This window comes from Candidatus Baltobacteraceae bacterium (assembly GCA_035502855.1).
In the GTDB taxonomy this organism is placed as follows: Bacteria; Vulcanimicrobiota; Vulcanimicrobiia; order Vulcanimicrobiales; family Vulcanimicrobiaceae; genus Aquilonibacter.
The window spans coordinates 1-55,897 of record DATJTX010000005.1; the positions used below are offsets into that span (position 1 = coordinate 1).

General features: G+C 63.3%; 59 protein-coding genes (1 of these 59 cut by a window edge). 28 read left to right on the forward strand and 31 right to left on the reverse strand.

Annotated elements, in window-relative coordinates; genetic code table 11:
- The first annotated feature begins 301 nt into the window (after positions 1 to 301).
- Together VMF11_01100 and VMF11_01105 are read left to right on the forward strand one after the other, a co-directional pair.
- On the forward strand, positions 302 to 898 hold the full coding sequence (locus tag VMF11_01100) for a hypothetical protein (GenBank protein HTU68890.1): 597 nt from the start codon (positions 302 to 304) through the stop codon (positions 896 to 898).
- A 120-nt stretch (positions 899 to 1,018) separates the two neighbouring features.
- Entirely contained in the window at positions 1,019 to 1,666 is a 648-nt protein-coding gene (locus VMF11_01105) for a hypothetical protein (protein HTU68891.1), read from the forward strand.
- A 168-nt stretch (positions 1,667 to 1,834) separates the two neighbouring features.
- Here VMF11_01105 and VMF11_01110 read toward each other — a convergent pair whose 3' ends face one another.
- Together VMF11_01110 and VMF11_01115 are read right to left on the reverse strand one after the other, a co-directional pair.
- Complete coding sequence (locus tag VMF11_01110; GenBank protein HTU68892.1) at positions 1,835 to 3,742, reverse strand: FUSC family protein; 1,908 nt, start codon at positions 3,740 to 3,742, stop codon at positions 1,835 to 1,837.
- Between the two features lie 84 nt (positions 3,743 to 3,826).
- Complete coding sequence (locus tag VMF11_01115; protein ID HTU68893.1) at positions 3,827 to 4,642, reverse strand: VIT1/CCC1 transporter family protein; 816 nt, start codon at positions 4,640 to 4,642, stop codon at positions 3,827 to 3,829.
- A gap of 40 nt (positions 4,643 to 4,682) precedes the next feature.
- On the opposite strand from VMF11_01115, the gene pxpB reads away from it, so the two are divergent.
- The 4 genes from pxpB to VMF11_01135 are packed head-to-tail and all read left to right on the forward strand — an operon-like array spanning position 4,683 to position 8,005.
- Positions 4,683 to 5,330 (forward strand): 5-oxoprolinase subunit PxpB, encoded by a 648-nt coding sequence (pxpB, locus tag VMF11_01120; GenBank protein ID HTU68894.1) that lies wholly within the window; start codon positions 4,683 to 4,685, stop codon positions 5,328 to 5,330.
- The gene (locus tag VMF11_01125; GenBank protein ID HTU68895.1) at positions 5,327 to 6,172 is read left to right on the forward strand and encodes a biotin-dependent carboxyltransferase family protein; all 846 of its coding nucleotides are present in this window, start codon (positions 5,327 to 5,329) and stop codon (positions 6,170 to 6,172) included. The genes pxpB and VMF11_01125 overlap by 4 nt, the downstream gene beginning before the upstream one ends.
- Complete coding sequence (locus tag VMF11_01130) at positions 6,106 to 6,846, forward strand: 5-oxoprolinase subunit PxpA (protein HTU68896.1); 741 nt, start codon at positions 6,106 to 6,108, stop codon at positions 6,844 to 6,846. Before VMF11_01125 ends, VMF11_01130 begins: the two co-directional genes overlap by 67 nt.
- Positions 6,761 to 8,005: an AI-2E family transporter gene (locus VMF11_01135; protein ID HTU68897.1), complete on the forward strand. Its 1,245-nt coding sequence runs from the start codon at positions 6,761 to 6,763 to the stop codon at positions 8,003 to 8,005. The genes VMF11_01130 and VMF11_01135 overlap by 86 nt, the downstream gene beginning before the upstream one ends.
- Positions 8,006 to 8,010: 5 nt before the next feature.
- Here VMF11_01135 and VMF11_01140 read toward each other — a convergent pair whose 3' ends face one another.
- Complete coding sequence (locus tag VMF11_01140; protein HTU68898.1) at positions 8,011 to 9,540, reverse strand: hypothetical protein; 1,530 nt, start codon at positions 9,538 to 9,540, stop codon at positions 8,011 to 8,013.
- Between the two features lie 53 nt (positions 9,541 to 9,593).
- On the opposite strand from VMF11_01140, the gene VMF11_01145 reads away from it, so the two are divergent.
- The gene (locus tag VMF11_01145; GenBank protein ID HTU68899.1) at positions 9,594 to 10,145 is read left to right on the forward strand and encodes a hypothetical protein; all 552 of its coding nucleotides are present in this window, start codon (positions 9,594 to 9,596) and stop codon (positions 10,143 to 10,145) included.
- On the opposite strand, the gene VMF11_01150 is transcribed toward VMF11_01145, so the two are convergent.
- Positions 10,142 to 10,891 (reverse strand): hypothetical protein, encoded by a 750-nt coding sequence (locus tag VMF11_01150; protein ID HTU68900.1) that lies wholly within the window; start codon positions 10,889 to 10,891, stop codon positions 10,142 to 10,144. The genes VMF11_01145 and VMF11_01150 overlap by 4 nt on opposite strands.
- Before the next feature lie 19 nt (positions 10,892 to 10,910).
- On the opposite strand from VMF11_01150, the gene VMF11_01155 reads away from it, so the two are divergent.
- Positions 10,911 to 11,756 (forward strand): PhzF family phenazine biosynthesis protein, encoded by an 846-nt coding sequence (locus VMF11_01155; GenBank protein ID HTU68901.1) that lies wholly within the window; start codon positions 10,911 to 10,913, stop codon positions 11,754 to 11,756.
- Here VMF11_01155 and VMF11_01160 read toward each other — a convergent pair.
- From VMF11_01160 to VMF11_01175, 4 genes are all read right to left on the reverse strand, one after another.
- Positions 11,753 to 12,190, reverse strand: coding sequence for a hypothetical protein (locus VMF11_01160; GenBank protein HTU68902.1), 438 nt, complete (start codon positions 12,188 to 12,190; stop codon positions 11,753 to 11,755). The two genes, VMF11_01155 and VMF11_01160, sit on opposite strands and share 4 nt — an antisense overlap.
- Before the next feature lie 18 nt (positions 12,191 to 12,208).
- Positions 12,209 to 13,114: a LysR substrate-binding domain-containing protein gene (locus tag VMF11_01165; GenBank protein ID HTU68903.1), complete on the reverse strand. Its 906-nt coding sequence runs from the start codon at positions 13,112 to 13,114 to the stop codon at positions 12,209 to 12,211.
- A gap of 148 nt (positions 13,115 to 13,262) precedes the next feature.
- A complete protein-coding gene (locus VMF11_01170; GenBank protein ID HTU68904.1) occupies positions 13,263 to 13,397 on the reverse strand; it encodes a hypothetical protein in 135 nt (44 codons plus the stop codon).
- 37 nt (positions 13,398 to 13,434) lie between these two features.
- Positions 13,435 to 13,884, reverse strand: a complete 450-nt coding sequence (locus VMF11_01175) for a hypothetical protein (GenBank protein ID HTU68905.1) — start codon at positions 13,882 to 13,884, stop codon at positions 13,435 to 13,437.
- Between the two features lie 93 nt (positions 13,885 to 13,977).
- On the opposite strand from VMF11_01175, the gene VMF11_01180 reads away from it, so the two are divergent.
- From VMF11_01180 to VMF11_01190, 3 genes are read left to right on the forward strand one after another with little or no spacing between them, the layout of a single operon-like run.
- Positions 13,978 to 15,324, forward strand: coding sequence for an efflux RND transporter periplasmic adaptor subunit (locus VMF11_01180; GenBank protein ID HTU68906.1), 1,347 nt, complete (start codon positions 13,978 to 13,980; stop codon positions 15,322 to 15,324).
- 11 nt (positions 15,325 to 15,335) lie between these two features.
- Entirely contained in the window at positions 15,336 to 18,794 is a 3,459-nt protein-coding gene (locus tag VMF11_01185; GenBank protein ID HTU68907.1) for an efflux RND transporter permease subunit, read from the forward strand.
- Positions 18,791 to 21,955 (forward strand): efflux RND transporter permease subunit, encoded by a 3,165-nt coding sequence (locus tag VMF11_01190; GenBank protein ID HTU68908.1) that lies wholly within the window; start codon positions 18,791 to 18,793, stop codon positions 21,953 to 21,955. Before VMF11_01185 ends, VMF11_01190 begins: the two co-directional genes overlap by 4 nt.
- Positions 21,956 to 21,959: 4 nt before the next feature.
- On the opposite strand, the gene VMF11_01195 is transcribed toward VMF11_01190, so the two are convergent.
- A complete protein-coding gene (locus VMF11_01195) occupies positions 21,960 to 22,577 on the reverse strand; it encodes an SOS response-associated peptidase (GenBank protein HTU68909.1) in 618 nt (205 codons plus the stop codon).
- 23 nt (positions 22,578 to 22,600) lie between these two features.
- On the opposite strand from VMF11_01195, the gene VMF11_01200 reads away from it, so the two are divergent.
- A complete protein-coding gene (locus tag VMF11_01200; protein ID HTU68910.1) occupies positions 22,601 to 22,981 on the forward strand; it encodes a VOC family protein in 381 nt (126 codons plus the stop codon).
- On the opposite strand, the gene VMF11_01205 is transcribed toward VMF11_01200, so the two are convergent.
- The gene (locus VMF11_01205) at positions 22,922 to 23,209 is read right to left on the reverse strand and encodes a hypothetical protein (protein ID HTU68911.1); all 288 of its coding nucleotides are present in this window, start codon (positions 23,207 to 23,209) and stop codon (positions 22,922 to 22,924) included. The two genes, VMF11_01200 and VMF11_01205, sit on opposite strands and share 60 nt — an antisense overlap.
- 537 nt (positions 23,210 to 23,746) lie before the next feature.
- Between VMF11_01205 and VMF11_01210 the strand changes: the two genes are divergently transcribed.
- From VMF11_01210 to VMF11_01235, 6 genes are all read left to right on the forward strand, one after another.
- On the forward strand, positions 23,747 to 25,294 hold the full coding sequence (locus VMF11_01210; protein ID HTU68912.1) for an aldehyde dehydrogenase family protein: 1,548 nt from the start codon (positions 23,747 to 23,749) through the stop codon (positions 25,292 to 25,294).
- Between the two features lie 8 nt (positions 25,295 to 25,302).
- Positions 25,303 to 25,632 carry a DUF779 domain-containing protein gene (locus tag VMF11_01215; protein HTU68913.1) on the forward strand — a complete coding sequence of 110 codons (330 nt, stop codon included), beginning with the start codon at positions 25,303 to 25,305 and terminating at the stop codon, positions 25,630 to 25,632.
- Positions 25,632 to 26,633, forward strand: a complete 1,002-nt coding sequence (locus tag VMF11_01220; protein ID HTU68914.1) for a zinc-dependent alcohol dehydrogenase family protein — start codon at positions 25,632 to 25,634, stop codon at positions 26,631 to 26,633. Before VMF11_01215 ends, VMF11_01220 begins: the two co-directional genes overlap by 1 nt.
- A gap of 6 nt (positions 26,634 to 26,639) precedes the next feature.
- On the forward strand, positions 26,640 to 27,407 hold the full coding sequence (locus VMF11_01225) for an exodeoxyribonuclease III (GenBank protein ID HTU68915.1): 768 nt from the start codon (positions 26,640 to 26,642) through the stop codon (positions 27,405 to 27,407).
- A 35-nt stretch (positions 27,408 to 27,442) separates the two neighbouring features.
- Positions 27,443 to 28,030 (forward strand): hypothetical protein, encoded by a 588-nt coding sequence (locus VMF11_01230; GenBank protein ID HTU68916.1) that lies wholly within the window; start codon positions 27,443 to 27,445, stop codon positions 28,028 to 28,030.
- Positions 28,031 to 28,147: 117 nt separating this feature from the next.
- On the forward strand, positions 28,148 to 29,479 hold the full coding sequence (locus tag VMF11_01235) for a nicotinate phosphoribosyltransferase (GenBank protein ID HTU68917.1): 1,332 nt from the start codon (positions 28,148 to 28,150) through the stop codon (positions 29,477 to 29,479).
- Positions 29,480 to 29,497: 18 nt separating this feature from the next.
- Here the strand turns inward: VMF11_01235 and VMF11_01240 are convergent, their stop codons facing one another.
- The 4 genes from VMF11_01240 to VMF11_01255 are packed head-to-tail and all read right to left on the reverse strand — an operon-like array spanning position 29,498 to position 32,170.
- Complete coding sequence (locus VMF11_01240; GenBank protein HTU68918.1) at positions 29,498 to 29,932, reverse strand: universal stress protein; 435 nt, start codon at positions 29,930 to 29,932, stop codon at positions 29,498 to 29,500.
- 13 nt (positions 29,933 to 29,945) lie between these two features.
- A complete protein-coding gene (locus VMF11_01245; protein ID HTU68919.1) occupies positions 29,946 to 31,577 on the reverse strand; it encodes a cbb3-type cytochrome c oxidase subunit I in 1,632 nt (543 codons plus the stop codon).
- Positions 31,577 to 32,044 (reverse strand): cytochrome c oxidase subunit II, encoded by a 468-nt coding sequence (locus VMF11_01250; GenBank protein ID HTU68920.1) that lies wholly within the window; start codon positions 32,042 to 32,044, stop codon positions 31,577 to 31,579. Before VMF11_01250 ends, VMF11_01245 begins: the two co-directional genes overlap by 1 nt.
- Positions 32,045 to 32,170 (reverse strand): hypothetical protein, encoded by a 126-nt coding sequence (locus VMF11_01255; GenBank protein ID HTU68921.1) that lies wholly within the window; start codon positions 32,168 to 32,170, stop codon positions 32,045 to 32,047.
- A gap of 75 nt (positions 32,171 to 32,245) precedes the next feature.
- On the opposite strand from VMF11_01255, the gene VMF11_01260 reads away from it, so the two are divergent.
- Positions 32,246 to 32,929, forward strand: a complete 684-nt coding sequence (locus tag VMF11_01260) for a response regulator transcription factor (protein ID HTU68922.1) — start codon at positions 32,246 to 32,248, stop codon at positions 32,927 to 32,929.
- Here VMF11_01260 and VMF11_01265 read toward each other — a convergent pair.
- Positions 32,908 to 33,387 carry a hypothetical protein gene (locus VMF11_01265; GenBank protein HTU68923.1) on the reverse strand — a complete coding sequence of 160 codons (480 nt, stop codon included), beginning with the start codon at positions 33,385 to 33,387 and terminating at the stop codon, positions 32,908 to 32,910. The genes VMF11_01260 and VMF11_01265 overlap by 22 nt on opposite strands.
- A gap of 158 nt (positions 33,388 to 33,545) precedes the next feature.
- Here VMF11_01265 and VMF11_01270 point away from each other — a divergent pair, with 158 nt between their 5' ends.
- Positions 33,546 to 34,835: a divalent metal cation transporter gene (locus VMF11_01270; GenBank protein HTU68924.1), complete on the forward strand. Its 1,290-nt coding sequence runs from the start codon at positions 33,546 to 33,548 to the stop codon at positions 34,833 to 34,835.
- Here VMF11_01270 and VMF11_01275 read toward each other — a convergent pair.
- A complete protein-coding gene (locus VMF11_01275; GenBank protein ID HTU68925.1) occupies positions 34,819 to 34,983 on the reverse strand; it encodes a hypothetical protein in 165 nt (54 codons plus the stop codon). The two genes, VMF11_01270 and VMF11_01275, sit on opposite strands and share 17 nt — an antisense overlap.
- On the opposite strand from VMF11_01275, the gene VMF11_01280 reads away from it, so the two are divergent.
- From VMF11_01280 to VMF11_01295, 4 genes are all read left to right on the forward strand, one after another.
- Positions 34,982 to 36,115 (forward strand): ATP-binding protein, encoded by a 1,134-nt coding sequence (locus VMF11_01280; protein HTU68926.1) that lies wholly within the window; start codon positions 34,982 to 34,984, stop codon positions 36,113 to 36,115. The genes VMF11_01275 and VMF11_01280 overlap by 2 nt on opposite strands.
- Positions 36,116 to 36,123: 8 nt before the next feature.
- A complete protein-coding gene (locus VMF11_01285; GenBank protein HTU68927.1) occupies positions 36,124 to 36,498 on the forward strand; it encodes a response regulator in 375 nt (124 codons plus the stop codon).
- 1 nt (position 36,499) lies between these two features.
- A complete protein-coding gene (locus VMF11_01290; GenBank protein HTU68928.1) occupies positions 36,500 to 36,865 on the forward strand; it encodes a response regulator in 366 nt (121 codons plus the stop codon).
- An 80-nt stretch (positions 36,866 to 36,945) separates the two neighbouring features.
- Positions 36,946 to 37,422, forward strand: coding sequence for a hypothetical protein (locus VMF11_01295; protein HTU68929.1), 477 nt, complete (start codon positions 36,946 to 36,948; stop codon positions 37,420 to 37,422).
- Here VMF11_01295 and VMF11_01300 read toward each other — a convergent pair.
- From VMF11_01300 to VMF11_01330, 7 genes are all read right to left on the reverse strand, one after another.
- Positions 37,394 to 37,834, reverse strand: a complete 441-nt coding sequence (locus tag VMF11_01300; protein ID HTU68930.1) for an OsmC family peroxiredoxin — start codon at positions 37,832 to 37,834, stop codon at positions 37,394 to 37,396. The two genes, VMF11_01295 and VMF11_01300, sit on opposite strands and share 29 nt — an antisense overlap.
- 26 nt (positions 37,835 to 37,860) lie before the next feature.
- Complete coding sequence (locus VMF11_01305) at positions 37,861 to 38,523, reverse strand: YoaK family protein (protein ID HTU68931.1); 663 nt, start codon at positions 38,521 to 38,523, stop codon at positions 37,861 to 37,863.
- On the reverse strand, positions 38,510 to 39,004 hold the full coding sequence (locus VMF11_01310) for an O-acetyl-ADP-ribose deacetylase (protein ID HTU68932.1): 495 nt from the start codon (positions 39,002 to 39,004) through the stop codon (positions 38,510 to 38,512). Before VMF11_01310 ends, VMF11_01305 begins: the two co-directional genes overlap by 14 nt.
- The gene (locus VMF11_01315) at positions 39,005 to 39,901 is read right to left on the reverse strand and encodes an XdhC family protein (protein HTU68933.1); all 897 of its coding nucleotides are present in this window, start codon (positions 39,899 to 39,901) and stop codon (positions 39,005 to 39,007) included.
- Positions 39,902 to 39,944: 43 nt separating this feature from the next.
- Positions 39,945 to 40,751, reverse strand: coding sequence for a KUP/HAK/KT family potassium transporter (locus VMF11_01320; protein ID HTU68934.1), 807 nt, complete (start codon positions 40,749 to 40,751; stop codon positions 39,945 to 39,947).
- Positions 40,752 to 40,753: 2 nt separating this feature from the next.
- Positions 40,754 to 41,806: a KUP/HAK/KT family potassium transporter gene (locus tag VMF11_01325; GenBank protein ID HTU68935.1), complete on the reverse strand. Its 1,053-nt coding sequence runs from the start codon at positions 41,804 to 41,806 to the stop codon at positions 40,754 to 40,756.
- 78 nt (positions 41,807 to 41,884) lie between these two features.
- On the reverse strand, positions 41,885 to 42,412 hold the full coding sequence (locus tag VMF11_01330; GenBank protein HTU68936.1) for a hypothetical protein: 528 nt from the start codon (positions 42,410 to 42,412) through the stop codon (positions 41,885 to 41,887).
- 88 nt (positions 42,413 to 42,500) lie between these two features.
- Between VMF11_01330 and VMF11_01335 the strand changes: the two genes are divergently transcribed.
- Positions 42,501 to 45,581, forward strand: a complete 3,081-nt coding sequence (locus VMF11_01335) for a hypothetical protein (GenBank protein ID HTU68937.1) — start codon at positions 42,501 to 42,503, stop codon at positions 45,579 to 45,581.
- Here VMF11_01335 and VMF11_01340 read toward each other — a convergent pair.
- From VMF11_01340 to VMF11_01360, 5 genes are read right to left on the reverse strand one after another with little or no spacing between them, the layout of a single operon-like run.
- Positions 45,571 to 46,215, reverse strand: a complete 645-nt coding sequence (locus tag VMF11_01340) for a YoaK family protein (GenBank protein HTU68938.1) — start codon at positions 46,213 to 46,215, stop codon at positions 45,571 to 45,573. The two genes, VMF11_01335 and VMF11_01340, sit on opposite strands and share 11 nt — an antisense overlap.
- Positions 46,212 to 46,463, reverse strand: coding sequence for a DUF5985 family protein (locus VMF11_01345; protein HTU68939.1), 252 nt, complete (start codon positions 46,461 to 46,463; stop codon positions 46,212 to 46,214). Before VMF11_01345 ends, VMF11_01340 begins: the two co-directional genes overlap by 4 nt.
- Before the next feature lies 1 nt (position 46,464).
- Positions 46,465 to 46,725 (reverse strand): DUF5985 family protein, encoded by a 261-nt coding sequence (locus VMF11_01350; GenBank protein HTU68940.1) that lies wholly within the window; start codon positions 46,723 to 46,725, stop codon positions 46,465 to 46,467.
- The gene (locus tag VMF11_01355; protein HTU68941.1) at positions 46,715 to 47,125 is read right to left on the reverse strand and encodes a hypothetical protein; all 411 of its coding nucleotides are present in this window, start codon (positions 47,123 to 47,125) and stop codon (positions 46,715 to 46,717) included. Before VMF11_01355 ends, VMF11_01350 begins: the two co-directional genes overlap by 11 nt.
- Positions 47,126 to 47,172: 47 nt before the next feature.
- Positions 47,173 to 48,210, reverse strand: a complete 1,038-nt coding sequence (locus tag VMF11_01360; GenBank protein ID HTU68942.1) for a hypothetical protein — start codon at positions 48,208 to 48,210, stop codon at positions 47,173 to 47,175.
- A 510-nt stretch (positions 48,211 to 48,720) separates the two neighbouring features.
- Between VMF11_01360 and VMF11_01365 the strand changes: the two genes are divergently transcribed.
- Positions 48,721 to 50,331: a hypothetical protein gene (locus VMF11_01365; GenBank protein ID HTU68943.1), complete on the forward strand. Its 1,611-nt coding sequence runs from the start codon at positions 48,721 to 48,723 to the stop codon at positions 50,329 to 50,331.
- 126 nt (positions 50,332 to 50,457) lie between these two features.
- On the forward strand, positions 50,458 to 51,786 hold the full coding sequence (locus tag VMF11_01370; GenBank protein HTU68944.1) for a hypothetical protein: 1,329 nt from the start codon (positions 50,458 to 50,460) through the stop codon (positions 51,784 to 51,786).
- On the opposite strand, the gene VMF11_01375 is transcribed toward VMF11_01370, so the two are convergent.
- Positions 51,783 to 52,238, reverse strand: a complete 456-nt coding sequence (locus VMF11_01375) for a GNAT family N-acetyltransferase (protein ID HTU68945.1) — start codon at positions 52,236 to 52,238, stop codon at positions 51,783 to 51,785. The two genes, VMF11_01370 and VMF11_01375, sit on opposite strands and share 4 nt — an antisense overlap.
- A complete protein-coding gene (locus VMF11_01380; protein HTU68946.1) occupies positions 52,235 to 54,607 on the reverse strand; it encodes an MASE1 domain-containing protein in 2,373 nt (790 codons plus the stop codon). Before VMF11_01380 ends, VMF11_01375 begins: the two co-directional genes overlap by 4 nt.
- 102 nt (positions 54,608 to 54,709) lie before the next feature.
- Between VMF11_01380 and VMF11_01385 the strand changes: the two genes are divergently transcribed.
- On the forward strand, positions 54,710 to 54,988 hold the full coding sequence (locus VMF11_01385; protein ID HTU68947.1) for a DUF6582 domain-containing protein: 279 nt from the start codon (positions 54,710 to 54,712) through the stop codon (positions 54,986 to 54,988).
- Between the two features lies 1 nt (position 54,989).
- Here VMF11_01385 and VMF11_01390 read toward each other — a convergent pair whose 3' ends face one another.
- On the reverse strand, positions 54,990 to 55,897 hold the 3' portion of the coding sequence (locus VMF11_01390) for a hypothetical protein (protein HTU68948.1). It continues 52 nt past the right edge of the window; 908 of the gene's 960 nt are visible here — the last part of the coding sequence; the start codon falls outside the window, past its right edge; the stop codon is at positions 54,990 to 54,992.

Consider the following 55,897-nt stretch of genomic DNA (forward strand, 5'->3'; position numbering starts at 1 on the left):
ATCACCGGTGAGAGCTTCAGATTACGCGAGCGCAAAAAGGCGGGAATCAAACTGCCGGCGGCCAAAACCGCGGCCAAGGTGGGTCAAAATTAAACCGGCGATCTGACGGGTAGGTGGGTCAATTTTCAGCCGGCGTTTACAGCTGGCGATATGCGCGTGGATGGCCGCCAATCTGCCGAGCGCCGTGGGACCGTGCTGGCTCTAATTCACCGGACACAAGGGTTCGCTTCAGGTTACAGCTGCAATACACCGTTGTTTGTACGGGGTGCATAAGATGACGTTGCTAAGGTTGATAGCCGGTATGGCGATGTCGATTTTCATTATTGGCTCGACCGCCCGCGCGGCGGTGCCCGCGAGAATTCCAGTTACGCTTTATGTATTCTTTTGCCCACAACACGCCATTCCAGCGAATTTGGAAGTCAGGACTGGCTTTGGGCAAGACGCGCAGCGGTACGCGGTCACCAAGTCGCCCCAAGCTATAGAACTAAGAGTCCCAGTCGGGGTGAGCGATATTCGCGTTGTAGGCGGCAGCTGCTTCGGCACAATGCGAATTCTGGCCTTGGATCACGCCGGGCAATCGGCTTCGATGGCGCTCGGAAGATCCTTACTGCTTGGCGACAATGAATTTGCGATTGGCGGGACGTTTCCAACCGCAGTCCAATCAATTGCATTTCGCTGTACAGACGAATCGGAAACGTTCGAAGCACAGCTCCAACGACACTATTATTTTCTCTCGACGCTGCCACGTTGCAGTGGTGAGCTCATCGTGCGACTAACCGACGGGGTTCACAAATCCCGTATAGCCGTAGAGCCCGGAGCAGCGAAATATCTGGTCCGGAATATTACGCTTTCGGATTTGGCCAAAGGGTTGCTGCCCGACACCGGTACATCGCAGTAAGTTGCTTTGCGGGCCCGGCTCCTTCCGCGGTCTGCCGGAGGAGCCTGTGCACGAAGTTAACGCAGGTCCCAATGGTGAGTTTAGCACTAGGGTCTTTGAGATCGTGCTGGATACGATGCCATGGTGAGGGTACTGCTGTTCACGCTCATCGCCCTTGGTATTGTATCCACGCCGGCAAAGGTTGGAATCGCTAATGCGGCTGCCGACTACCTGCGCCCGGTGATGAAGTCCGTCGGCGGATCCGCGCGAATAGACTATGCTGGCGTATGCTCGGGACAAAATAAGCTACTTTTCCCCACAGTGGATGCTCAGCCGGCATCGCAGGGCGCCACAGGGATAACGGCGGTTCGACAGATTTTTCGCAACGATCCGCAGGCCACGACCATAGTGCAAGACAAGTCCGGAATGGTTAGGATTACAATAGGAAATGTTTCAACCTCAGGCTTGCGAACAAGGATTCCAGTCCTGACGTTCGATTCCGCCTCACAGTATAACCCCCTATCAGCAGCTGACGCGATCACGATTGCGCTGGGAACTTATGCGGCCCGGCATGGACTGCAATTCGGCATGGCTTCGTTTGTTATCGACCATCTTGTGGGCCCACCTGTTGAAGGGGCGCCGCATCTTCCGCCGCGGATGCAGAATGTCACCGTGGATGACGCGCTGGGCTCCCTAGCGCGAACGTTCAAAGGCATTGTGCTGTACGGCTCATGCAGGCAGCCTGACGGTAAGGAGCTGTTTCGCATCGACTATATCCGTGGCTCTTGACGACGTTGCCCCGTTCAACCCGTCGGCTTCGAGGAGCGAACCGACGGTAGAACCTACGTTCGTTGGGCTCACACGGTTGATAGCCGGTACGGCGATCTCGATTATAATTATTGGCTCGACCGGCCGCGCGGCGGCGTCCTCGAGAATTCCAGTGACGCTTTGTGTGCGCTACGCGGGCGAAGCTCTTTTCCACAATTCGACGATGGTATTCATGCTGTCGACGGCAAGATCGCAACTCGCAAGCAACGCGCGGGCGGCGCTGCTCTGATCGTTTGCGAGCGCATGCGCGACGGCGCTGTACGCATCGCGTAATCCCGGCGCGTTGGCGATCGAAGCCGCGGCGAAGGCATCAGCGAGCGGTGCGAGCGCGGGGAACGCCGGAATGCCGGGGTCTTGGTAAAGACCCGAGAGCGCCGTGTTCGCAAGGCCAAGGCGCTGCGTCGCCGCCATGATGCCGAGCGCGAGATCCGAGGGAATGTCGTGCGTGCTCTCCGGTTCGCTCAGCATCCGTTCGAGCGACTCCTGCGCTGCGGTGCGTGCAGTCCAAATCTTCGTGCGCAGTGCGCCCATCTGCTTGAGGTCGCGTTTGCCCGGATCGGCCAAACCCGCCAGCAGCAGACGCGCGTATGCGATGCCGTACTCGATCAGCGTGCGCAGGTGCGTCTTCGTCTGCGGGGATTCCCACGTCGGCCAGATGAGGTAGGAGATCATCGCGAGCGCACCGCCGATGAGCGTCGCCAGCAACCGGTTTTCGACTGCCGCGGCCTCTGGAGTACCGAGCAGCGAGAGGATGAAGACGACGTAGGCCGTCACCGCCAGGCTGAAGAGGCCGTAGTTCAGCTGAAACGCTGCGTAGCTGATCGCAGCAAAGAACATTGCTAGGCCCAAATACACGTGCGGCGTATCCGGCACGGCGAGGACGAGCGCGGTCGCCGCCGCCGCGCCGAGGATCGTGCCGGCGATTCGCGCGATGCCGCGCGATAGGGTCGAGGTAAAGTCGGGACGCAAGACGAGTGCCGCGGTCAACGTGACCCAGTATCCGCGCGCAAGAGGAAGCGCATCGGCAAGCACGCCGGCGGCAACGAGAACGACCGCCATGCGAACCGCGTGCCGTCCGTAGGTCGAATCCAGCCGCAAGTGGTCGCGAATCGTACCGAGTTCCTGCGCGATACTCGGAAAGCGTTTCGGATACGAGAAACCGTGCGGAATCGAAACACCGGTGAGCGGAACGGTTGCGCTTCCCCAGGCGGCGCGCAGCTGCCCGTACAGTGCGCGTAGGGTGGGATCGCTCGCGTCCTCGTCGATGTTCGCGCGCAGTGCATCATCCGCCGGCGCGCGCGCCGCGTCGAGTGCGTCCGCGATCTCGCGCAGCACGGCGACGATCGTCGAACGCGAGCGAAGGTACTCCTCGCTGCCGCTGGTCGCGAGCAGCGCCATGCTCGCGCGGATGCGATCGGCTTCGTTCAACAGACTTTGGAACGCCGCTACGGCGGCCGGGCGTCCGAACGGCCGCGGATCGGCAAGGATCTTGCGCACCGCCATCAGGGTTGCGAACGATGGAAGGCCGGCGCGCTCGCCGGTCGCTTCGGCGTACTCGGCGAGTTCGCGAAACGCGGCGGCGAGCGCGTGCCGTTCGTAGGGATAGCGCTGGATCGGCCAGAGCACGACGAGCAAGAACGTTTGCCACAGGCCGGCGCCAAACATCACCAGCGCGCAGCCCGCCATCACCGGCGCCGGTTGCGGATAATGTTCGAAGATGATCAGCGCGATGATCGCGTTGACGCCGATCGCGGTCGGAGCGGGACCGAGCGACGCGATCAACCCGTAGCCGAAACCCCACACCGCCAGCGCCAGCACGCCGAGTTCGGCCGAGTGCCCGCACAGCGATCCGACGACAGCGGAAAATGCCATTGCGAGCGCCATGTTGATCGTGTTCGCAGCGCGCGAACGATAGATGCCCTGCAGCGAGGCAAAGCCGGTGCTCAGCGCGCCCATCGCCGCCGACACCGCGTAGATCGGCACGCCGCTCGCGTAGCCGGCGAGGATCGCGATGCTTACGCCGATCGCGCAGCGCACTGCGAAGATTGGATCGACGGCATTGCGGTCGATCCGAAACGCGCTGGCAACGACGCGTTCGACGGCCCTCTTCAGGCGAGGTACCTAACCGCCGAGGGAGACCGGCGCGTGACCGAAGAGCGGCGGAATGAAGTGACCTGCGGCGTACGAGATCACGAAGACGAGAACGCCGAAGGCAACGATCTCGAGGCCCTTGCTCACCGGATTGCGGTCGGTGTTGCGCGCCGCGTAGAAGCCGACGGCGAAGAGCCCGAGCACGGCGAGCACGAGCGCGAGCAGCGTCGAACCAAGCATCGTGAGCGGAACGAAATAGGCGACGATCGGGATCAGCGAGCCCACGGCAAACGAGGCACCCATCGCGAACGGCCCGCGCAGGCTCGTCTCCTCGGCCACGCGCGGATCGATCCCGAACTCGTCCCGCATCATCTCGTACAAGTAAATGTCGGGATGGGTGGTGAGGCGCGCCACGATCATCTGCGCCTCCTCCGCCGAGAAGCCTTTCATCTTATAATAGGCAACCTGTTCGGCGAACTCGCCCTGCGGATCGGCGGCCATCTCGGCCTTTTCCATCGCGATCGTGGCCTGCACCACTTCGCGCTCGGATTTGCCGCCCAAGTATTCGCCTACCGCCATCGAGAGCGCGCCGGCCAGCATCGCCAGGAATCCGCTGATGAAGACCGCGGAGCGCGCGCCTTCCGCCACGCCGACGCCGGTGATGATGCCGAGCGTCGTCAGGATGCCGTCTTGTGCGCCGAAGACGATCTCGCGCACGCTGCGAGAGGCTTCCAACGTGCGCCGCTGCGGCGTATCGGGGATGCGCGGCTTGACCGTCTTCCAGCCCGGAAGATCGACCAATACCTCGGTGATCTTCGGCTCGTACGGCGATCCTTCGGGAACCATGACCCATGCTTCCGAAGGCGGATGGCGAATCGCCTGCTTTATGCGCGACTTCGGAACGCCTAACTTCGAACGCGTGGGTCAGTCGACGATCATTCTCGATTGCACCGAGCGCAATGCTTTGGTTCGGCAGCGTCTGTGGTCGCTTGCACGCGAGATACGTGCATGGCCGCACGTGCTGGAAGCGGTGATCGGCGACGGGAATCTCTCCCTCGTCTTCGACCGTCACGCCGTGGCGTATGACGCGCTGCGCAGCGCCCTCGAAACCGCATGGTCACGCGGCGGCGGTGAGCGGATCGCGGGACGGACGATCGAAATCGCCGTGAGCTACGGCGGCGAATGCGGCCCGGATCTTGCCGCGGTCGCGCAGGCCTGCGGTTTGCGTGAAGACGACGTCATCGCACTGCACGCGCGCGGCGAATACGTCGTCGCGTTCGTCGGCTTCCTTCCCGGGTTCGCCTACCTCGACGGACTCGATCCGCGTTTGCAGCTTCCGCGCCGCGCGCAGCCGCGTACGCGCGTGCCCGCCGGATCGGTCGCGATCGCCGGCGCGCAGAGCGGCATCTATCCGGTCGATTCGCCCGGCGGTTGGCACCTGATCGGTCACACCGCGCACGTTTTGTTCGACCCGATGCGCGAGCCGCCCGCATTGCTCGAGCCGGGCGATCGCGTACGCTTCGTGCCCGCATGAGCGCGCGCGCGATCGTCGTCGAACGCGCCGGCCTGCAGAGCCTGATCGTCGATCGCGGCCGCTTCGGATTGCGCCATTTCGGCGTCGGTTGGTGCGGTGCGATGGACCTGCGCGCGCTCGCCGATGCCAATGCGCTCGCCGGAAATCCGCCGAACGCGGCCGCGATCGAGATCGTGCTCGGCGATTTCGCGCTTTCGTTCGAAGCGGCGGCCCGTTTCGCGCTGGCCGGCGCCGACTGTGACGCGCAGCTCGACGGCGAGGGCATCGCGACCTACCACCTGCATACGGCGCAGGCGGGTTCACGCCTCGTGCTGCACCGGCCGCGCGCGTGGATGCGCACCGTGCTGGCGCTCGACGGCGGCATCCGTGTCGCGCCGGTGCTCGGTTCGCGCACCACCGACCTGCTCGCACACATGGGCGGGATCGGCGGCCGTGCGCTGCGCGCCGGCGATCGCCTGATACTCGGCGAACCTGCGATCGCGCCGACCGGCGTCGTGCGGAAGCAGCCGCCGTGCGACTTCGTTTTTCGCGTGCTGCGGCAGGCGCTCGCCGAGCGTCTCTGGGATCGCGAATGGACCGTCGGCCACGAAAGCAATCGTATGGGCTACCGGCTGCGCGGAGATGCGCAACCGCACGATTTAGGCTCGACGCGCTCGCGCGCCGTTTTCCCCGGCTTCATTCAACTACCGCCCTCCGGCGAACCGATCGTGCTCATGAGCGACGCGCAGACCACCGGCGGATATCCGTTGGCCGGCGTGGTAATCGAAGAGGACCTATGGAAACTCGCGCAGGCTCCGATCGGGGCGCGGATCCGATTCATATCGACCTCAATGCCGACCTAGGCGAAGGTTGCGGTGACGACGAGGCGCTGCTCGCGCTCGTCACTTCCGCCAATATCGCGTGCGGCGCACACGCAGGCGATCGCACCACGATGGACGCGACCGTGAGCGGCGCAATCGCGCACGGCGTCACGATCGGCGCTCATCCGTCCTATCCCGATCGCGCCAACTTCGGGCGAACCGTCATGGCGCGCACGCCCGAGGAGATCAGCCGCGACGTCACCGGCCAAATACGCGAACTGGATGCGATCGTGCGCGCGCACGGTGCACGATTGCGGCACGTCAAAGCGCATGGCGCGCTGTACAACGTCGCGGCGCGCGATCGCGAGGTCGCCGATGCGATCTCACGCGCGGTGCGCGCGCTCGACCCGCAGCTTGCCGTTGTCGGGTTGGCCGGGGGCGCGCAGATCGAGAGCGCGCGCGCACATGGGCTGCGGGCGATTCCCGAAGTCTTTGCCGACCGCGGCTATCAGCCCGACGGGACGTTGATTCCGCGCGGACAGCCCGGCGCGCTGATCGAGGACGTCGGTGCGGCGGTCGCACAAGCGCTGGCGTTGGCACGCAGCGGCGCCGGGGAGACGATTTGCCTGCATGGAGACGGCCCGCACGCCCTCGAGTTTGCGCGCGCGATTCGCGCCGCGCTCGAAGGTGCGGGCATTGCCGTTTGCCGTGCGTAAGCCTCGACCGCCGCGACCGCTCGAACTCTCCGAGCGTAACGAGCGGCTCCTCTTTGCACTCGGACTCTGCGCCCTCGTCATCCTCGGCGGTTTCATCGCCTATAAAATTCTCGCCTTTTTATCGAGCGTCCCGATCTTCACGTTCGTGTCGATCAGCGCGCTCTTTTTCGCATTCCTCATTCACCCGGTGATCGCTTGGCTAAACCGGCGCATGCCGCCCGCCGCTTCGATTCTGGTCGTCTATGCCGCGATCGTTCTGCTTCTGGCGTTCATCGTTTACATTATCTCGCCGGTCATCGCCTCCGACGCGCAATCTGCGGCGGCGAACGCTCCCAAACTCGTTGCCGCCGGTCAGCGCATCCTCACCGATGCGAAGGATCCGTTGACCACGCGGCTGCCCGGCCCTATCCGCGACTACTTGCACGACATCCCGTTGGAAATCGAACAAGGCCTGAGCGGCTATGCTGCCTCTCTCGCGCAGCACACGCTGCCGTTGCTCTTTTCGCTCGTCTCGCTGTTGGCGATGTTCATCATCGTTCCGGCGACGGCCGCGTACATGACCGTCGAGGCTACCGCGATACGACGCGGCTTCCTCGCCGTGCTGCCGGCGTCTGCACGGCTGCGCGCGGCTCGGATCATCGTGGACCTCGACAACGTCGTCGGCGGCTTCATTCGCGGGCAGATTCTCGTCGCCATCACCGTCGGACTGCTGATGACGCTGCTCCTGCTCGGATTGCGCGTCCCTTACGCGGTATTGATCGGGGTCTTTGCCGGGACCGTGGACGTGATTCCGTACGTCGGCGCAATCGCCGGCTGGCTGCCGGCGTTTCTGATCGCGTACCTCACGAACGGCCTGACGAATGCGCTCGCCGTGACGCTCGGGATCGTCATCATCAACCAACTCGAGGGGAACGTCATCGCGCCCAACGTCGTCAGCCGTACCGTCGCGCTAACGCCGCTGGGCGTGCTGCTGGCGCTGCTCCTGGTCGGCGAGATCCTCGGTCCTGTTGGGCTTTTCATCGCGATTCCGGCCGCCGGCGTGCTGCGCGTGCTCATCATCAATTTCACCGGGATGCCCCGTCACGCGGAACGTGCTGCACCGCGCACGCGGTTCGGCCTGCCGCGACTCCTGCAACGGCTGATCGTTCACCACGATTAACGCAACTACGTCGCGACGAAGTTGAGCGGACGCTCGCGGTGCAGCACGAGCCAGCTTGCGTGCTCCGCCAATGCTTCCTTGCCGAGGTCGCCGACGGTCTTGTCGTAGGCGTCCTTCGGTGAGGTCGAGTCCATTCCGGCGATGCGGCGCTGCGCGTAATCGAAAACGAAGAGCATGTGATGATAACGTCGCGCGTTCTCTTGAAAACCGCGTTGCTGAACGTAAAAGCGCAAGAGAAGTGCGGCGAGCGCCGCAACCGCGACCGGGACGCTGGTGAGTGACGGCGTCCACGGGCCGGGATACTTCATCAGGAGTGCGACCGCCGCCGGGATCGAAAAGGCGAGCGCGAGAAACGTGAGCATACGCCCGAGCACGATGTAGCGGCGCGCGAGCTGCTGTTGGCGATGGGTCGCGTTCGCGTAATACGTGCGCTGGTCGTCGATCCAGCCCGAAACCGCGGCGGGGTTCTTTTCCAGATGCGAGTCATGGACGTAGAGCAGGTATATCGTACGCAGCGCCATGCGGATCCATGAGAGTTCGTCTTGCTGCATGCGCAGATACTCCGACTCGACCCGCAAATGGAGGCCGGCGGCGCGCCATGCCTGCTGCACGCGCAGCGCTTCCGCGAGCGCCCGGTAATCTTGGTAGCGGTTCTCGAAATCGAACCGGCGCGCGACCACGAAGCAGGCGAAGGCCAGGGCAAGAACGCCGAGCTTGATCTCGAGTCCTCGCGGGCCTTCGTTGACCAGCTGCGCGGCGCCGGCCAGAAATGCGAGGATGTACAGCCCTTGGACGATGCGCAGGTGCCAGATTTGCAGCCGGTTGGCGGCGCCGTCGATCCGCTTCATCAAGTCGGCGAGCGAGGTGGTGCGCGCATCGCCCGGCGTTGCGCTCAGATCGCGATCGAAATCGTTGTATCGATCGAGCGCGGCGAGAAAATCGTGTTCGCAGGTTTTGTCCCCGTCGAATCGATCGGGACAGCGCGGCTCGAGCGTGAACGCGCCGCGCGGTGCGGGCTGTCCTTCACGCGGTGTGACGATCTGATAGGCGGGCCCGACGTCGGGGACGTAGGTGCCGAGGATCGCGTGCCGCGAGGGGATGCCCGACTTGCGCATCGTGACGACCTCGGCGATCGTTTCGTCCGAACCCTCGACGCCGTCCCAAAACAGGACGACGATGTCGCCGTAGTAAGCCAGGTGGACGGGCAGTTCCGCTCCGACGGTCTCGACCCGTTCGCATTGCGCGAGCACCGCTCGAAACCGCGCGACTTCTTGCTGATTGAACGTGGCCTCGTAGCGTTCGCGCGCCATCGGCAGCGCAGCGATCACCGGAATGCCGCGCGCCAACGCCTCTTCGGCAGCCAGGATTTCGGCGCCGGGCCGCAGCCCGCAGAGCAGGGTCAGGGGCGTCCAGCGATATTGCCGCGCAAGCTGGTCGATGAGTTCGCCGAACCGCTCGCGCAGCGAGGCATCCGCGCCGGCAGCGATATCGCGATGACCGGTTACGGCAACGATCAACGGGATCGCGACTGCCATGTGGCAATCGTTCTTTTTGGGGGATACGCGACCTTCCGCCGAACTACCGTCCGATGATCGCCGCGCTAGCCGGGAGGCGGATCGACGCGCCCAACGCGCCCGAGCCGCATTTTCCGCCTGCCAACATTGCTGCCGTCGAACGCGCGATCCGCGCGCGTCTCGAGCGGGACGGAGTCCGCGTCTTGGTCTGCGCCGCGGCCTGCGGAGCCGATCTCCTCGCGCTCGCCGCCGCCGAGGAGCTGCGCATCGCGCGGCACATCGTGCTGCCGTATGCGATCGAACGCTTTCGCGCGGGCTCGGTGACGGATCGTCGCGGCGCATATCCGTGGGGCGAGCGCTACGATCGCTTCATCGCGCAGGCGCAGTCGCAGCATGCGCTGACGCTCCTCGGCCTCGATCCGAACGATCCCTCCGTCTACGAGAAAACGAATTTCGGAATTCTCGATACAGCCGCGGCAATCGCCGCCGGGATGCACGAGGCGGCCGAAGCGATCGTCGTGTGGGATGAAGAGCTGCGAACCGGGCACGATCTCACCGAACACTTTGCGAACGCTGCCCACGCCCGAAACATGCCGGTCGTTTCGATCTCGATTCTGCGTCCCTAAGGAACGAAATCGGCGTCGGGTTCGACCGCGGGAAAGGTGATATCGTGCAAATCTTCCGCGACGTGCTCGGTATGCGTGGTGAAGAGCGCGTGCGAAACCGCGACGGCGTCGATGTGAACGACGGTCCAGATGTCACGCGGACCGACCGGCGCAAAGTCATACGTCACTCGGGCGGTGACGCCGTTGTAGGGCCACGCGTAGGCCAGGCGCACGACGTCGTAGGTCGTCGTATCGACCCATAGCTCGCGCAGCGGATAGCTCTCCGGATCGCGCAGTGCGCGCAGCTGAAGGTCGTAGCATTCGCGCCCGTTCACGGTGACGATTCCGGCGAGGACGATCGCGTACGCGCGATCGACTGCGGATACGACCGCGATCGTCGCGAACGGATCCGGCGCGAGGTTCGGCGCAGCCGGCGGTGCGCTTGCGCCCGGAACGGGCGTGCGCCGGTAGAAACCCAGAGGCGCGCCGGCGGGACCGGCGATGTATTGGCCGCGTACCAAGACCGTCGATGGGCGGCCGTCGGCCGCGACGGTTTGCGCAAAGCTTCGACCGTCGGCCAGACGGACGATGAATTGCACGGTCGTCCCGGCGGAGCAGCGTTGTGCGAGCAGCGTCGCCGCACACGGTAGTGTGAACGACTCGTACGGCGGCACCGCACGCGCGTTCCACACCGCTTGGGCGCGCGTGAATATCGCTTCCGGGCTGGGTGCGTTCGCCGCGACGGCATGATACAGTGGGAGGGCCATGGAGCTGCCGTTATATCACGTGGACGTTTTCACGTCCGAGCGTTTTTGTGGGAACCCGCTCGCCGTCGTGCTCGATGCCGACGAACTCGACGCCGAGTTGATGCAGCGGATCGCGCGCGAGATGAACCTGTCAGAGACGACCTTCGTGATCCGGCCCGGCGATCAACGCGCAACCCAGCGCGTTCGGATTTTTACGCCCGGCCACGAGTTGCCGTTTGCGGGCCATCCGACGCTGGGCACCGCCTTCGTGCTGCAGCAGGCCGGGCGCGCGGGCAACGACCTGACCTTCGAGATGGAAGCCGGGCTCATTCCCGTGCGGCGCGAGGGCGAGATGTGGTGGATGACGCCGCCTCCCGCCGAAGCGATCAGCGCGGCGTTCGATCGCGCGGCCGTTGCGCAGGCGCTGGGATTGCCGGTTTCCACCGTCATGATGCCGCCGCAAGTGTTCGGCGGGCGCGGCGTCGGGTTCTTGTGCGTGCTGCTCGATACCGAGCAAAACGTCGACTGGGTGATGCTCGATCGGCACGACTTGGTCGCGGCAACCAACGAGGGCGTTGGCGAAGGCGACGTATTGATCTTCAGCTACCAAGGCGGCAAAGCGTATTCGCGCATGTTCGCCGCACTGGCGCACCACGTCGGCGAGGATCCCGCCACGGGCTCCTCGATTGCGCCGCTGTGCGCAGCCCTCGGATGGTGGCGCTTGCTCGATCAAAGCCGAACCTCGCTCGAGGTAGAGCAAGGCCGCGCGATGGGGCGTCCGAGCCGTCTGGCGGCGCGATTCACGGTCGAGGGAACATACGTGCAGCAGGTGAGCGTCGGCGGTTCGTGCGTCGCCGTCTACGAGAGCGCGCTGAAGCTCGACTAATCGTGCTCGCTCAATAAAACGACGTCGAAACTGCCCCACGGACCGAGCATCGTCAGCAGATCGTTCGCGTCACGCCGCGTCTCGCGCGCGACGAACGCGACCGGCCGAATGCCGAAAGTTGCGGCCGCACGCAGGGCGCGCGCATCTTCGGCGCGCCGAAGCTCGCCGCCAAAAACGATCGCGGCCTTCACGCGAACGGCCTGTTCGACCACATCGATCATCTTGCCGTCCGTCGGGCCCAACACGTTCACCTTGTCACGCATCAGCCGCGCGGACGCGGTGGAACAGATCCACTCGCCCTCTTCGGCCGAGCGAACGTGCAGCAGCGTGATTGCGCGTTTGAGGTTCTCGGCGCGCAGACGATCCATCAACGGCACGAAATTCGGAATATTGATCCGTGTCGTGAGAGAGAGATCGCGATTCACGTCGGCCATAGGTCCATCTTACACGCTTTACGCCGGGCTTCCCATCGGCACGCTCTTCCGGATCGTCGCGGCGAGTCGTTCGATGGCCGGGCGGCGCGGCACGAACGCGCGGTGAATGACGCGGATGGAGCGGGCCGAATGCGGTCCTTCCAACGTGCGGAAAGCAATCCGCGAAAAGCGCCCCTCGAAGTGCGCCCGTGCGAGCTCGGGCACAATCGTCATCCCGAGCCCCGCCTCGACCAAATTCAGCACCGTCTCGAGGCTCGTCGCGCTCAGGTCGCTGCGCAGACCACGCCCACGCGTCTGCCCGCACAGCGCCAGCGCCTGGTCCGAAAGACAGTGCCCGTCGGCCAGGAGGATCAACGCGCTCGGGTCGAGTTGCTCGACCCGCACCCGTTCGTGCGTCGCGAGCGGGTCCTCCAGCGGCAGCGCCAGGCTAAAAGGCTCCTCGAACAGCGCGATCTCCGAAAGGTTGCCGTCGCTGTGGTCGGTCGCAACCAGCGCCGCGTCCAGCCGTCCGGCGTCGATCGACTCGATGAGCCGATGGGTCATGTCCTCCACGACCACCAGCGGCGCAAAGGGAAGCTGCGCTTGCAGCGGCGTCAAAATCTCGGGAAGCAGATACGGCGCCAAGGTCGGGATGACGCCCAACCGGATCGGTCCGACCATGGGATCGGCCCGCACCTGCGCCAACTCTTCGATACGTCCGACCGCCTCCAGCACGACCCGGGCCTGGTCCAAGATCAGCTCACCCGCGGGGGTTACGCGAATCGTGCGGCCGTCGCGCTCGAACAGTTCGATTCCGAGCTCACCTTCGAGCTTGCGAATCTGGGCGCTCAGCGTCGGCTGGGCAACGCCGCAATCTTCCGCCGCGCGGCTGAAGCTGCGCCGGCGCTCGAGGGCGAGCGCGTACTGAAGATCCTTGACGTTCATAGAGGTACCAAATAAAAGGAACTGGCTCTATTGGCCCGGGCTTTGAACTTTCCTGGGGGCGTTTCGCAGCGGCGCAGGCGAAAACGGCGACGGCACATCAGCGCCGTCGCTCCTCTTTTCGGTACCCCTCACCCGTCGAGGCCTCTCTTCAGACCAGGCGCCGGTCGCCTTTGCGGCGCTGGCCCAAGCGACGCTCGACGGCGACGACGATCGTTACGATCCGCCGGTCACCGTTGCGACGATCGGACTTACGCCGGTCCTCGGTGGTGGGCACGTTCGACATGCCGCCCTTAATTGGACACCGGCCGCAAGCTTACTTTCTAGGGGCGCCACCGGCCCCAGCCGCCGCCCCATCCCCAGCCGAAACCGAGGCGAAGCGAGTACGGCGGGTAAGCGTAGAGCGGGCCGTAATACGGGTAAGCGTATCCGTAATAACTGCGGAAGGGCGTGTCGATTTCATCGGCGATAAACGTGCGGCCATCCGGACGGCCGGTAATTGTGACCGGGTATCCGGGCTGAAGCCGTATGCCGGTCGGATTGATGATGGTGCCCTGATGGAGCGTCACGTCATCGATATAGCCGTGGACGTCGCGAACGTACATCGTCGTGGCTCCGTTAAAACTCGAAATCGTTCCCTTGATCGTTTCGACTTTTGCGACAGCGTAACTTGGCATCGGTTGCGCGAGTGCGATTGCCGGAATGATTGCAAGACTGATGAATGCGGCCGCTGCGGCGGGGACGCGCAGGGCCCGGTTGACCCAGCTACTCATAACGCCACAACTATACCCGAGGAAGCTGAGAAATTGATTCAGCCGGCGTGGTTTCTCAGGAATCGCTCTGCCCGATGGCGTAGCTTGGCGGCGATGCGTGCATTGAAGAAAGCCCTGTTCGGCGCGTCGCTCACGACGCTGAGCCTCGCCGTCGCCGCGTGCGGCGGCGGCGCGACCCGTCATCATCGCGGCGGTTACGGCCAGGGGAGTCCGCAGGCAATTCCCGTCGCGACGGCCGCGCCAAAAACGGTCCAACCGAAAGTGCAGATTGCGGGGATCGTTGCGCCGTATCAAAATGTCTCGATCTCCAGTTCGCTCAGCGAACCAACCGACCGCGTCAACGTCCTGCAAGGGGATCACGTGTACCGCGGCGAGGTGCTCGCCGTCCTCGATACGACGGACCTGGTGGCGAACTACAACGCCGACTTGCGTAACGCCGAATCGGCCGACGCGCGCGCGGTCGAAACCAAGTATCAAGCGCAACTCAATCTCGGATCGGGAACGAATCAGGTCGAAGCGGCACAGGCGGCGATGCGCAATGCAAAGCTGGTGTACGATCAGGACAGCTCGCTCTACAAAAGCGGTTACGTGTCGCAATCGGAGCTCGAAGCGGCCCGCTCGAGCTACGTGCAGGATCTGAACACCTATAATACGGCGGTGCTCAACGCCAAAGTGAACGGCAACAACTTGCAAGGTCTTCAGGCCGCGACCGTAGCGTCGGCGATCGCCGACGCTCAATCCGCGCATGCGCAGGCCCAGCAAATCGAGGCGCAGATCGAACGGGCGACGATCGTTTCCCCCGTCAACGGAATCGTGGTAAACCGCAATCTGAATCCCGGTGAGTACCCTGGATCGCGTACGATCTTCACCTTGCAGCAGCTCGATCCGGTCTACGCCGAATTGAACGCGTCCTCGTCGAACGTCTTCGAAATCCCGCGCGGTGCGACCGCAGCCATCGCCGTTTCCGGCGTGCCGAATGCGTCGTATACCGGGCGCGTCAACGCGGTGCTCGGGCAGGTGCAGCCGGGCTCGACGAATTTCACCGTCGAAGTCATCGTGCCGAATCCCGGCGACCGGCTGCAGTCCGGTATGGCGGTTACCGGCACGATCGATCTCCCGCGCGTCAGCGGCGTCGGGATTCCGACCGCGGCGTTTCTCGACGACTCGCACACGACCATCATGACCGTCGCAGCCGACGGAACGGCTAAAGAGCAAAGCGTGGAAGAACTCGGCAGCGACGGCACCACCTCGATCGTCACCGGCATCAGCGACGGCACGCAAGTGATTTCCAACGGGCAACTCGGGATCACGAACGGCGAGCAAGTCGCGACCACCGACACGAGCCCATCGCCGGCCGCGAGCGCATCGCCCGGCTCCAGTGCGTCTCCCGGTGCCGGCGCATCTCCCGGGCATCATTGGTCCGGTCATAAGCGGCCGTAGGAATGCCCTAAATGTGGCTTACGCGGCTGTGCGTCCAGCGGCCCACGATCATCTTCGTCTTGCTCGCGCTGATCGCCGTCGTCGGGACGATCGGCGTGATGACGATCACGCAACAACAATTCCCGAACGTCGACTTTCCGGTCGTCGGCGTTCGCCTGAGCTATCCCGGCGGCTCCACGACCGAGATCCGTGACGCGATCGTGCGGCCGATCGAAGACGCCATCGCCGGTGCGCCCGATCTCGACTATATCAACACGACGATTCAGGAGGGACAGGCGTCGATCACGGCGACCTTCGACCTGAGCTCGAATCAAACCACCGATCTCGTGCAGGTCCAGCGCCGCGTCATGATTGCGCAATCGCAGCTTCCGAGCGATATGCCCGCGCCGACGATCGGCACGTTCGATCCGGCACAAGCAACAGTCGTGACGATCGGCGTAAGCTCCAGTGCGCTCACCCCGGGCCAGCTTTCGGCGATCGTGACCAACAACATCGTGCCCACGCTCGAACAAGTCGACGGCGTTTCGAACGTCAACGCAGGTGGAACGGTGACGCCGGCCTACGAGGTTCAAGTCAATCCGAACCTGCTCACGTCAGCGGGATACACGCTCAACGACATCGTCAGTTCGATCCAAGCGAACAACAATCGTGAGCCGGGCGGCATTGCGTATCTTCCCGGACACGAGACGACGATCGACGTGCGCGGGGACCTCACGACGCAGGCGTCGGTCGCGAATCTGCTGATCAGCGCGGCATCGCAGTATACGACGGCATTCGGCAACGCAACATACAGCGAGCCGGCCGTGCCCGGAGCACCGGGCGCACCCTCGACCCTTACGGCCGGCACGAGCCAGGCGGGTGCGACGAGCCCCTCGACCGGTTCGCAGAGCGTGACCACACCGTCGAATCCCGTGCCCGCGACGGCCTCGCCCGCGGCCGTCGGCACGCCGCAGGCGTCGTCGCCTTCCGCAACGGCAAGCCCGGTCAACCCCGCGCCCTCGCCGTATCCTCAATTACAGTTGGCATCTGCCGCGGGCGTGTCGAGTACTGCGGCTCCGGCCGCTCCAAGCGCCGGTGCCGGGGGCGGGTCGTATTCGGGTCCGTCGCTCTCGAATGTGAACCCGTGGACCTACGCGCCACGCCAGATGCGCATATCCGACGTCGCCGACGTCATCGATGGCTACGAGCCGCAACGCCAATACAGCTATGTGGGCACCGTGCCGACGATCTCGCTCGGCGTGCAAAAGGCGACCGGCGCGAGCGAGGTGGTGGCGGCGCGCAACGTAATCGCCGCATTGCCCGCAATCGAGAAGCAGTATCCGCAGATTCACTTCCAGGTGATCAACGATCAGGCCGCTTACACCGAGGATCAGATCTTCGGAGTGATGCGCACGCTTTCCGAAGCGATCGTGATTACCGCGATCGTGATGCTGTTCTTTCTGCGCTCGTGGCGTCACGCGATCGTCGTGATGGTGGCGATCCCCTCGTCGCTCGGTGTAACGCTCGCGCTGATGAAGGCGTTCAATTTCTCGATCGACACCGTCTCACTGCTCGCGATGACGCTCATCATCGGGATTTTGGTCGACGACTCGATCGTCGTGATCGAGAACGTCGAACGTCATCACGCAAATGGTGAGCAACCCAAGGAGGCCGCGATCAAGGGCCGCACGCAGATCGGCCCCGCGGCCATCGTGATCACGCTGGTCGACGTCGTGGTCTTTCTTCCGATCGCGTTTCTGCCCGGTACGGTCGGACGATTTCTTTCAGAGTTCGCCCTCGTGGTCGTCACCGCGACGCTGACCTCGCTCTTCATCTCTTTTACGGTAACCCCCGCGCTGGCGGGCAACTGGTCGTTGCTTTCGAAGTGGAAACCGCCGAAGCTGATCGACGGCTTCACTCGGCTCTTCGAACAGACGCGGCTTTGGTATGCACAGCGCGCGCTGCCCTGGGCATTACGGCGTCCGCGCCTGGTCGTGATCGGATCGTTTGGCGCGGTGATCGCGGCCCTCATGTTGCCCGTACTCGGTATCATCGGCTTCGAGTTCATGCCGCCGGTCGATCGCGGCGAGGTCTTCGTGCAGTTCACCTACCCGACCGGTACGCCGCTGACCAAGGTCAACGCGACGATCGCGGCGATGACCAAGGAGCTTGCGCGCATTCACGACGTGCAATCTGACACCGCGATCGCCGGCGGTACGCAGAGCGGCTTCGGGGGATCGATCAATCTCGGCAGCGTTGGCCAGGTTCACGTGTTTCTTCAAGACAATCACAAACTGAGCACGGCGCAGTGGGCACAGCGCTTCAGTGCGATGGCGCGCAAACTCGCACCCGGCGCGAAGATCCTTTCGGTTGCCGCGACCGGCTTCGGCGGCGGAAGTTCGCAGCAGATCGACTATCTGGTCACCTCGGCCGACGATGAGCCGGAGAAATATGCGCCGCAAGTTCTCGCGGCGCTGGAACAGACCCCCGGCGCAATCGACGTCAACAGCTCGTCGGAGAACCTCGCGCCGCAACTCGACATCGATTTCGATCGGGACAGCGCTCGGGCGCTCAACGTCAACATCGGCCAGGCCGCGGCGGCGATTCGCGCCGCGTTCGGCGGAACGTTGGCGACGCAGATTCAGACCTCGCACGGGATCAAATACGTGCAGGTGCTGTATCCGCGAAGCTTCCAGACCTCGATCGCGACGTTGCTCGCGCTGCCGCTGCGCGCCAATAATGGTTCGATCATTCGTCTGGCCGACATCGTCAAACTGGTCAACGATCCGTCCGAGCCGCTGATGACGCGGACGAATCGTGAGACGGTCGTGCACATCCAGGCGAATCTTTCTCCGAACGTCCCGCTCTCGACCGTGCAGAAGCGCTTCCAGCAGAAATTGGCGGCGCTACACTTGCCGCAGGGCGTGAGCGTCAAGCCGAACGTCGGCGGCAATCAGCAGAATCTCTCCGACACGGTGATCGGTATGGGCTCGGGGCTGATCCTTTCGGGCATTCTCGTCTATCTCTTGATGGTCGCACTCTATAACAGCTATCGTCTGCCCTTCATCATCATGTTCGCCGTTCCGGTGGCGACGGTTGGGGCATTGACCTCGCTGGCGATCACGCGGCAGGCGCTCAACCTCTACTCGCTGATCGGAACGGTGCTGCTGGTCGGCCTTGCCTCGAAGAACGGTATCCTGTTGGTCGACTTTGCGAACCACATGGTAGAGAGCGGCATGGACCGGGTCAACGCGATGATCGAAGCGGCGAAGGAACGCTTCCGGCCGATCGTCATGACGACGTGCGCGATGATCGCCGGTATGACGCCGATCGCACTTGCGCTCGATCCGGGCGGTGCGCAGCGTCAGGCGCTGGGTATCGTGGTCATCGGAGGTTTGATCAGCTCGCTCGTGCTCACGCTCGTGCTCGTTCCGGTCATTTTTATGTGGCTCGGACCCACTCCGGCGCCGAAGGAGGCGCAGGCAGTATGAAGTTCACGCGGCTCTTCGTCGAACGCCCGACGCTCGTCACCGTGTTCTTGTGCCTCGTGCTCATCGCCGGCACGCTCTCGGGCTTTCGTTTGGTCAAACAGCAGTTGCCGAATTACGATATTCCCTCGATCCAGGTGCTGCTGACCTATAACGGCGCCTCGACCACGGAGATGCGCGACGCCATCGTGCGGCCGCTCGAAGATGAGATCGCCGGCGCGCCGGATTTGAGCTACGTCGAAACCTCGATCGAGCCCGGCCAAGCCACGATCGTCGCCGTCTTCTCGCTCACCTCCGACGAAAATACGGACCTCGTGCAGGTGCAGGGGCGCGTGCAAAACTCGCTGCATCAACTGCCCTCCGATCTGCCCACACCGCAAATCTCCATTTACAACCCGTCGGAGGCAGTGGTCGTCTCGCTGGCGGCCTCCTCGTCGACGCTCTCGCTGGGCGCGCTCTCGGCGATCGTGACGAATGACATCGTCCCTACGCTCGAGCAAGTGCAAGGCATCTCGTACGTCCAGGAAAACGGCGACGTCACCGCTTCGATTCAGGTCAACGTCGATCCGCACAAGCTCCGATCGTCAGGGTTCACGCTCACCGACGTGATCAACGCGATCTCGAACAACAACGTGCGCGCACCGGGCGGCATCGTCTACGAACCGAATCGCGAAACAAATCTCGACATCCGCGGCGATATCCAAAACGTGCCGACCGTTGCCAACCTACTGCTCGGAAATACGACGACGGCGGCGACCGGTTCGAGCACGTCCTCGACCTATCCGTGGACGACGACGTCGCGTCTGTATCGCATCTCCGACGTTGCCAACGTGCAGGATGCCTACGAGACTCAGCGCGTCTACGCCTACACCAACGGTACGCCGACGATCGAACTCGACGTTCAGAAGGCTGCCGGCTCCAGCGAAGTGACCGCGTCGAATGCGGTGCTCGCCGAATTGCCCCGGCTCAAGCTGCAATATCCGCAGGTCAATTTCTCGGTGCTCAACGTGCAATCGACGTACACCGAAGAGTTGCTCTCGGGCGTGACGCGCACGCTGATCGAGGGCATCATCATCACCGCGATCGTGATGCTGTTCTTCCTGCGTTCGTGGCGCAAGGCGGTGGTCGTGATGATCGCCGTTCCGGCCTCCTTTCTGGTCACGCTGGCTGCGATGCAGGTGCTCGGCTTCACGCTCGACACCGTCTCCCTGCTGGGCATGACGCTGATGATCGGCATCCTCGTCGACGACTCGATCGTCGTGCTGGAAAACATCTCGCGACATCAAGAAGAAGGCGAGGTGCCGAAAGCGGCCGCAATCAACGGCATCTCGGAAATCGGTATCGCGACGATCGTGATCACGCTGGTCATCGTCGTCGTGTTTCTGCCGCTCTCGTTCTTGCCGGGTTCGGTCGGACTCTTCTTGCGTGAGTTCGGCCTAGTCGTGACGGTCGCCACGCTCACCTCGCTTTTCGTCTCGTTCGCGGTGACGCCGGCGCTCTCGGGCCGCTGGGCGCTCTTCTCGCATTGGCGTCCATGGCCGGTCATCGACCGCTTCACCGAATGGTTCGACGGCGTGCGCGTCTGGTACGCGCAGCGCGCGCTCAGCTGGGGACTCGAGCATCGCAGCCTGGTGGTGTGGGTTTCGTTCGGCAGCCTGGTTCTCGCGCTGCTCTTGATTCCGCTTGGCATCGTCGGATTCGAATATATGCCGCCGGTCGATCGGGGCGAGCTCTTCGTCAACATCAATTATCCGACCGGGACGCCGCTCGCAACCACAACCGCAGCGGTGCGCGAGGCGGAAAAGATCGTGATGAAGGTGCCGGATCTCCAATCCGAGACCTCGATTGCCGGTGCGTACGAAGGTTCGCTCAGCGGCTACATCAACAACGGCGCGATCGGTCAGATCCACGTTTTTCTGAAGAGCGGGCGGCGCCGTTCGACGCAGTATTGGTCGCAGACGCTCGCGAGCGAGATCGCAAACGCGCTCCCCGGTGCGCAAGTGACCGGGGTTCCGTCGACCGACCCATCGGGCGGCATCTCGCAGCCGATCGGCTACGTGGTCGCCAGCGCGACGATCGACCCGAGTGCGTGGTCGGATCGTGTCTTCGCCGCGCTCCAACAGACGCCGGGCGTCATCGACGCGACGACCTCCAACGCGCTCGAATCACCGCAGATCGAGGTCGAATTCAACCGCAACGCCGCGCGCGCGCTCGATGCCAGCATCGGTACGGCTTCGACCGCGGTCCGGGCTGCCTACGGCGGCTACACCGCGACCGAATTTACCGGACCCGACGGCCTCAAAGACGTGCAGGTCATCTACAAGCAAAGCGATCTCACCAACTTGAGCGGTATATCGTCGATTCCAATTCGCGCCAACAACGGTTCGATCATCACCGTGGGCGATATCGTCAACCTGCAGAATCAACCCGCTCCGCCGCTGGTCATCCGGATCGACCGGCGCAACGTCGTCCTCATCGGCGCGAACGTCGCGCCGGGTGCCGCCCTCTCCAACGTCCAGCGCGCCTTCGAAAGCCGTCTGCGAGCGTTGCACGTTCCCGCGACGATCACGGTGACGCCGGTGCAGGGTGGAAACCAGCAGCAGGTGCAGCAGACGGTGACCGAGATGGGCGTCTCGCTCTTGCTCTCGATTCTGCTGGTCTATCTGTTGATGGTCGCGCTCTACAATGGATACGTTACGCCGTTCATCGTGATGTTCACCGTTCCGGTGGCGGTGGTCGGCGCACTCGGGGCGCTCGCGATCACGCATCAAACGCTGAACCTCTTCTCGCTGATCGGCTCGATCATGCTGGTCGGTCTGGTAGCGAAGAACGGCATCCTGCTCGTCGACTTTGCCAACCAGCTGCGCGAGCGCGGCCTCTCGAAAATGGACGCGATCGTCGAGAGCGCGCATCACCGGTTCCGGCCGATCGTGATGACGACGTTCGCGATGATCGCGGGCATGCTGCCGCTGGCGCTCGCGCTCGATCCGGGATCGCAAGCGGAACGGCCGCTGGGCATCGTGGTGATCGGCGGGCTCTCGTCTTCGTTGGTGCTGACGCTGCTGCTGATTCCGATCATGTACCTGCGCTTCGCGCCGAAAGATCAGCCGCAACCCGAAGCACCCGAGCCGAAGACGACGCCGCAGCAGTCGTTACCGGTGTAAAAAGCTAGAACAGCGTCTCCTGCACGGGATCGTCGTCGAGGAGAACGTCGGGCCGATCGTTGCGCGCGTCGTTGAGGCGCATCGACACGTCGCGCGCCGTCATTTCATTTGCGCTATAAGGCTGCATGAAGATTCGTGCGCGTTCGGGGTCGAGATCGCCGGGTGCAAGCCACTCATCGAGCGCCTTGTCGCCGAGAATGACCGGCATGCGGTTGTGCACGGGCGCCACGAGTTCGTTCGGAGGGCATGTCACGATCGCGCACTCGGGCGGTCCGTTGATCGCGGGTTCCCAAATTCCCGCAAAAACGAAGACGCGCTCGTCGCGCATCGTGTAATAGACCGGCTTGCGTCCGCGCCATTCGTAGAATCCGTCGGCGAAGATAATGCAGCGCAATGGCGCAGGCTTGGAGACGACGGTCTCAGCGCGCGCGTTGATACGGCCGCCGATTCCCCACTCGAGCGGCTCGACGCGTTCCGTGCCGTCATTGCGGACGGCCAGCACGCCTTGCGTCGGGGCGATATTGAACCGCGGTAGGCGGTACTCACTAAATTCCTCGAAGCGATAGCGAGGGTAGGCGTCCCCGATGCGTTGCGGCTTCGTCAGGGTAAAACGTCCACACATCGATTCACCGGATTGGAGCGTAGATGAAGATTCACCTGGGAACCGTCGGACACTTCGGGCTCGCGGTCCGTGATGCGAAGAAGAGCGCGGATTGGTGGCGCACGCTCTTCGATTTGAGAACGATGTTCGAGGACGATGATTACGTCGGCCTGACCAACGATGACATCACGATCGTCTTATTCCAGGGAACCCCGCATCCGAAGACGATCGAGCACATGTCGTTTCATCTGCCGGATTTGAAAGCGCTCAATGCGGCGCTCGACTGGCTGAAGCAGCACCAGGTCGACGTTGAGGATCCGGGCGACGAGATCGGCCCCGAGGCGCCCGGATCCCGGAACATGGGTCTATGGTTTCGCGACCCCGACGGCTACCGGTGGGAGCTTTCCGTTCTCTCTCGGCGCTAGCGCAAGGTCGAGAACCATCCGGCCATCGACCTTGCCCGCTTCGAGATTGGCGAAGATCTCGTTGATGTCTTCGAGCGGCGCCACGTGGATTTCGGCGCGCACCTGACCGCGGGTAGCGAAGTCGATCGCTTCGGCAAGATCCTTGCGCGTGCCGACGATCGAGCCGCGGATCGTCAGGCCGCGAAGCACGACGTCGAAGATCGGTGTCGTGAAGCCCCCCGGCGGCAACCCGACGAGCGCGACCGTTCCTTTGCGACGACCTCGACGAGCAGCTCGCCGGGTCCAGGGACGGGGACCGGGCGCTCTTCGATCGCGAGCGGTTCGCCGAATGCGCGAACGACCGCGGCTTTCATCGTCTTTTTCATGTCGTGGTTCTGCCTTCCTAAGGGCGATGTTAGGGAAGCTCTGAAGAAGTCGCTGTACCGATCGCAAGGAGCATTTCCGGTGCGAATCGAGGCGCATCCGAGGGAGCATAGCAACGAGCTCTGTGACCGAGGATGCAACGAAGACCCGCACCGGAAAATGCCCTTGCCCGAAGGGCTATGGCCGCGATGGCGCATCTCCATCGTCGTCGGCTCGGTCACAGAACACCCTGGCTATGCTCCCTCGCCGACTCCTCGGATCTGCGGCCATCGGGGCCAGAACGATCGGTGCATGGACTTCTTCAGAGCTTCCTTAGGTCGGCCATGTGAACATTTGGGGAACGCGATCTTCTCAGAGCTTTACACTCGCTCGGTCTATCCTCGAAATCTAGGAGGATACATCGTGACCACTCAAGTCATTACGCCGAAACCGCTCTTTGATGAAGCACTCGAGTTCGTCAGAAAGCTCGGTGTACAGACGCGATACGACAACTTCATCGGCGGCAAATTCGTGCCGCCAGTCAAGGGCCGCTATTTCACCGACACCAGCCCGATCAACGGTCAGCCGTTGGCGGATTTTGCGCGTTCGAGTCCCGAAGATATCGAACTTGCCCTGGACGCCGCACATCGGGCGAAAAGCGCGTGGGGGAAGGTTTCACCGGCGGAGCGCGCCGCGGTCCTGAACGCGATTGCCGATCGCATCGATAAAAATCTCCAAGTACTCGCCCGCGTCGAGACGATGGACAACGGCAAACCGATTCGCGAGACGCTGGCAGCGGACGTACCGCTCGCAGCCGATCACTTCCGCTATTTCGCCGCCTGCCTACGCGCCGAAGAGGGCGCGCTCACGCAGCTCGACGACCAGACGGTCGCGTATCATTTCCGCGAACCGCTCGGCGTGGTCGGACAGATCATTCCGTGGAACTTCCCGCTGCTGATGGCCGCGTGGAAACTCTGCCCCGCGCTCGCCGCCGGAAACTGCGTCGTGCTCAAGCCCGCATCGGAAACGCCGTTCAGCGTGATGGTGCTGATGAGTTTGATCGCCGACGTGCTTCCGCCGGGCGTCGTCAACGTCGTGAACGGCAAGGGTTCCGAAGTGGGTCAGGCGCTCGCGGCCAACCCGCGCATCGCCAAAGTCGCCTTTACCGGCGAAACCACGACCGGCCGGCTGATCATGCAGTACGCATCGGAAAACATCATTCCGATGACGCTCGAACTCGGCGGCAAATCACCCAACATCTTCCTGGCCGACGTGATGGATGCCGATGACGCATTCCTGGACAAGGCGCTCGAAGGCTTCGCGCTCTTTGCCTTCAACAAGGGCGAAGTCTGCACGTGCCCGTCCCGCGCGCTGATCCAAGAATCGATCTTCGAGAAATTCATGGAGCGCGCCGTCAAGCGGGTCGGGAAGATCAAAGTCGGCAATCCGCTCAATCCCGAAACGATGATGGGCGCGCAAAACTCGAAAGACCAACTCGAGAAGATCCTGCGCTACATCGGCATCGGCAAAGAAGAAGGCGCCAAGTGCGTCACCGGCGGCGGACGCGCCGAAGTTTCCGAAGACATCAAGAACGGGTACTATGTCAAGCCGACCGTCTTCGTCGGCAACAACAAGATGCGCATCTTCCAGGAAGAGATCTTCGGACCGGTACTCTCGGTCACGACCTTCAAGACCGTGGACGAAGCGATCGCAATCGGTAACGACACGCTTTACGGCTTGGGTGCCGGCGTCTGGAGCCGCAACGGCACGAACGCCTATCGCGTCGGACGCGAAATCCAAGCGGGCCGCGTGTGGACCAATTGCTACCATCTCTATCCGGCCGGTGCGGCCTTCGGTGGATACAAGCAATCGGGCTTTGGCCGGGAGACGTATAAATCGGATCTCGAGGCCTATCAGCAAACCAAAAATCTGTTAGTCAGCTACAGCGACAAGGCCCTGGGCTTCTTCTAAACGCCGAAATGGCCGAACGGGTCGTGTTCACGCCTGCAGCCGTCGCTCTCGTACGGCGACTGCAGGCGTGCCATGGCCCGTTGATTTTCCATCAATCGGGCGGCTGCTGCGAAGGCAGCGCGCCGATGTGCTATCGGGCGGGCGAGTTTCGCGTGGGCGCGAATGACGTCTTACTCGGTACGATCGAGGGGACGCCGTTCTACATCGGCGCCGAGCAGCTCAAGCAGTGGGGTGACCACATGCAGTTCATCATTGATGCCGTACCCTCGCACAGCGACAGCTTCTCGCTGGAGACGCGCGACGATATGCGTTTTACCACCGGAGCGCGCTCGTTCTGATGCGGGCGATGGTGCTCGAGAAGCCGGCGGCAATCGAAACCAATCCGCTGACGCTCAAAGATATTCCTCAGCCGGTTCCGGCCGAGGACGAGTTGCTCGTGCGCATTCGCACCTGCGGCGTCTGCCGCACCGACTTACACGTGACCGAGGGTGAATTGCCGCCGAAGCATCCGGCGATCGTTCCCGGACACGAGATCGTCGGCATCGTTGAACGCGCGGGCGCCGCGTGTACGCGCTTCAAACCCGGCGATCGCGTCGGCATCGCTTGGCTACGCGACACCGACGGCACCTGTAAATTCTGCCGGCGCGCACACGAAAATCTCTGCCCCAACGCTCGTTTTACCGGCTGGGATCACGACGGCGGCTACGCCGAGTTTGCCACGATTCGCGAAGCGTACGCGTACACTATTCCGGCCGCGATCGACGACGAGCATGCCGCGCCGCTGCTCTGCGCCGGGATCATCGGCTTCCGCGCGATCAAACGCGCTGCGATCGAACCGGGCATGACCGTCGGCCTGTACGGTTTCGGCGGATCGGCGCATCTCGCGCTGCAAGTGCTCAAGCATTGGAAGTGCCGCATCTTCGTGATGAGCCGGGGCGGCGTGCACCGCGATCTCGCCGGCGAGCTCGGCGCGGATTGGATCGGCGAGGCGGAGGACACCCCGCCCACGCGCCTGGACGCGGCAATCATGTTCGCGCCGGCCGGCAACCTGGTGCCGCCCGCCATGCGCGCGCTCGATCGTGGCGGAGTGCTCGCGGTCGCGGGCATCTATCTCACCGACATTCCCGCGCTGAACTACGAGCGCGAACTCTTCTACGAGCGCGAACTACGCAGCGTCACGGCCAACACGCGCGCCGACGGTGAAGAGTTTCTCCGCATAGCCGGCGAGATTCCGATCAAGACTTACACCGTGCCGATGAACCTAGAAGACGCAAACCGGGCGCTCACGATGCTCAAACACGACGAGCTGCGCGGCGCCGCCGTGCTGCACCTCTCCTGAAGCACGATGCGCGTTATCACGCTCAACGTCAACGGCATCCGGTCGGCGGCGCGTAAGGGGCTGTTCGCCTGGCTTGCGGCGCAAAACGCGGACGCCGTCGCACTGCAGGAGACGCGCTCGCAGGAGCATCAGCTTCCCCTCGAGGCCTCGGCGCTGGCGCGCTATCATAGCTACTACGTCGACGCTCAACGGCCGGGTTACAGCGGCGTCGCGCTCTATACGCGGCGCGAACCGATCGCGGTTACACGAGGCTTGGGGTGGCCCGACATGGACGCCGAAGGGCGCTACATCGAAGCGGACTTCGGCGATCTGCGCATCGCCAGCGTCTACGTTCCCTCGGGAACCTCCGGCCCGGCGCGTCAGGCGGTCAAAATGAATTTCCTCGAGCGCTTCCTGATCTTTCTCGCCGGATTGCGCAAGACCGGACGCGAGTACGTCATCTGCGGCGACTACAACATCGCGCACAACGCGATCGACACGTTCGATCCGGTACGCAACAGCAGCGTGACCGGTTTCTTTCCAGAAGAACGCGCGTGGATGGACGCGCTCGTCGACGGTGCCGGTTGGGTCGATGCGTTCCGGGTGGTCAATGACGAGCCGAAACAGTACACGTGGTGGCCGAACTGGCCGAAGGCCTATCCAAACAATCTCGGCTGGCGCATCGATTACCAAATGATCACACCGGGCTTGCGCTCGGCTGTTTCCGCGGCTTCGATTTATAAGCAGAATCGCTTTAGCGATCACGCGCCGCTTACCGTTGACTACGACCTGTAGAGTGGAAGTTCGAAAGGTCGGGTATACTAACAAGTATGACTACATTCGCATTGCAGCCTTCGGACTATGTGCCGTTGGCGATCGGCTTTTTCGGACTTGCCACGGGCTATTTCATCTATGGCGGGCAGGAGCTGTTCGGCTTTCCGCAGCGCACGCCCGAAGTCGACCGGAGCATGGGGCTGTGGGGCATTTGGATGCCGGGCTTCATGCAATTCGTTGCCGGCACGTATATCTTCGTCGGCTTGACGTGGTTTCAGGTGTTCAAAGGCGCGCCGCTTTACATGGCGGGTCTCGCGTTCACCGCGTACGGCGTACATTGGTTTGCGCTCGGCGGACGCCGCGTGATCGGAGGCGACGGCGCACCCGAATCCTGGATGTCGATCGCGTTCGGTTTGATCTCGCTCCTGGGCTTGCTGATCTTTTCCAGCGCCGGCGACGTTCCGGTGGCGTTGATCTTCCTTGGTCTGGTATTCGTTTATATCGCGGAAGGCCTCGAGCGCTTCGGCGTGGTGCACTCGTCCAAACCGCTTGGATTCTTCCACTGGGTCACCGGAATCTGGCTGATGTACTGCGCGTTCGCCGCGACGTTCAACATGGCGCTCGGCGCGCATTGGTGGCTCTAGCAGACTTCGTCCCGCGCCGATCCGGCGCGATCGAATAGAAGGCGCTCAGCGCGAACCCCTCGAACGAGGGGCTCGCATCCGCATTGTTCTTTCACGCGTGCGCCGCTGGAGCCGTACATGAACGAGAGCTCGCTGCTGACCGATCTCTATCAGCTCGCGATGCTTCAGGCGTATCGTCGCTATGGCTTCGACCGGATCGCCGTGTTCGAGCTCTCGGTGCGAACCTTACCGGACCGTCGCGGATTCCTCATGGCGGCCGGACTCGAGCAGGCTCTCGACTTTCTCGAAGCATTGCAGTTCTCCGCCGGCGATCTCGCGTATCTGCGTGCCGGCGGGCGATTCCCTGATGACTTCGTCGAATCGCTCTCGGACCTGCGTTTCACCGGTGACGTGGACGCGGTGCCTGAAGGCACGATCTTTTTCGCGCAAGAGCCGATCCTGCGGGTAACCGCACCGATGCCGCAGGCACAGCTCGTCGAGACGCGACTCATCAATCTGCTGCACTTTCAGACGCTGATCGCGTCGAAAGCGGCGCGGATGGTGCTGGCGGCACCGGGGAAGCTGCTCGTCGATTTCGGCTTGCGGCGAGCGCATGGCGCCGAGGCGGGCCTGTTGGCTGCGCGTGCTGCCTACATCACGGGATTTGCGGGGACCGCGACGGTGGAGGCGGGACAACGCTTCGGGATTCCGCTGTACGGAACGATGGCGCACTCGTTCATCGAAGCCCACGATCGTGAGGTCGTTGCATTCGAAGAGTTCGCACGCACCCGGCCGGAAGGGCTCGTGCTTCTGATCGACACGTACAATACGGAGCATGCCGCTCATGAGGTCGTTGCTCTTGCCGAACGGCTGGCGACGGCGGGAATTAGGATCCGCGGTGTGCGCATCGACAGCGGCGATCTCGCCGCGCAGGCACGGCGCGTGCGCGAGATCCTCGACGCGGGCGGCCTGACCGAGGTAACGATCTTCGGCAGCGGGGGCCTCGATGAGGACGACCTTGTGCGGTTCGTTCGCGAAGAAGCACCGATCGACGGCTTCGGCATGGGGACGAGTCTGGCGACCTCGAGCGATGCCCCCGCGCTTGATTGCGCGTACAAGCTACAAGTCTACGATGGGATTCCGCGCCGCAAGCTCTCTCCCGGAAAGGCGAGCTGGCCGGGAGCAAAGCAAGTCTGGCGCTCGTTCGACGATCGCGGCACGATGTTGGGCGATCGCATCGCGCTCGCCGGCGACGCGCGCGAGGGCGTACCGCTGCTGGCGCCGGTCATGCGCGCGGGCAAGCGCGTCCATCCGCAGCCTTCGTTGGCGGCGATCCGCAAGAACGCACGTGCAAATCTCGCGCAATTACCGCGGCCGCTGGCCTCCTTGGAACACGCGCGCTATCGCGTCGAGATCGACGAGGCCCTACAAGAACTCGCGGCCGCGACCGATCGTCGCATCGCCGAATAAAGAGCGTCTTCGGGTCGATCATGACGGCGTCACCATCACCGGAACTTTGGAGCGGCGCACGACGCCTTCGGCGACGCTGCCGATGAAGAGGTGCGCAAGCCCCTTGCGGCCATGGGTACCCATGCAGATCAGCCCTACCTTGTTTTCATCGGCGAGGCGCAGGATCTCATCGCACGCATCGCCTTCGCCGGCTGCGGTCGTAACGTTGAGGCCGCCGGATTCGCAGGTCGATTTCTGCTTGTTCAACAGGTCGGCACCGGAATCGCGCATCATCTGGATCGCGTCGATCGGATAAGGCGTCTCATAGCCGGCGACCGCGACGAGTTTCGAAACGTCGACCACGTTGACCAAGAGCAGTTTGGCGCCGTCCTCTTTGGCGAGACGACAGGCCAGTTCGACGGCCGATTTCGCTGCGTCCGACTCGTCGACCGCGACGAGAATCGTATTGAACATGTGGTCTCCTCTCCTACCACGTCCTCAGGCCGGGAGCAAGAGGAACGTGACTGTGAAACAGTTCGATGAATGGTCCGGTGTACGCGAGTACCGCCAGCACGAGCGCGACGGCGCTCCAGCGGAAGAGATGCTGCAATATCGCCGGTGTCGGAGCGCCGGCTTCGGCCGGTGCGAAATCGGCGAGCGTGTCATGGGTCTTCTCGTTTTTGAACAGCGTGCCGATCGCGACGGTGGCGAAGAAGCAGATGCTGATGAACAGTATGCCGCCGCCCGCCGCTGCAAGGAGCATCGCCGGCTCCCATGGCGCCGCTGCGGCGGCGCCCGCGTAGTCGACCGAGGCCGTGCGGCGCGGCGCGCCGAGCAATCCGGCGTAGTGCATCGAGAGCGACATGATCAGCATTCCGATGAACCACAGGCGCGCTTGCCAGAGCGCGATGCTGCGGCCCCACAGTTCGCGTCCGGTCAACCGCGGGATCAGCCAATAGGTCGCGCCGATGAACGTCAGTGCCACCGGTCCGCCGACCGTCGCATGGAAGTGGCCGACGATCCAAATCGTATTGTGCACCAACGTATCCATGCTGTACGAAGCGTTGACCATGCCGCCGAAGCCGCCGAGGATGAAGAGCAGCATGCCGTAGCCGGCGGCGGCGAAGAATGGATCGTTCCACGGCAGCGAGGTGACCGTGCGAATGAACCCGCGCTGCCCGTTCTTGATCGCCGCGAGTTCGAACGAGGCGAAGATCGCGAACGCCGTGAGGAACGAGGGGATGACGACGCCGTAAGTCATCACCATGTGCAGGAGTTTCCACTTGCTGGCGATCGGCTCCATGAACTCGTGATGAATGCCGACCGGCGTCGAGAGAATCAGGAGCATGAGGAAGGTCAGACGCGCGAGGCCGTCGCTGAAGACGGTTCCGTTGTAGCGTGTCGGGATGATCGTGTACCAGATGACGTAGGCGCCCATGATCCAGAAGTACACCAGCGGATGGCCGAAGTACCAGAAGAACATGCGGGTGAGCAGCACGTTGATACCGGGCGTCCACCCGAACGCCCAGGGAATCAGCAGGTACATCTCGGCGACCACGCCGAGCGTCGCGATGATCCACATGAGAAAGGTCGTCGCCATCATGAACACGGGCAGCGGAATCGGTGCGCCCGGATGATTGCGCCGGAAGTAGAGAACGTTTTCGAAGACTTCGTAGGCGACGACCCAGGTACCGAGCACGAGCACCGTCGCCCCGAGATAGAAGAACGGACTCGCCTTGAGCGGCGCGTAAAACGTGTAGAGCACGGTCGCGTTTCCGGCAAGGATCATCGCCGCCGCGACCGCCGTTCCGATGAACATCAGCCACCAGCCGATCCATCCCACCGTCAGCTTTCGATCCGGACGGGCGATGTTGCGATAGAGCACGAACTCGGCTAGACCGGTGATGAAGAAGGTTGTGAAAACCAGCGCCATCAACACGCCGTGCGCCGTGAGCATGCGGTAGTAGTCGAACCACTGCGGCGCTTGCAGGGCGTCCGCGCGCGAAAATGCTTGAAGGACGCCGAACACGGCGCCGAGACAGACGGCGATCGTGGCCGTGTAGACGTGGGCGAGCACGAGCCGGTTCTCGGCGGGGTTGGAAGCGACAGCCGATTGCATCACTTGACCTCGATCGTTCCGTACATGTTTTGGTGACCGATCCCGCAGTACTCGTTGCAGACGAGCAGATAGGTTCCGGCTTTGGTGAAACGGTAGGTCGCACTGTTGACCCATCCGGGAATCGCCATGATGTTGATGTCGGTGCGGGCGATCTCGAAGCCGTGCACGACGTCGGAGCTGGTGACGTAGAACGTCACGGTGCTGCCGAGCGGGATCGTGAGCTTGGACGGGCTGAACATGAAGACTTGGGCGACGTAATAGGCCTCGTAGTTGCCGTCAGCGGTTTGGCGTAAACCCGGATGATCGAAGGGCGGCGTCGAGCCAACCTTGGTCGGTTCGATGGTCGCAGAGCCGGTCGGTGGGTTGATGTTGTCGGCGAAAGCGGCGATGAAGATGGTGGCCATGAACACGACCAGCATGGCGAGGCCAAAGGTCATCCACCAGCGTTCGTAGCGGTGAATGTGCATCTACCAGCGCTCCGCCATCAACGCGAATAGGGCAAACCAGCCGATGAGGAAAGCAACGCCGATGCCGAGCACGAAGGCCAAAGTGCCGGGTAGCGGAACGTCCCGCTCGTCAGAGTCGGTTTTCATACTGCAACCCTAGCGGCGGCGGGTTCGGAAGTAAGGAAGGCACCTTCCCAGGTCCTGGAACATTCGGAGGAGCGCGTGTCGGGCACGGTCTTGATCGTCGAGGACGAACCGCAGATCGGCGACGTCTTGGCGGGATATTTACAAGCTGACGGCTTCACCGCCACGGTCAGTTCGACGTTTGCGGATGCGATGGCGGCGCTCGACCGCAGCCGCCCGGATCTCTTACTGCTCGACGTAACGCTGCCGGACGGCAGCGGGCTGGACATCCTGCGCGCGGTTCGCGAACGCGACATCCCGGCGATCGTCGTTACGGCGCGCGCTGACGAGGTCGATCGGATCGTTGGGCTCGAGATCGGCGCCGACGATTACATCACCAAGCCCTTCAGCCCGCGCGAGGTCGTTGCGCGCGTCCGCGCCGTCTTGCGGCGCGCGCAGGGCAGCGGCGGCGGGAGTTCGGGCGATCTCATTCGGATCGGCGATCTCGAGATCGACGTCGAAGCGCACGAAGTGCGGGTAGGAAAGCATCAGGCGCATTTGACGCCGTCGGAATTCCGGTTGCTGGAGGTGCTGGCGCGCAATGCGGGCGTGGCCCTCACCCGCGCGCAACTGCTCGATAAACTCAGCGACGACGGTTCGATCTTCGAACGAACGCTGGACCGGCACATCAACAACTTGCGGCGCAAGATCGAGCCGGACGTGCAGAACCCGGCGTACGTGTTGACGGTCTACGGCGTCGGCTACAAGATGCGCAAGCTGTAGTGCTCTTTTGCATCGGCCGCGATCTCGCCGGCGATGCCTTTCAGGAACGAATCGAGGCTGCGCCGGGCCACATTGCGGAAGACGGTGCGGTCCAGAAGCGCGCCGATGATGCCGAAGGGCGGCGTGTAGAACCCCTGCAGCCAAAGCTCGGCGGCGTTTCCGACCGGGGTGAGGCTCAGCGCGCCCTCGAATGCCGGAAAGATTCGTTCGCCGGATGCCGCGTGGATCGAAAGACCGTACTCCCAATGTACCGGGCGCTCGGCCACCCTCAGCTCGGCGGGAATTCGCACTTCGCCGGCGACGCCGGCGTGAAGGTCAGTCAGCTGTACCGCGAGCGCGAATCGATCCGGTGACGTGCCGGCCTTTGCCAGCGCCTGCATGACCCGCGCCAGCGATTCACGCGCCGCCGGCGGCGCCATCGCGACCGGCAGGGTGAGTTCGATCCTCCGCGCGCGCATCTTCAACGTTCAGCGCCGGTTTGTGCCGCATCTCGTACCGCGTCCGCAAGCAGTTCGCGCGCGCGATTGTACGGGCAGTTGAGGTAGCGGCGCTGGTATAATCGTGCCATGCGGCTATCATGGCGAGCCGATGGGAAGCGCGAGGGAAGAACTACGGAATGAGCATCGCGACGGATCTCGACGGCCTTCCGCGCCGGGTAGCGCGCTGGGCGAAATCGCTCGGACCCGGCTTAATTACGGGTGCGGCGGACGACGATCCGTCGGGAATCGCGACCTATTCCATCACCGGCGCGTCGACCGGCCTCTCGATGCTCTGGGCCGCGCTCGTTACCACGCCGATGATGGCGGTGATCGACGGAACCTGCGCTCGCATCGGGCTCGTCACCGGTGCGGGATTGATGTGGTCGCTGGTGCGCAGTATGCCGCGGGTCTTCGCGATCGCGCTCGCGCTCCTCGTCGGCGTGGCGAACACGTTCAACGTCGGCGCCGACTTGAACGCGATGGCGGTCTCGGCGCATCTGCTCGCGCCGGTTCCGATGGAAGTGTGGCTCGTCTTTTTTGCCGCGGTCATCGTCGTCGTCGAGGTCTTTTTCACGTATCGCGCGTTTGCCGACATCATGCGTTGGCTGTGCATTGTGCTCTTCGCCTATATCATCACGGCGTTCGTCGTGCACGCCAATTGGCCGGTCGTGTTGCTCAACCTCATCGTTCCGCACGTTCGCTGGAACGCCGGCTGGCTCACCACGCTCACGGCCGCGCTCGGCACGACCATTACGCCGTACCTTTTTTTCTGGCAAACGTCGATGACGGCAGAAGAGCGCCAGGCCCGGCGCACGGCGAATCAGGATTCCGATCCCACACCGCGGCGCGTCGCGGATGCGCATGCCGACGCGAACACGGGCGCGATCTATTCGAATCTGGTGATGTTCTTCATCATCGTCACCTGCGCATCGACGCTCGGCGCGCACGGCTCCGCGAACATCGCAACCGCGCAAGATGCGGCCGAGGCGCTGCGCCCGCTGGCCGGCAATTTTGCCTTTACGCTCTTTACGATCGGGATCGTGGGAACCGGACTGCTGGCGGTTCCGGTTCTGGCCGGCTCATCCGGCTATATGTTCGCCGAGTTGTGGGGGTGGCGCGAAGGGTTGGATCTGAAGCCGAACCGGGCGCGGGGCTTTTACACGATCATCGTCCTGGGCGTCGCGGCCGGAGCGACGATGGGTCTCTTTCATCTCGATCCGATCAAAGCGCTGTTTTGGTGCGCGGTCCTCAACGGGATCGCCGCGGTACCGCTGCTGTACGCGATCATTCGCATCGCGCGCGATCACCGCGTACTCGGGAAATGGGTCATATCACGGACCGCGCTGGTCTGGTTGTGGCTCGCGTTCGGGTTGTTGCTCCTGAGCGCGCTCGGCACGTTTGCCTCTCCCTTCATCTCGACCTCTTGAGGAGATCGCGAGCGCGGCGAAGTGACTCGGCGATCGCCTCCAGGCGCTCGGGCGTCGCCGGAACGATGCCGTCGATCATCCCCTCGACGTTCGCCAGCGCGATGCCGAGGAGGTTGCCGAGATCGTGCCGGATATTCTTGTCCTGCATGTCCGATACTCCGGCGTTTTCGCTCGAGGACCTGGCGGGAAGCCGTTTTCCGCTGCTCGAGTACGCGCCCGACGCGACGCTGATCGTCGACGCCGACGGCCGCATTCGCCTGCTGAACGCGCAGGCCGAACGGCTCTTCGGCTACTACCGCGAGGAATTGATCGGCCAGCCGATCGAGATGCTGATCCCGGCGCGTTATCGCACGCGGCACGTCGGCGAGCGCAAGGGATACTATCACGATCCGCACGTTCGTCCGATGGGCGTCGGCCTCGAGCTGAACGGACTGCGTAAAAACGGCAGCGAGTTTCCGGTCGAGATCAGTCTGAGTCCGGTCAACACGAGCGACGGCACCTTCGTCTCCGCGTCGATTCGCGACTCGAGCGAACGCAAGGCGTTCGAACGCCGGCTGCAAGAACTCAACACCGAACTCGAAACGGCCGGCCGCGCCAAGGACCAATTTCTCGCTTCGATGAGTCATGAGTTGCGGACGCCGCTGAACGCGATCATCGGTTTCACCGGAACGCTCCTCATGCAGCTCCCGGGACCGCTGAATCCGGAACAGGAGCGCCAGCTCGAAATCGTGCAATCGAGCGCGCAGCATCTGCTCTCGCTGATCAACGACATCCTCGACTTGGCGCGGATCGAATCGGGAAAGATCGAACTGCATTTCGAGCCGATCGTGGTGAGGGAGGTCGTCGACGATGTAGCGTCCACGCTCGCCGCGCTCGCGCTCGAGAAGGAATTGGAATTTACGACGCAGATTGCCGACGCGGGCGAGCCGATCGTGACCGACCGGCGCGCACTCCGGCAAATTCTGCTGAACTTGGCGAACAATGCGCTCAAGTACACCGAAGCCGGCGGGGTGCGTATCGACGTGTGGAGTTCCAACGCGAACGGCCGGTCCGCAATTGCCTTTAGCGTGAGCGACACCGGAATCGGAATCAAACCCGAGGATCGGGAGCGCCTCTTCCAGGCGTTCAAACAATTGGATCCCTCGAATACGCGCCGGCACCAGGGAACGGGGCTTGGGCTCTATCTATGCCGAAATCTTTCGAGCATGCTCGGCGGCGAATTGACCGTGACCAGCGAGTACGGCAAAGGCAGTACCTTTACGTTTACGTTGCCCCGATAGTGCGGGCCATGGCGCGGATTCTCGTGATCGACGACAACGCGGTCAATCTCGATCTGATGCTGTACTTGCTGCGCGCGTTCGGCCATGCGGCCGAGGGACGATCGGACGGCGAGGCGGGTTTGGAAGCCGTCCGCGGCGGGCAGTTCGACCTGGTGCTGACCGACGTGCTCATGCCCGGGATCGACGGCTACGAGCTGGCCCGGCAGCTCAAGGCCGACGAGCGGTGTGCGGCGATTCCTCTGATCGCGGTGACCGCGCTCGCGATGCCGGGCGACCGCGAGCGCATCGCCGGCGTCGGGTTCGACGGCTATATCGCCAAACCGATCGAACCGCGCACGTTCGTCGCGCAAGTCGAGGCGCTTCTGCATCGCGAGGGTCGCTAAAATGGCCAGCGTGTTGGTCGTCGATGACGATCCGAATGCCCGGCTGCTGGTCACGACGCTGCTGGCGCACGCCGGTCACAGTGCGATCGCGGCGGCCGACGGCGCGCAGGGATTCGAGATGGCGATCGCGTGCCGCCCGGATCTGGTGATGATCGATCTCGCGATGCCGGCGATGAGCGGTCCCGAGTTCATTCGCTCGCTGCGGGCCGACGAGCGTACGCGAGGCACGCGGGTGGCGCTCTACACCGCCACCGAAGTCGATGCCGCCCTGCGGGACTTCATGGCGATCTACGATATCGCCGGCGCTCTCCCCAAGCCCGCCGACCCTCGGCGCCTGCTCGCCGAGATCGAAGCACTTTTGAAATAAGGAAAGACCTGAGAACGCCTGCTTCCCGGATAGTTCACCTGGGCTTGCTACGGTGCGTCCTACATGAGGCGCACGAGATCATGAAGGAACTCCGCGAACGAATCGACGTCGCCGCTCCGGTCGAGCTTACCGAGGCCGGCCTGATGGCGTTCTTCGACGTCCGGCAAGACGCGAACGGGGTCACCCGTATGCGCCTTCGCGTCGTGCTGGACGGCTCGCATGTCGCGATCGAGCGCGAGGTCCGGGTTACGGCACGGGCCGGCCGCGACGACGAGGGCCTCAACGACCTGGTGCGCATCACCTGGCAGCCCGAGGGGACCGTCGTCTTCCCGCAGTTCGAGGGCACGCTGGTCGCGTGGGGCGGCGAGGATCCCGCGAGCAGCGTCATCGAGCTGCGCGGTCATTACGCGCCGCCGCTGGGAGCAGCCGGTCAGGTCTTCGACGAGGCCATCGGCTTACGCATCGCGCAGGCGACCGCACACGAATTCCTGCGCGACATCAAGCGCGAGATCGAATCGCGTGCCAAATTTACGAAGCGAGCGCCGAACGGAGAGTGATCGGGACCGCGCGCAGCGCCTTGCTGATCGGGCACGAGGCTTCGGCCGTTTTGGCGTAATTCTCGAACTCCGCGGCTGAAATTCCGGGAACGAGGCCGCTGATCGCGAGCTCGATTTGCGGAACCTTCCAGCCCTCGCCCTCGCGTTCGAGATGAACGGTTGCCGTCGTCTCGAGCGAGGTGGGCGGATGGCCGGCGCGGGTGAGCACCGCGCTGGTTGCCATCGTAAAACAGGCAGCGTGCGAAGCGGCAAGCAGCTCTTCCGGATTGGTGCCCGGATCGCCCGAGAAGCGCGTTCCAAACGAGTACGATGCCGAGACTTTGCCGCTCGCGGTCGTGATATCGCCATGTCCCTTTGCAACGTCGCCGGTCCATTTCACGGTCGCGGTGCGTGCGATTTGATCTTGTGCCATATCCGGTCGGACACCGGATGTTCGGGTCAGGGTTGCGGCGCCGCACGCAGCCGCCAGGCCCAAGCCGAAAGAATTGCCAGCGTGAGCGCCGCGGCGGTCAGCGCCGTCGCGACGCCAAAGCGGAAGACCAGGAGCGCGCCGATCAGTGCACCGGCGAACATGATCAGTACCGATGCGACGCGGCGCCGCACGCGCGTGTTCGTTCCGCCGGCAAGCGTCGAATCGGCGGCGATGCCGGTGATCGTCGTCGTGACCACGGTCGTGGTCATGTCGGGAACCTTCAAACTGCGGACCGCGGCATTTTGCAATCCCATCGAGATCGCGAGGATCGCGGTGATGGCGTAACCGCTGGGGCCGGCGATCGCGAAGAGCGAGGCCGACAGCGCGGCGGCGAGCATCAAGACGATTTTGACGACGGTGGTAACGGAGAGCAGATGCGCGCCGCTCTCGCCGACGCGGCGGCTCAAACGGCCTCCGACGAGCGCGCCGCACATGAACGCGGCGATGGCGACGAGCGATCCGGCGATCGAGATGTCCTTCGCCCCACCGATCGCAAAGCCCAAGAGCACGACGTTGCCGGTCATGTTCGCCACGAACACGTGCCCGAGTTTGAGGAAGCTGACCGCGTCGATCAGCCCCGAGACGAGCGTGAGCCCGAAGAGCAGCGGGAGTAGTCTATATTCGCTCATCGTAGAGCGCGGCGTCGTCGTCGTTGAACGCGCAAAAGATCACCTCTTCGGGCTGTGCGTTCGCTGACGACCACTCCTTGACCGCCGCGATCGCGACATCGGCCGCGCGGTCGCGCGGATAGCCGTAGATTCCGGTCGAGATTGCCGGAAACGCGATCGAACGCGCACCGGCCTTTGCCGCGGCGTTCAAGGCGGAGCGATAGGCGGATGCGAGCAGTTCGGGTTCGTTTGCCGTTCCGCCGTGCCACACCGGGCCGACCGCGTGCACGATCCAGCGTGCCTTCGCACGAAATCCGGGGGTTACGCGCGCCTCTCCCGTCGGGCACGGCGCGAGCGCCCGGCAGGCCGCATCGAGTTGCGGTCCGGCGGCGCGAAAGATTGCGCCGCAGACGCCGCCGCCACGCGCGAGCGCTTCATTGGCCGCGTTGACGATCGCATCGACCTCGAGCGTCGTGATGTCGGCGGTAACGACGCGCAGCATCTAATGTATTGCGCCGCTTTCCGCGAGCAATGGACGACCCGGACGGCCGCTGCGCGTCGCGACGATCTCGGCCAGAATCGAGATCGCGGTTTCGGCCGTCGTCGTACCGCCGATATCGAGCCCGACCGGACCGTGAATACGATCGAGCGCGCGCTCGTCAAATCCTTCGGCGCGCAGCGCGCTGCGGCGCGCGGCCTGTGCCCGCCGGCTGCCCAAGAGTCCGATGTACGGGGCGGGCGAACGCAGCGCACAGCGCAGCGCCGGCAGATCGAATTTCGGATCGTGCGAGAGCACGATCAGTGCGGTATCGCCGGAGAGCACATGCGGGAGATATTCGTCGGGCCACTCGCGTACGATCGCGTTCGCGTCGGGAAGGCGCTCGTAGGTCGCGAACGCGTGGCGGGGATCGACGACGACGATTTTGAGGTCCATCCGCCGCCCGATCGCGGCGAGATCGGCCGCGAGCGCGGTCGCGCCCACGACGATCAAGGTTTGTTTCGCGGGAAAGACGTGTTCGAATCCGCCGATCTGCACCCTCACCGCGCGCTCGCCCTCACCGATCGCGAACGCGTCGTCGAGAAACTCAATTCCCGGGCGCCAGACCAGCAGACGCATCACCGCACCGCACGCCGTGCCGCCCGCGAGTTCGTCGTCGGTGTCGAGGTTGATCTCGAGCGTACGCAGCGCGCCGTCGGCGAGCGTCGCCTGCGCGGCTTCGATGATTTCGCTCTCGTAACAGCCGGCGCCGATGTTTCCGGCGATCCGCCCGTCCCCGTCGACCGCGACCGTCGTTCCGAGGGGTGCCGGCTTGGCTGCGCGGAGTTCGCAGAGCGTCGCAAGCGCGAAACGGCGCCCCTCTTCGAGCCAGGCAGCGGCGGTAGCGAACACATCGCGCATCGGGCCGACTTCGATTCCGGACGCAAATCCCCCGGCGATTGCGCTACATCCGGACTTCGACGCCCAAGCCGACGCGGCGATCCGGCGGCGGCTCCAGATCGTCGACGAGCGAACGCGACGCGCGCGAGAGCCAGCTGAAGAGCGCGCGCCCTCCGCGGTGCATGCCGCCCTTCTCGAGTCCGACGATGGCGGGCACGGCGTAAAAGAAGGTCGTGTGCTCGTCGTTCATGTTGAAGTCGAGTTTGTCGCAGGCCCGCAAGATGTACGTCAACTGCGGCGTCTCCATGTACCCGAAACTCGCCTTCACCAGGAAGAGCGCGGGGCCGAGCTGTTCGATCGCGACACGCCGCACTTGCTCGACGTAGGGTCGCGAAGCGGGCAGAACGTTGAGCAGTATGACGATCTTGTCCTCGAGGAACGCGGGCATCCAGAGATGACGCCGCACGAACGGGATGCCGGAGGGATCGCTGGTGAGCAGCACGCTGCGCCCGGTCGGATTCGGCACCGGTTTGCGCTGCGTCGAATACTCGGCGACCGGCTCTTGATCCATGGCCAGCGCGCGCGCCAACGAACGGCGCCCGTGCAGCCAGGTGAGGGAGATCGTCGCGATCACCGCGCTGATCGCCAGCGGGACCCACGCGCCGTCGATGAATTTTGGCAAGCCGGAGGCAACGAAGAGCAGGTCGACCACGAAGAAGAGGCCGATCGCCGGCAGCACCGCGCGTTTCTTCCACTTGAAGACGTGCGTCCCAACCACGTAGAACGCGATCGTCGTCGCGAGCATCGTGCACGCAACGGCGAGTCCATACGCCGATGCCAGGCGCGCACTGCTGCGAAACGTGAAGACCAAGATCAGACAACGACGCAGAGCAGCGCATTGACGAACGGGATGTAGACTTGCCCGCGCTGCGCTTGCGAGGTGTGGACCACACGCATGCGGGGACTCAAATTCATCGCGATGGCTTGCTCGCAAAGGGTGAACGCGCCGGAGATCAGTGCTTGCGAGGCGATAACGGTCGCCGCCGTCGCCAGCACGACCATCGGCATCAGCATCCAGCCGCCGGTCAGCGCATAGAACGCGGACGTGAGCGCTGTTGGATTGCCCAAGAGGTTCGCGCCCTGACCGAAATAGTTGAGCAGCAGCGACGGAAAGACGATGCCGTACCACGCCAAGGTGATGGGGATTCGTCCGAAATGTGAAAGATCGGCAAAAAGCGCCTCGGCGCCGGTGAGGCACAAGATGACGCCGCCGAAGACCAAGAAGCCGCCGGCCCCATGATGAAACACGAACCAGAGTGCGTGCCGCGGATCGATCGCAGCAACGATCGCCGGGTGTTGCAGGATTGCTCGCGCACCGGCGATCGCGATCGCGGCGAACCACGCCAGCATCACCGGCCCGAAGAACGAACCGACGTTCTGCGTTCCACGCGATTGGATCAGGAAGAGCGCGAGCAGCACCGCGCCGGAGATCGGGACGATAAACGGCTGCGCCGCGCTGGTCGCGACCCCCAAACCTTCGACTGCCGAGATCACCGATATCGCCGGCGTGATCATGCCGTCGCCGATCAGCATCGCAGCGCCGATGACCACGACCGGAATCAGCCAGCGCGCGCCGTGCAGCTTCCCGATCAGTTTGGGCGGCGAGGCGAACGCGAGCAGGGCGAGAATTCCACCTTCGCCCTCGTGGTCGAATCGCATCAGAACGCCCACGTATTTGATGCAGACGACGACGATCAGCGCCCAGGCGATCAGCGAGATAATGCCGAGGGTGTTTTCGAAGGTTGGCGGGGCATTTGCCGACGTGAAGCACGTGCCAAGCGTATAGAGCGGGCTCGTGCCGATATCACCGAAGACGACGCCAAGCGCGGCAAGCGCCATGGGCCCGGGTATTTGCAGGCGTCGCATGCCGCCGCATTCGCCGGGCCCCTGAACGCTCCTCGCGTTGGTTAAACGCCCTTATCTAGTTCGCGCGTCATTCGCGCGTTATTCGACGTTGACGCCGACCGTCTGTCCGATGTTGGTGAAGAATTGATCGGCCATACGCGCAAAGTTCCCCGACGATCCGGCTCCGAAACGCACGTTCAGATCCGTCATCACTTGCGAAGCGACCTTCGCGCCGAAGAGCTGGCTGAACAAATGATCGATATCGAACGTTCCGCCTTGCTGCATACCGGCTTGGACGAGCGCGGTCGCGAGAGCCTGTCCGCTGAGTTGGCCGGGCGGGGGCATCGAAACGTTGTCTTCGCCGGCGACTTTCCACGCGTCGGAGATCGCGTAATCGAACATGCGAATGAACTGGTTGACGTTGGTTTGACCGTATTGTGCCGCGATTTTATTTTCGTTGGTGAGCACAGTGTCCGGGCCGACCATGCGGTCGAAGGCGCGGATGGTCGAATAGCTTCCGGCGCCGCCCCCGGTGGCGATCAGCGTCGATCCGAGGTTCAGGTTCGAACCGGCAGGGACGAGGGCGAGCAACAACGCGGAGGCAAACATCGTGGCGAGCATTTTCATGTTCGTAATGTACCCACGCGCTCTGTTGCTAAATGTACGAAGCGCTCGGTTGAAGGAATCGGATAGCGCTCGGCTGATAACGTCGTGTATGAAGCGCATTCTCGTCGCCGTTCTTGGCGTTCTTTTTATCGGCGGGCCGCTTGCCGTGCATGCAGCAACCGCCGCGCCCTCCACGCAGCAATTGATGAGCAAGCTGGCGTGGCGCAGCATCGGCCCATACATCGGCGGGCGCGTGGTCGCGGTCGCGGGCGTCCCCAGCGACCCCGATCTCTTCTACATGGGCGGCGTTCAGGGCGGCGTCTGGCGCAGCACCGACTACGGGTTGAGCTGGGAGAACATCACCGACGGGAAGATCCCCGGAATCGCGACGAGCATTGGTGCCATTGCCGTGGCACCGTCAAATCCGAAGATCATCTACGCCGGAACCGGTGAGAGCGACATTCGCGGCGACTTCGACACCGGTGACGGCATCTACAAGACGACCGACGCCGGTAAGACCTGGCATTACGCGGGGCTGAGCCAGACGCACATGACCAGTTCGCTGGTCATCGATCCGCACAACCCGAACGTCGTCTACGCAACCTCGATGGGGCACGTTTTCGCACCCAACTCCGAACGCGGCGTCTTCAAGACGACCAACGGCGGAAAAACGTGGAAAAAAATTCTCTACGTCGACAATGCGACGGGTGCGAACAACATCGTGATGGACCCCCGCAACTCGAGCGTGCTCTACGCGACGATGTGGCAGGCGCAACGCTCGCCGTGGAACCTCACCAGCGGCGGCCCGGGCAGCGGCCTCTACAAAACGCGCGACGGCGGCGCGCACTGGAGCAAGATTTCGACCAATCCGGGTTTTGCGAGAGGGATCCTGGGCAAGATGGGCGTCGCCGTCGCACCGAGCAATCCGAACGTCGTGTACGTGATGGTGCAAGCCGATCACGGCGGCGTCTATCGTTCGGATAACGCGGGCGCGACGTGGAAGCGCGTCAACGCCGAGTGGAAGCTGCGTCAGCGCGCCTTCTATTATATGGCGATCTACGTCGATCCCACCAATGCGAAGGTAGCGTATGCTCCCGAGGTCGACGGTGAGTGGAAGACCACCGACGGCGGCGTCAGCTGGAAACCGATCTCGCCGCCGCACGGCGACTGTCACATCATTTGGATCAATCCTCACAATCCGAAGATTCTGCTCGAGGGCGACGACGGCGGTGCGACCGTTTCAACCGACGGCGGCAAGACCTGGAGCACGCTCTGGAATCAGCCGACCGGACAGTTCTATCACGTCGCACTCGACGATCAGTTCCCCTACCACGTCTACGGCGCGCAACAAGATGAGGGCGCGTTCGAACTTCCCAGCGCATCGAACGAGGGGCTCGGCATGAACGCCGTTCATTCGGTCGCGCTCGGCGAGAGCACGTACATCGCCGTCGATCCGCGCGATCCGAACATCACCTACGGCAGCGGGTACTACAGTTCGATGGCCCGCTTGGACACGGCCACCGGTGAAGAAAAGAACGTGAGCCCGTGGCCCAAATACATGAGCGGCGCGCCTTCCGAGCAAACGAAGTACCGTTTCGGGTGGACGCATCCGATTCTGTTCTCGCCCGCCAAGCCCGACGAACTCTTCGTCGCCAGTCAAGTCATCTTCAAGAGCGACGACTTCGGGCAGACCTGGACCGCGATCAGTCCCGACCTCACCCGTAACGACAAGCGCACCGAAGGGCCGAGCGGAGGGCCGATCAACAACGACATGAGCGGCGCGGAGACATTTCCCGACGTCGCCTCGCTCGCGATCTCGCCGCTGGACGGGGACGTCATTTGGGCCGGCTCGGCCGACGGGCTCGTGCACGTGACCACCGACGGCGGCGCGAACTGGAAACTGGTGACGCCGCCGGCCTTGCCGCAGTGGGCGCAGATCAGCAGCATCGAACCCTCGCACACCGACAAGGGCACGGCGATCGTCACCGCCTCGCGCTACATGTGGGACGACTTCCATCCCTACATCTATAAGACGACCGATTACGGCGCGCACTGGGCCGCGATGACGGCCGGTCTGCCCTCGGATCAATACGTCTTCGCGGTGCGCGAAGATCCGCGCGATCCGCGTGTGCTCTTCGCCGGAACGCGCAGCACCGTCTACGTTAGTCTGAACGGCGGCGCGCGCTGGCAACCGCTCACGCTGAACCTACCGGGCGTGCAAGTGCGCGATATTGCGATCGATGCGCGCCAGGGTCAGGTCGTGGTTGCGACGCACGGGCGCTCGTTCTGGATTTTGGACAACCTCGCGCTGCTCGAGCAGCTCGCGACCGACGCGAACCAGTCGCTCTTCGCGCCCGAGACGGCGTGGCTCTCGCACGCCTACGGGAACGGCGGCTTTGCTCCGCCGGGCGTCGGATCGAATCCCGACTACGGCGCGACGGTGTACTTCTACGTTCCGAAGGGGTACAAGGGCCGCACGCCGGTCACACTGACGTTCCTGGATTCGAACGGTAAGACGGTGCGCAGCTACACGTTGCATCTGAAGAATCCAAAAGCGAAGAAGATTCCGGACTACACGCTTGCGCTCGAACCCGAGGTTGCGCAGCGCGCCTATGCGATGCGCAATCTCACCGCGATCGAGCCGGGAATGAACGCGTTTCAGTGGGATCTTCGCTATCCCGGCGCGACCGAGATCAACGATCTCGTTCTCGAGTCGACCGACGACTTCAGCGACGAGCTATTCGGGCCGACCGTCCTTCCCGGAACCTATACCGTGGTTTTGAACTACGGCGGCAAGACCTCGCGGCAAACCTTCGAGGTGAAGTTAGATCCGCGCTTGCATCCGGGTTCCGATGAGCTGGCTGCGCGACTGGCGCTCGCGACGCAGATCAGCGACACGCTCGATACGATGGACCGCACGATCAACGCGGCCATGGCCGCGCGGGCCCATCTCCCGGCGGCGAAGGTCGCGCAGATCGACGCGATCGTCGCGAACCTGGCGCAATTCAAAGTGCACTCGGACGAAGGCGATCTCCTCAACGAAACCAAGCTGCGCGATTACCTGGCATTTCTGATGAACGAACTCGACCTCGCGTATCAAGCGCCGACGCCGGCCGAACAGTCGACCTACGAGGAGCTGCGCGTCCAAGCCGACGCCGCGGTTGCCCGGCTGCAGGCGCTCATGCGGTAGCTCGTGCTTCGGTCCAAGCCAAGATTGCGAGCACCGCGGCCGCGGCGGCCGGCAAGAAGAGCGCGCGCAGACCGAACGTGCCGTAGAGCATCGCGCCGAGTGCCGCGCCCACGATCATGCTGAACCACATGATCGCGTAGGGTAGCCATGCGGTGCGCGGACCCGAGAACGCGTCGACGATCTTCTGACTCATGAGCACGAGCGTTCCGGTAACGTAGGTGAGATTCGTCTGAGTCTCGCCGACTCTTCGAATCGCGGCGTTCTGCACGCCCATCGCCAGCACGACCGGGATGATGCTCGCAAAATTCCCGCGATCGAGCGCTGCGGCGGTAGCGAGAAGCGCGGCATCGAGCGCGATCACCGCGGATCGTCCCCACGCTCCGGCGAGGCGAAGCAGCGCAAAACCGATGACGCCGCCGATCACGAAAAGCGCGACGATGGAAGCCACTTCACCCGGTTTACCGTGCTGACCGCGAACCAGTGCGATCGCAAGCTGGGTCGAGTTGCCGCTCATGAACGAGACGAAGAGGTGATTCAGGCGCAGAAATCCGATCGCGTCGACGCAGCCGGCGACGGCGATGAGCGCGGTTCCCAATTCGAATGCGGCGCGTTCGCTCGCGCGGCCTGAATTCACCGGCGGTTTCGTTCGACTACGGCGATGATGATCAGTCCGAAGGCGACGAGCCGGCCGAGATAGGTGAACGGCGAGTTGGCTTCGGGCTCGCTGGTGAGGATCAGCGCGAACCGTTCGAGTCCCAAGATCAGAAAGCTGATGGCGAACCACGCGAAGAGCCGGTCCGACGTGCGCCGGTAAAAGCGCAGGAAGAAGAGAGCGATGACAAGGCACACGAGCATGACCGCGCCGGAGAGGAAGTCGTACATCTTATTCGACCTCCATGATCAATCCGTAGCACATCGCTGCAAGCCCAAGGATCGCAGGCACGAGCCGCCAGACGGAGAGATCGACCTGCGGCAAGAGAACGATGTCGATGAACAAGACGGCGTTATTCAAGCACAAACCCGCGAAGCACAACGCGCTCCAGAACAGCAGCCGCGTTCGCGTGCGAACGTAGCCCCGAATCAAGAGGACCATACAAGCGCCGCTGGTGATCGTGCAAAGAATGTAGATGATGCTAGCTATCATGGTCCTCCGATCCCAAGAGGAATGCATCCGAGAAAGACTCGAGAGCGCGGTTTCGCTGCGAGAAGATCACACCGATGACGCTCACCGGCCGCGTCGCCAGCTCGCGCCGGAGCTCGGCGACGAGAGCGTCTCGCTCGAGATCTGACGCGTAGTGATAGCGTTCGTCCGGCTCACGCTTTACGAGACCGCGGGCGACCAGCAAAGAAAGACGGTGCAGGATCGAGCGGCGGGTGCTGGTGAGGGTCGCGCTGATTTCTTGCGCGGTCCACGAACGCTGCGGATCGTCGCTGAGCAGGAGCAGAACGCGGATCTGCTCCACCGAGATGATGTTGTCGCGAATGAACGCGAGCAGCGCCGGCGAGAACTCCATCGGGATACCGCAGCCTTGAACGCGGCGCACCGCCGGTCCTGGAGACCGCGGTCACTTCTCGGATACAGCCGGGATCGCTAGGCCGAGACCGACAAACTCTGGCGATCGATTTCGCGCATTCGCCAGGCCGCCTGCACGTATGCGAGCGTGCTCTCCGCGCCCATACACGCGTTGAGGCGCCCCGGAGCATCGATGCCGTCGCGGCATCCGCCGCGTGCAAGGTCGGCGACGATCAGTTCGTCGCGGTTGTGCCCGAGAAACCACTCGTACGCCACGCGAGCCCGGGTGACGTCGCCGTCGGCAAGCCACGCGTCCATCATCGCCAGCGCTTCGAGCGGCTGCTGCGCGTAGTACGGTCGTTCACCGCCGCGCGCGTACCAGCCCGGTGCGCCGATCGGTTCGAACATTTCACGCGGCTGAACGACACCGGCGAGGAAATCCAGCATCTTCTCTCCGCTGCTAAGGAGCGCGGCCTCGCCGAGGACTTGCCCCGCGCGCAAGAGTGCTTCAGGAAGGCGTCCGTTATCGTAGTCCATCGCGGGAAGCGGCCAACGCCAATCGCTGCTCGAGTTGCGTTCGAACTCGAAGTGCATTGCCTCGGCGAGCGCGCGCAAGGAATCCGCATATTGCGTCTGTCCGGCTTCGACCGCTGCTGCAAAGCCAAGTGCCGCGAACGCTCGCGCATGCTCGGACGAGAGCGCGGGCAAAGCGACCATCGCGCGTTGCATCTCGACCATTGCGCGCGCGCGCCAACTCGGATCGGGCGAATCGCGCAAGACGATGCCGAGCGCACGGATCAGTCGTCCGATCGACTCGGGCGAGGCGAAGCGGTCGTAGAAATTACCATCGCGATCCATCATGTTGTGATAGACGGGCGCCTCACGCGAGGCCTCGGCGATGAAGTCGAACACGCGATTGCCGGCGTTCGTCGCAAACGAATGCAGTGGGTCTTCGCGGAGGATCGAAACTGCGAGAACGAGCAAGCGCACGTTGTCGTCGAGACAGAAGCCCGAGTCGACGTCCGGTTCCCCGCTCGGTTTGGAGAATTGGATGATCCCGTGCTCGGCGCAGAGATGCTCGACATGCTGCAGCGACGGTGCTTTCGGAAGGCTCATTGAATCAATGTGCCCGTTTTTTTTGCTAAGCACACAAGCAATGTAATGGCCGCTTTGAAGAACTTGCGCAAGCGGCGTTCATCGAGTAACATGGCGGGGGCGCGACGCGCATTCACGATTGTCATCGCTCGCCGCGTCCCACATTCAACGCTTCGATTGCCTACTTAGATCAGAGCACCCGATAGCGTTCCAGCAACAATTTGTCTCCCTAACTCTATTCAGTATTGGGTGACGAGGACGTTGAGAGCGTCCTCGTAGCGCTCGAACGACTTGTTGCGAAACACGTTCACTCGCTACAGGAGCATATCCCCAAATATGCATCACTTGACACGTTATTTCGGGGCCTGCGTTCTCGCAGGACTACTCGCCGCTTGCAGCGGCCAGAACTCGTCGTCGTTGCTACCCTCCTCGGCGCCCGGCCAACCGTCTATACAACAACCAACCGGCTCCGCCGGAACCGCGACGACCGACGCGGAAACCACCGTCACCTCCCTCCCCGGCTCCACGGACGTGGGATTCCAGGGCGAGATCACCTCCGTTAGAAGCGGGGGTTATACGCTATGGACGTCGAGCAGCGGATATCTCCCGATAACCACGACCTCGTCGACGACGACCAATACCGACGGCGGCACCGCGACGGTCGGACACTATGCCCTGGTGGTCGGCACCGGCTCGACCTCGGTAAGCATCAGCGCCATCTACGTCGCGACGTTTACGACCGACCCCGGCGCGGTGACGATGAGCGGCACGTATTCGGGCGCCACCACATACGGCATCGAGATTGAAACCTCTGCCCACGGAGTCGTTCCCGTGATGGTTAGCTCGGCGACGAAGCTCTCCGGTTCGCTTACCGTCGGCGGCGCGGTCACCGTGGCGGGGAACGGCACCCCCGACGGCATTCTCGCGACGACCGTGACGGGTAGCGGCGCCGCGCCGGCGAGCACGTCGACGCCCGCGAGTGGAAGCTCCACGATTTCGCAGGAACACGTGATCACCGCCGATTACCTCGGCTCGCCGTGGGGATCGACGACGGTGAGCGCGGCCGAGGCGGCGCCGCACCTCACCTGGGCCGAAACCGGGGTTGCAAACACCAATTCGTTCGCAGCCGCCGGCATCAAGACGATGGTGTATGCGGATATGCTTCGCGTCCAATCGACCGATCCGCTCTACGCGAAGCTCAGCGGCAGTGAGTACGCGGAGACGTGCAGCGGGGCGCGCGTCAGCGACTACTTCGACGACGTGACGCAGTACATTCCCAATCCGTCTTCGAGCGGGATGCGAGCGGCTGCCGACGCGGTGATCGCCTCGGAGCTATCCGGTCACACCGTCGACGCCATCTTCGAAGACGACGCCAATCCGCTCAGCCAGGACGCGGCGTCCTATTTCACGGTAGGAATGCCTTGCGATTATTCGGACTCGACGTGGATCGCGGGAGAGGAGGAGCTGTTCGCGAGCTACGGCTATGACACGTTCGTGAACGGTTTCAGCCACATGACGTCGAGCGATCCGATCACGAACACGACGCAGCTGCTCGCGAATTCGACGACGATCGGCGGAAACATGGAGAGTTGCTACGTCGCGGACACGTCTTCGCCCGAGCAGGACGGCTGGGTCTGGACCGCCACGGAGAACACGTCGCTCCTGGTTACCAACGAAGATAAGGACTTCATGTGTTGGGCCATGGACTACACCAGTGCGGCAAGCGCGGTCCGATCGCGGTTGTACGTGCTCGCGTCATTCCTGATGACATATAATCCGGCCTACAGTATTCTTCGCGAAGAATACGGCACGGCATCGGGCTTGCACGTCATGCCGGAGTCGCAGCTCGTACCGACCGAACCGGTGGTCGCACAGCCGAGCACCGTGGCATCGCTCGAGAAGTCGGACGTGTATGTTCGCGAGTATCGAGCTTGCTACTACGCCGGTAAGCTGGTCGGCCAATGCGCGATGGTCGTGAACAACGGCACTACGGCGCTTGCGACGCCGGCACTTACGTTGACCTACGCGCACACGCTGACCTTGAGCGGCGCCGGCGTTCTCGACGGAGGCACCGTCGGATTCGACGGTGCGGCGCCGCCGTCGAGCATCGCAGCAGAAAGCGCGTTCGTAGCACTGCGATAATCTCGAACGCGTGAGAGAGAAGACGCGGTGTGCTTCGACACGCCGCGTTTTCTTACGTGCTGCATGCAAGCGAGACCTACCTCGCCGGCTCTAAGAAAATTTCGCCATTACGTCGATTTTTCAAATATGCGTGATGGCATACGTGTTCTCATCGTTTGTGTTCTCGCCGGGCTTCTTGCCGGATGCGGCGGCGGCGGCGGCTCGGCGCCGCTGTTGCCGGCAGCTTCGACCGGTGGCACCGGCGCTCCGACCGGCGCAGCAACGGCAACGCCTGCGCCGAGCACCGGAGGCACCGCGAGCAGCACTGCGCAAGCTCACGTCATCACGGCGGACTATCTCGGAACACCGTGGGGCAGCACCACGGTCACACCGGCCCAGGCGGCGCCATACCTCAACTGGGCTGAGACGGGACTAGCCAACACCAACGCAACCGCGGCGGCCGGCATCAAGACGATGGTGTATATGGACGTAAATCGCGTGCAATCGAACGATCCGCTCTACTCGCAGCTCAGCGGCAGCGAGTACGAGCAAACGTGCAGCGGTGCGCCCGTGACCGATTTCTTCGACGGCGTAACGCAATACGTCACCAATCCTACCTCGAGCGCGCTGCGCGCGGCATACAAGTCGTACGTCGCATCGGTAACCGCCGGTTACAGCGTCGATGCGATCTTCGAAGACGACGCCGATCCGCTTAGTCAAGACCCAAGCTCCGGATATTTTTCATCGGGGCCACCGTGTAACTACTCGGATACGGATTGGATCGCGGGTGAGATCGCGATGCTCGCGGGCTTGAACGTTCCACAAATCGTGAACGGCTTCAGTCGTATGACCTCGGCGGAGCCGATCTCGAGCACCACCCGGCTGCTGACGAATTCATCGACTATCGGCGGGAATATGGAAAGCTGCTATGTGGAGAATTCGTCGCCGGCCGAGGAGGGCTCGTGGGTGTGGACCGGCACGGAAGATACCTCGCTCCTCGTGACCAACGAGAGCAAATACTTCGAGTGTTGGGCAATGGACTATAGTAGCGCCGGCAGCGCGATACCATCGCGTCTCTACACGCTCGCGTCTTTCTTGATGACGTACAATCCGACCTATAGCATCTTGCGTGAAATGTATGCAACGCCTTCGGGTCTGCACGTGATGCCGGAGAGTCAGCTCGTCCCGACGCAGCCGGTCGTCCCGCAGCCCGGCGCGGTAGCCTCCCTCGAGAGTGGCGACGTGTACGTGCGCGAGTATCGCGCCTGCTATTACGCCGGAGCGCTCATCGGGCAGTGCGCCATGGTCGTGAACGACGACACCTCGGCGCACGCGACGCCTGCGCTGACGCTTTCCTATTCTCATACGCTCGTCCTCAACGGCGCCGGTATTCTCGACGGGGGTACCGCTGCGTTCAACGGCGCTGCGCCGCCGTCGACTCTTGCCGGCCGCAGCGCATTCGTGGCGCTGCCTTAGAGCGCGCGCACGAGATAACGGACGCTCTTGCCGCGATCGGGGACGTAGGCGCGTCCGACTTCCGAAAAGCCCATCGCCGCGTGAAAGGCGTCCGAGCCGGGATTGGGCGGGTCGCTGTAGACCTCGGCGCAGAGGACCGTGTGTCCGTCGGCCCGCGCCTTTGCGATGAGTGCTTCGTAGAGCGCCCGGCCGAGACCGCGACCGCGCGCATGCGTCGCGACGGCCACGCGATCGACGTACACAAAGCGCGGATATCGTTCGCGGAACCAGCGATGGTTCGGACTGTCGTACGGCGCGCGTTCATCGAAGGCGATCAGCATCGCCTCGCCGTCAGCCGAGGTCACGGCCTGGTAGGCGATATCCAGTAAGGCGCGCATCTCCGCTTCGGTGAGCGGCCACAGCTGCTCTTCGTTTTCGCGGTTGAGCGCGAGAAAAGCGGAGACGTCATTCATCGCGTTATCGGCAGCGTCACGGTCAGCTTCGTACCGTAGCCGCGATCGGACTCGACGCGCACGTCGCGTGCCAGCGTCTTGACCAGGTAGAGTCCGCGCCCGTCCTCGGTGAGCTCGTCGTCGGGCAGCAGAGCGACGAACCGATCCAATCCGGGTCCGGTGTCGACGACCGTGACGATCGGGGAGTCGCTCGACCAGTCGACGTCGACGTTCACCAAGCCGGGCGCGTGCTCGACCGTGTTTGCCAGAATCTCGCCGAGAATGAGCTCGGCGGTGAAAAGGTCTTGGTTGCCGCCCGCAAATTGCCGGATGAAGTTCATCACTTCGTGACGGGCATTGTGGGCGGAGTAGGCGTGACTCGAATGGAAGCTCCAGCGCTCGCGCGGCGCGATTTCGGCCACCACCTTCAGTTCGTCGGTCGGCGCGATGCGCAGAACCAGCAACACCGCGTCATCGCCCGGCTCTTCATCGCCGAGTACGGAGCGTCGAATTGCGTCGGCCGGGCGCTGCGCCGACGTCGTGACGACGGCGTCGATGGCATCGAAGAGCGCGCGTTCGGTTTTCGCGATATCGCGCTGGAATTCGCTGATGCCGTCGGTGTAAAAGACGACCAATCCGTCGCGTTCGAGGCTCGCACCGTACGTTCGATAGTCAGGCGTGCGCGAAACGCCCAGCGGAAGCGAACCGTGGGGCAGCGAGTGTGCCGGCGTGTCGGGCCCGGCAATGATCGGCGACGGATGCCCCGCGCTGGCGTAGCGCAGCGTGAGCGAACCCGGGTCGACGATCGCGACCAGCGCGGTGGCGACCGTGGTATCGTGGAATTGGAGAAGCCGATTGACCTTGGAGAGGATCTCGGCCGGGTCGGGAACGTCGATTGCGGTTGCGACGATGCTCTGCCGGATACGGCCGGCCGAGACGGCGGCATTGAGGCCGTGTCCGGTAACGTCCCCGATCGAGATTACGATACGATCGTCCGCAAGCGCGAACGCGTCATACCAGTCGCCGCCGATCAAGACTTCTTGATTGGCGGTGAGGTACAACGCGTCGAACTGCATGCGAGGATGGTGCGGGAGCGACGCGGGAAGAAATGCGGACTGCAACGTCGTCGCGATTCGAGCCGAGCGTTCGAGAGCACGGCGCTGATCGTCGATATCGGTATGCGTTCCGTACCAGCGGACCAGTCTTCCGCGATCGTCGCGCATCGGCTCGGCCCGCACGAGAAACCAGCGCGAGACGCCGTCCGCACGACGCAGGAGCAGTTCGCGTTCGAACGGCTTGCCGGCGGCGATCAATTTCTCCCAGTCGGGCAATCCCGATGAGAGCACTTCCTCCCCGGTGTACTGATGCCAACGCTGATTGTACCAATCGATCCGTCCGGCAGCATCGGCCGTCCATACGATCTGAGGCAGCGTTTCCGCGAGAACTTGGAATCGCCGTTCCGCGGCTTGCATTTGCGCAAAAGCGAAACGCCGCTCCGACGTCAACGCGCAGAGCACCAGAGCGGTGATCGAGAGCACTGCCGTAAAGACGACGAAGCCCGTCATCCGCGCATCGAGCGAAAGCGCGGTGAAGGGCCCCAGGTGATGGGCCGTTCCCCATAGCGCAACGCTCGAGGTGAGTACGAGCAGCGCCGTCGTCACGCGCACGCCGGCGCGTAATGCTGCCCACACGACGAAGGGATACAACGGAAACGCCATCAGCGGCCGGCCGAGAAACTCGAAGGCCACCGACACGAACGAGGTGATGACGATAACCGCAACCTCGAGCGCGCCGGCCTCGCCTCGTATGCCTTCGCGGAGCGCGTCACTCCACGTCAAGATGACCGGTGCGACGAGCAAGACGCCGGCGGCATCGCCCATCCACCAGAGCGCCCAGACCGGCCCGTACGAAGACCACGGGATGAGGTGTGCCAGCGCGAGCTGAGCGGCGCCGTTGGTCGCCGTGATCGTCATCGCGACGATCGAGCCCAAGAGGACGAAGACCAGTACGTCGCGCACGCGCTTGAACGAGCGGTCGAAATCGAAACGCCGCAAAAGATACGCGCCTGCGAGCGGCCCGAGTGTATTTCCGAGCGCGATCGCGGCCGCGGCGTACGGCGGCTCGTAGCTGAGTGCGTTCGCGATGAACGCGCCGAGGAACACGCCGGGCCACATGCGGTAGCCGCCTAGGAGCAGCGCCGCCAGCGCAATGCCGGTGGGCGGCCAGACGGCGGTGACCTGTCGAACCGTGAACGCGAGCGAAAGGCCGAGTTTGCCGAAGAGAAGATAGAACCCGGCAACGGCGAGCACCCAGGCGAGATACGTAGCAACTGAGCGCGCGTCGAAAGACGTGCGCAAAGCCGCACTGTCTCGAGCTTCGATCTGCGCCATTGAGGAAGGTGCCTTCGGCCCTCCCCGGCGTCAGACCCCCATGCCGCGCCGTCCTAACACGGCCTTAACCGGGCGGCAATGTACGTATGCGATGAAGCAACCATGAAAACGACTTGGAGACCGGCCGATCCCGGTACGAAACGCTCCGCACTGCCGAACGACACGTTCGCGTTCCCGCGCGAGCGCAAAGAGCCGCTGACCGACGCGGCGCACGTGCGCAGCGCGATTACCCGCTTTCACGAAGTCGACGGTGTCGACGATCGTGAGCGCGCGCAGGCATTCGATAACATCAAAGCAGCTGCTGCCTATTATGGTGTGACGGTCAGCGCGCGAGATTGGCATGGATTGATGGGACGGGTACGCGGGAACGCCGACGACTGATTCAACGTCCGGCACGTAGTGGGCCGCAGTGCTGATACCCATCGGCAAAATAGAGATCGAACGCTTGCGGTAGCGCGTCGGCTCCGTAGGTCACGCTTCCGAACGTGAAGCCGTTCTCCAGCTGCGGATAGACGACCGTCCAACTCGTGTTCGCCAGGTCTTGCGCCGCCGTGCTCTCGGCGATCGCATACGACCCGGTATCGCCGTTGATTTCGATCGAATAGAAGCGCCCTTGGATCGAAAAGATGTTGTATTCGTAGATGATGCGCCCGCCGCTCGGGCTGTTCGTCGCGACACCTTGCCACCAGTACGTGGGCACTTTCGCGTTGGCGGTGATGTCCGCGGCCATCTTGGTGATGCTGAGGTAGGAGGGGAACGACGCGGCACCGGCGTCGCCCGGCTCCAGCCTGGTCGTGGTGCACTTCAGCGTGGCTGCCGGCGCCGGCGGCAGATACGAGCCGGAGTTGGCACAGACTTGCGTCAAGTCGGCGTACTTGATACTGAATTGCCGGACCGTCGACTGACCGAGGACCTCGGCTACCTGGTATTCTCCGGTCTCCGCCGGATAGACGATGCGCCAGTGAGAACTGCGCAGTTGCGCATCGTGGCTCGTGCCGACGAAATAGTTCATGAGCGAAGGATTAGCGGGATCTACGCTGACTTGGATGTAGACCCATCGCGATCCGAGGTGCGCGAGGTAGTAGTCGTAATAGGGATCGGGGCTTCCCGCCGTCGACGATCGTGCGGTGCCGTGCAGCCACTTGCCGATGTATTCGATGTGATCGGTCTCGTGTAGGTCGCGCGGCAGATTTGGAGCCGGATTGGGCTGCGTCGTTTCGCAGTCCCACGTGCCCGGCGTGAGCGGAGCGGGTGCGCTCGGGCCGGCGCTCACCGCGCCGCCGAACGTGA

Bases quoted from the DNA above. Each gene is read 5' to 3' on its own strand.
- VMF11_01270 (HTU68924.1), top strand. From the start codon at position 33,546: ATGAGCATCGCGACGGATCTCGACGGCCTTCCGCGCCGGGTAGCGCGC.
- VMF11_01225 (HTU68915.1), top strand. From the start codon at position 26,640: ATGCGCGTTATCACGCTCAACGTCAACGGCATCCGGTCGGCGGCGCGT.
- VMF11_01280 (HTU68926.1), top strand. From the start codon at position 34,982: ATGTCCGATACTCCGGCGTTTTCGCTCGAGGACCTGGCGGGAAGCCGT.
- VMF11_01130 (HTU68896.1), top strand. From the start codon at position 6,106: ATGGAAACTCGCGCAGGCTCCGATCGGGGCGCGGATCCGATTCATATC.
- VMF11_01200 (HTU68910.1), top strand. From the start codon at position 22,601: ATGAAGATTCACCTGGGAACCGTCGGACACTTCGGGCTCGCGGTCCGT.
- VMF11_01215 (HTU68913.1), top strand. From the start codon at position 25,303: ATGGCCGAACGGGTCGTGTTCACGCCTGCAGCCGTCGCTCTCGTACGG.
- VMF11_01370 (HTU68944.1), top strand. From the start codon at position 50,458: ATGCGTGATGGCATACGTGTTCTCATCGTTTGTGTTCTCGCCGGGCTT.
- VMF11_01290 (HTU68928.1), top strand. From the start codon at position 36,500: ATGGCCAGCGTGTTGGTCGTCGATGACGATCCGAATGCCCGGCTGCTG.
- VMF11_01360 (HTU68942.1), bottom strand. From the start codon at position 48,210: ATGAGCCTTCCGAAAGCACCGTCGCTGCAGCATGTCGAGCATCTCTGC.
- VMF11_01180 (HTU68906.1), top strand. From the start codon at position 13,978: ATGCGTGCATTGAAGAAAGCCCTGTTCGGCGCGTCGCTCACGACGCTG.
- VMF11_01105 (HTU68891.1), top strand. From the start codon at position 1,019: ATGGTGAGGGTACTGCTGTTCACGCTCATCGCCCTTGGTATTGTATCC.
- VMF11_01345 (HTU68939.1), bottom strand. From the start codon at position 46,463: ATGTACGACTTCCTCTCCGGCGCGGTCATGCTCGTGTGCCTTGTCATC.
- VMF11_01315 (HTU68933.1), bottom strand. From the start codon at position 39,901: ATGCGCGATGTGTTCGCTACCGCCGCTGCCTGGCTCGAAGAGGGGCGC.
- VMF11_01125 (HTU68895.1), top strand. From the start codon at position 5,327: ATGAGCGCGCGCGCGATCGTCGTCGAACGCGCCGGCCTGCAGAGCCTG.
- VMF11_01170 (HTU68904.1), bottom strand. From the start codon at position 13,397: ATGTCGAACGTGCCCACCACCGAGGACCGGCGTAAGTCCGATCGTCGC.
- VMF11_01165 (HTU68903.1), bottom strand. From the start codon at position 13,114: ATGAACGTCAAGGATCTTCAGTACGCGCTCGCCCTCGAGCGCCGGCGC.
- VMF11_01145 (HTU68899.1), top strand. From the start codon at position 9,594: ATGATCGCCGCGCTAGCCGGGAGGCGGATCGACGCGCCCAACGCGCCC.
- VMF11_01100 (HTU68890.1), top strand. From the start codon at position 302: ATGGCGATGTCGATTTTCATTATTGGCTCGACCGCCCGCGCGGCGGTG.
- VMF11_01140 (HTU68898.1), bottom strand. From the start codon at position 9,540: ATGGCAGTCGCGATCCCGTTGATCGTTGCCGTAACCGGTCATCGCGAT.
- VMF11_01160 (HTU68902.1), bottom strand. From the start codon at position 12,190: ATGGCCGACGTGAATCGCGATCTCTCTCTCACGACACGGATCAATATT.
- VMF11_01265 (HTU68923.1), bottom strand. From the start codon at position 33,387: ATGCGCGCGCGGAGGATCGAACTCACCCTGCCGGTCGCGATGGCGCCG.
- VMF11_01380 (HTU68946.1), bottom strand. From the start codon at position 54,607: ATGGCGCAGATCGAAGCTCGAGACAGTGCGGCTTTGCGCACGTCTTTC.
- VMF11_01255 (HTU68921.1), bottom strand. From the start codon at position 32,170: ATGAAAACCGACTCTGACGAGCGGGACGTTCCGCTACCCGGCACTTTG.
- VMF11_01240 (HTU68918.1), bottom strand. From the start codon at position 29,932: ATGTTCAATACGATTCTCGTCGCGGTCGACGAGTCGGACGCAGCGAAA.
- pxpB (HTU68894.1), top strand. From the start codon at position 4,683: ATGCGCGACTTCGGAACGCCTAACTTCGAACGCGTGGGTCAGTCGACG.
- VMF11_01275 (HTU68925.1), bottom strand. From the start codon at position 34,983: ATGCAGGACAAGAATATCCGGCACGATCTCGGCAACCTCCTCGGCATC.
- VMF11_01195 (HTU68909.1), bottom strand. From the start codon at position 22,577: ATGTGTGGACGTTTTACCCTGACGAAGCCGCAACGCATCGGGGACGCC.
- VMF11_01115 (HTU68893.1), bottom strand. From the start codon at position 4,642: ATGGTTCCCGAAGGATCGCCGTACGAGCCGAAGATCACCGAGGTATTG.
- VMF11_01190 (HTU68908.1), top strand. From the start codon at position 18,791: ATGAAGTTCACGCGGCTCTTCGTCGAACGCCCGACGCTCGTCACCGTG.
- VMF11_01300 (HTU68930.1), bottom strand. From the start codon at position 37,834: ATGGCACAAGATCAAATCGCACGCACCGCGACCGTGAAATGGACCGGC.
- VMF11_01150 (HTU68900.1), bottom strand. From the start codon at position 10,891: ATGGCCCTCCCACTGTATCATGCCGTCGCGGCGAACGCACCCAGCCCG.
- VMF11_01135 (HTU68897.1), top strand. From the start codon at position 6,761: ATGGAGACGGCCCGCACGCCCTCGAGTTTGCGCGCGCGATTCGCGCCG.
- VMF11_01230 (HTU68916.1), top strand. From the start codon at position 27,443: ATGACTACATTCGCATTGCAGCCTTCGGACTATGTGCCGTTGGCGATC.
- VMF11_01220 (HTU68914.1), top strand. From the start codon at position 25,632: ATGCGGGCGATGGTGCTCGAGAAGCCGGCGGCAATCGAAACCAATCCG.
- VMF11_01175 (HTU68905.1), bottom strand. From the start codon at position 13,884: ATGAGTAGCTGGGTCAACCGGGCCCTGCGCGTCCCCGCCGCAGCGGCC.
- VMF11_01295 (HTU68929.1), top strand. From the start codon at position 36,946: ATGAAGGAACTCCGCGAACGAATCGACGTCGCCGCTCCGGTCGAGCTT.
- VMF11_01285 (HTU68927.1), top strand. From the start codon at position 36,124: ATGGCGCGGATTCTCGTGATCGACGACAACGCGGTCAATCTCGATCTG.
- VMF11_01330 (HTU68936.1), bottom strand. From the start codon at position 42,412: ATGAAAATGCTCGCCACGATGTTTGCCTCCGCGTTGTTGCTCGCCCTC.
- VMF11_01305 (HTU68931.1), bottom strand. From the start codon at position 38,523: ATGAGCGAATATAGACTACTCCCGCTGCTCTTCGGGCTCACGCTCGTC.
- VMF11_01350 (HTU68940.1), bottom strand. From the start codon at position 46,725: ATGATAGCTAGCATCATCTACATTCTTTGCACGATCACCAGCGGCGCT.
- VMF11_01375 (HTU68945.1), bottom strand. From the start codon at position 52,238: ATGAATGACGTCTCCGCTTTTCTCGCGCTCAACCGCGAAAACGAAGAG.
- VMF11_01235 (HTU68917.1), top strand. From the start codon at position 28,148: ATGAACGAGAGCTCGCTGCTGACCGATCTCTATCAGCTCGCGATGCTT.
- VMF11_01335 (HTU68937.1), top strand. From the start codon at position 42,501: ATGAAGCGCATTCTCGTCGCCGTTCTTGGCGTTCTTTTTATCGGCGGG.
- VMF11_01385 (HTU68947.1), top strand. From the start codon at position 54,710: ATGAAAACGACTTGGAGACCGGCCGATCCCGGTACGAAACGCTCCGCA.
- VMF11_01310 (HTU68932.1), bottom strand. From the start codon at position 39,004: ATGCTGCGCGTCGTTACCGCCGACATCACGACGCTCGAGGTCGATGCG.
- VMF11_01245 (HTU68919.1), bottom strand. From the start codon at position 31,577: ATGCAATCGGCTGTCGCTTCCAACCCCGCCGAGAACCGGCTCGTGCTC.
- VMF11_01185 (HTU68907.1), top strand. From the start codon at position 15,336: ATGTGGCTTACGCGGCTGTGCGTCCAGCGGCCCACGATCATCTTCGTC.
- VMF11_01250 (HTU68920.1), bottom strand. From the start codon at position 32,044: ATGCACATTCACCGCTACGAACGCTGGTGGATGACCTTTGGCCTCGCC.
- VMF11_01325 (HTU68935.1), bottom strand. From the start codon at position 41,806: ATGCGACGCCTGCAAATACCCGGGCCCATGGCGCTTGCCGCGCTTGGC.